Source organism: Bradyrhizobium sp. KZN70725, assembly GCF_055264925.1.
The window spans coordinates 1-54,224 of sequence record NZ_JBUYWT010000054.1 but is presented as its reverse complement, the minus strand read 5'-3'; the positions used below and the strand labels follow the sequence as shown (position 1 = coordinate 54,224).

The following is a 54,224-nucleotide window of genomic DNA, read 5'->3' as shown; positions in this document are numbered from 1 at the left end:
GACGCCGCTTGAGCGTCGCGCTCCTCGGCCGCATGCAAAGGTGTCCTTGCTGCATCCGGCTCATCAAAGGGCGCGACCCGCCGATCCACTTATGACACAGTAAGATTAGTGGTGCGGGGCCGGCTTGGCGGTCGGCGTCGTGACATGCGCGGGGCGTGCGCGGTCTTCGCCTTGCGTGCCGGTCACGATCAGGAGCGATGCCGCCAGCAGGATCGCCGCCGACAGCGTCACGGTCACCAGTCCGACGGGGGTCTTCATCATGTCGCGCCGCTGTCTCTCCCGCGCCTTGCCGCGGATCAGGTGCCAACCGGAAATTGCTTGATTACGCCGGGATCGCCGTTGCCATGGTGATGTTGCTCGACAGCACCGTCACGGCGACGACCAGGCACAACGTCAGCGCGCCGAGCGCGAGCGACGCGGCGATCGCGTTCGTCAGCCGGGATGATGCCACCGGGGCAGGGCGGCCATCGAAGCCTGCCGTGCCGGACCACCGTTTCATGGTCTAAATCCCTCAGGCCGCGAGCGAATCACTCGCGACATCCGCGCGAATCTGCCGGTTGTCACCGGCAACATTGCGGCGGCGGCGCCGTCCAAAAATGGCTAAAATACGGCGGTGGCGCGAGTTTTGCCCGTTATTTGGGCAGTTTCCCCGTTATTCCCTGGATTCACACCCGGCCGTTCAGACGCCGGCCGCGAGGCGAGGCTCAGGCTCGGCCTCGGTACCAGGCTGCCAGTCCATCGAGACAAATCCGGGGGTCTGCTCGACCCGCTTGAGCCAGGCGCGGATCGACGGAAAGGTCGCCAGGTCGAAGTCGCAGCGGTCGGCGACGTGGGTGTAGCCGTAAAGGGCGATGTCGGCGACGGTGAGCTGTCCGGCGGCGAAATAGGCGTGTTCCTTGAGGTGATTTTCCATCACCTGCAGCGCCGCATAGCCGCGCTCCATCCAGTCCTCCAGCGCGTGCGTCTGCAGGTCGCGTCCGCCCTTGACCAGCGACAGCCAGAAATAGGCGGCGCCGATGTTCGGCTCCAGCGCGTGCTGCTCGAAGAACATCCACTGCAGCGCCTCGGCGCGCTCGATCCGCGACTCCGGCGCCAGCGGCGTGCCGATCGCGACATACCAGAGGATGGCATTGGACTCGGCGAGATGGCGGCCCTCGGCGACCTCGAGCAGCGGCACCTGGCCGCTCGGATTCTTGGCCAGGAATTCCGGCGTGCGGCTCTCGCCGCGCAGGATGTCGATCTCGATCGCCTCGTACGGCGTGTTCAGCACGGCAAGCGCCAGCCGGACCTTGTAGCTGTTGCCGGAGCGCTGCATCGAATAGAGCTTGTACATTGCGTCGTGGTTCACTCGGTCAGGGAGACGGTACGCTTAAAAATTGCGCGGCCTGTCACACCGCAACGCCGCTAAACAATGATGCTGACGGGGGTGCGTCGCAAGCCCTGCAGTGTGGAAAAAGTCGAAACGTCTACTGCACTGCACACGTGCAGAACGATTCCATCCACACGGCAGAACAACTCGGATCACGCCTGCGCGACGCTCTGCACGGTGCCGGTCGATCGCCAAGGTCGCGACCATGGCCGGCGCGCTGAAATTCACAAACCTTAACGCGCCATCCTTGGCGGCACGACGCGCCGGTCTGCGTTGACGACCCGCCGCTAGCGCCGTCAGGCAGGTTGCCGCGCGGCATTGTCCTCGGAGCAATCCGCGCTGGTGCATGCCGCCGAAGGGCCCGCCGGCAAGACCGGAGCGGGCTTGCCGGATATGAGTCATCCGGTGCCGGAACTTGCGGAAAATTGCGCGCGCCGCGAGCCATGCGCGAAAGTTTTCGTGCTTTACCGCCAAGCTTCTTGCGGTGCAGCGGCGACAGGCCTAGGGTGCCGCGATCCCATTCAAATCAAGTCGTGGCCCTACGGCTCACGACGTTTGCCAGGAGATGATAATGGCCTTCCTGTCCGCTGCGCTCGACCGTGTGAAGCCGTCCGCGACGATCGCGGTCACGGACAAAGCACGCGCGCTGAAAGCCGCGGGCCGCAACGTCATCGGCCTCGGCGCCGGCGAGCCTGACTTCGATACGCCCGCCAACATCAAGCTGGCAGCGATCCACGCGATCGAGGCCGGCAAGACCAAGTACACCGACGTCGGCGGCATTCCGGAGCTCAAGGAAGCCATCATCAACAAGTTCGCACGCGAGAACGGCCTGACCTACAAGCCGAACCAGGTCATCGTCGGCACCGGCGGCAAGCAGGTGCTCTACAACGCGCTGATGGCGACCATCAATCCGGGCGATGAGGTGATCATCCCGGCGCCGTACTGGGTCAGCTATCCCGAGATGGTGGCGCTCGCCGGCGGCGAGTCGGTGCCGGTGGTGTGCCCGGCCTCGACCGGCTTCAAGCTGCGTCCGGAAGATCTCGAGAAGGCGATCACGCCGAAGACCAAGTGGGTGATCCTGTGCTCGCCGTCGAACCCGACCGGCTCGGCCTATACGAAGAGCGAGCTCAAGGCGATCACCGACGTGCTGGTCAAGCATCCGCATGTCTGGGTGATGACCGACGACATGTACGAGCACCTCGTCTATGACGACTTCGTCTTCACCACGGCGGCGCAGGTCGAGCCGAGCCTGTACGATCGCACGCTGACCGTGAACGGCGTGTCGAAGGCCTACTGCATGACCGGCTGGCGCATCGGCTATGCCGGCGGCCCGGCGCAGCTGATCAAGGCGATGGCGACGATCCAGTCGCAGTCGACCTCGAACCCGTCATCGATCGCGCAGTGGGCGTCGGTCGAGGCGCTCAACGGTCCGCAGGACTTCATCGCCGCGAACAACAAGGTGTTCAAGGAACGTCGCGACCTCGTGGTGTCGATGCTCAACCAGGCGAGCGGCATCGAGTGCCCGCGGCCGGAAGGCGCGTTCTACGTCTATCCGTCCTGCGCCGGCACGATCGGCAAGAAGGCGCCGTCGGGCAAGCTGATCGACAACGACGAGGCGTTCGTTACCGAATTGCTCGAGAGCGAAGGCGTCGCCGTGGTGCAGGGATCGGCATTCGGGCTCGGACCCGCGTTCCGCATCTCCTACGCCACCAAGACTTCCGATCTCGAGGATGCCTGCAAGCGTATTCAGCGCTTCTGCGGTAATCTGCGGTAGGTCGATCCGAAATCAAGAAACGCTCCCGCACCTGGTGCGGGAGCGTTTTTGTTTGTGCGCTGAAATCGCGCCGGTAAATTCGACGAGTCAAATCACATCCTGCTCACCTCACGCGCGTGTGTGCGAACATCGATGCCACACGCGGGAAGTTTTTACGGCCGCTTTGCGCACTGCCTTGTTTTGGACACGAGCCTTCCTTCCTGTCCGCCGCGCGAATTCAGTTCAGTTCACCTTGCGGAGACAGATAATGCGACTTTCGACCCTCACCCTTGCAGCGCTTGCGTTGCTGGCGCCGTTCGCCACCGCCAACGCGGCGCCTCAGGTTCAAGCCGGGGTCCTGCAATGCCAGGGCGGCGAGAATGTCGGCTTCGTTGTCGGCTCTGTCGCGCGCCTCGAATGCGTGTTCCAGAGCGGCGGCCGTCGGCCCGAGCCCTATGTTGCGACCGTGAAGCGGATCGGCGTCGACCTCGGCGTCACCGCGACGACCCAGCTCGCCTGGGCCGTGAGCGCGCCGACCACCCAGCTCCCGCGCGGTGCGCTGGCCGGCAGCTACGGCGGCGTCGGCGTCAACGCCTCGGTCGGCCTCGGCGCCGGCGGTAACTTCCTGTTCGGCGGCCCGAACAATGCCTATGCGCTGCAGCCGGTCAGCGTGCAGGGCCAGACCGGCCTCAACGTTGCGGCCGGCATCGCCGGGATCGATCTCGAGCCGGTCGCCTACGGCGGTCCGCGCCGCCATCATCGCCACCACCGTCATCATCATCACCACCACTAGATTTTGTTTTGACGCGTTTTCTTCACGCGAACCGGTATCCACTTCGCTCGAAAACGCTCTAGGCTGGTCGGTGTTCGATCAAAGAGGCCCGCGAAAGCGGGCCTCTTTTTTGTTGTCTGTTGTTTGCTATCCGTTGCTCGATCAATCGGCGGACCCCGAGGAACATAGCCGCGCCGCAACATCTCCTGACAATCGGTGGCCGGGCACCACAAATTCTGGCTGGACGTTCGATGTTGTGGCATAGGATGCGAACGGCGCCGCAGACACGGCGCCGTTCTGTTCTCTGCTCGCGTCATGCCTCTCAGCCGGAGACTCCCCAACATGCGTCGCTTCACTTTCCTCGCCGGAGCTGCCATTGCCACGCTGACCGCAATCGTGAGCGCCAGCGCCCAACAGCCGATCCAGCGCGTGCAGGTCGGCGTCCTTGAATGCCGCGGCGGCGCGAGCGTCGGCTTCATCGTCGGTTCCGTGACCCATCTCGGTTGCGTGCTGCGCGCCAATGGTCTGCCTGAGGATCGCTACATCGCGACCATCCAGAAGGTCGGCATCGATCTCGGCATCACCCAGGAATCGGCGCTGGCCTGGGGCGTCTATGCGCCGGTGGAGCGGCTCGGGCCGGGTGCGCTCTCCGGCAACTATGCCGGCGCGCAGGGCAGCGCGACGCTCGGTGTCGGCGTCGGCGGCAACGTGCTGGTCGGCGGCTCCGACAACACGATCGCCCTGCAGCCGCTCAGCGTGCAGGGCCAGGTCGGCATCAACATCGCCGCCGGCCTCGAAAGCCTCGAGCTCCGTCCGGGCCGCTAACGCGCGCCCGTGCGGTTGATCAGCTTGCCGAAGAAGCCGCGGGCCTCTTCGGCAACGATCCCGGGCGCCTCGGCGTGAACATAGTGCCCGGTCTCGACGAACCTGATCGAAGGTTCGCTCCAATAGTCTTTCAACCTGTCCGACCATTCGGGCGCGATCAACGGATCGCGGCGGCCCCAGAGAAAGCGCGACGGCACGTCGATGCGCGGCTGCGCCGGCAGCTTGCCTTCCAGCCAGAGCCGGCGATTGGGCGCGGACGAGAGATACCAGTCGAAGCCGCCCTGGATGTTGCCCGGCTTCATGAAGTTGTCGACATAGGCTTCCAGCAGGCCTCCGAACACCGCGGGATCGTCGCCCGACCAATGGTCGAGGAAATGTCGGAAGTAGAGCCGGCATGACTCGCGCGAGCTTCCGACCAATTGCGCGGCCCATGGCAGCTGCTGGAAGTATTGATACCAGACCTCGATCAGGTGACCGGGCTGGCCGTAGCGATGCCCGAGGCCCGGATAGGGCGTGCAGAGATAGAGCGTGCCGGTCAGCCGCTGCGGCTGACGATGCGACATCGCCTGCATGACATAGGCGCCGAGATCGCCGCCGATGACGCCGAAGTGCTGATAGTCGAGCGCGTCCATGACGGCAAACATATCCAGCGCGTGGCGCTCCGCGGTGGCGGACGCATCGGGCCCCGTTGTCGGCTTGCCGGTGTCGCCGCAGCCGCGCAAGTCGGGCGCGATCAGTTCAAAACTGTCGCCGAGGCGCAGCATCAGCGGGCGCCACACCAGCCAGAACTCCGGCCAGCCGTGAAGCAGGAGCAGCGGCGGCCCTTTGCCGAAGCGCGCGACATTGACGCGCAAATCGCCGATATCGATCTTCTGTTGCGTAATGCCTGCCGCGGCTGCTTCTGCGAAGGCTTTTTCCAGCGCCGTCATGGGGACTCCCTTTGCTTTGTCGCAGGCTGTCCGCGTTCGCGCGTCCGGTCCAATACTCGTTCGATACGGTTGCAGAGCTATTGCGTATGACTGACGGCACCCGCCGCCGTGCTATACCGACGGCATGGAATTGCGACATCTCAGATATTTCGTGGCGCTCGGCGAGGAATTGAACTTCACCCGCGCGGCCGAGCGGCTGCACATCGCACAACCGCCGCTGAGCCAGCAGATCCGTCAGCTCGAGGACGAACTCGGCGTGACGTTGCTGCAGCGGAATAGCCGTCCTGTCAGGCTCACCGAGGCGGGCGAGCTGCTGCTTGCGCGCGCCCGCTCCCTGCTCGCAAATTTCGAGGCCGCGGTTGTGGACACGCGGCGCGTCGGGCGCGGCCAGGCCGGCAAGCTCGCGATCGGATTCGTCGGCTCCGCGATGTTCGCCGGTCTGCCCGATATCATAGGCAGCTATCGCGACGCCTGTCCCGACGTCGAGCTCGTGCTTGACGAGATGCTGGCGGCCGAGATTGCCGAAGCGCTGCGGCGACGCCGGATCGATGTCGGCTTCGCACGCCCGGCGCTATTGCCGGAGGCGGGTCTTGCCCAGCGCCTGATCCTGGAGGAGCCCTATGTCGCGGCGTTGCCGCGCGCGCATCCGCTTGCCGAGAGGGACGACATTGCGCTTGCCGAATTGTCCGATGATGCCTTCGTGCTCTATCCGGAGCGGCCGGCGCCATCGGTCACCGGCCTGATCGTCGCCGCGTGCCAGGCCGCCGGATTCACGCCGCGACTCGCGCAGGAGGTGCTGCATCTGCAAACCGCGATTGGCCTGATCGCCGCCGGCGTCGGTGTATCGCTCGTCCCGGAGGCCGCGGCACGCGCGCAGACCGGTCGCGGCGTGGCGTATGTCCGCTTGGCCGCGCCGGCGGTGACGGCGCCGCTCACGATTGCGTGGCGTGAAGAAGATGTCTCGCCCGCCGTGCAGCGTCTGCTCGACCTTGCGACACGCTGGCGCGAGATTTCTCCGGGACTTGCGCGAAGGAACTGACGCAGCGGATGCAATTGTCCGGACGATGGCTCGGAATTGCAAACCTCCGCGACGCCGCACCGCAGCGACGTTTTCCCGCTTGCCAAATGTCAAACGCAGGCAGAGCATAAACGGTCGCCGACCCAATCATGGGCCGAGCTCCAAAACGAGGAGGCGGCAATGGGACAAGACGTCAGAAGTCCCCGAGGTCCACGGTGCATCGCATTGGTGGGCCCTTTCCAAAGCGGTAAAACCACACTTCTGGAAGCGATCCTGGCGCGCACTGGCGCCATTAAAACTGCCGGCAGCGTCGATGCCGGAACCTCCGTCGGCGATGCCAGCCCCGAGGCGCGTCAGCACAAGATGGGCGTAGGCCTGACCGCCGCCACCACCACCTTTATGGGGGACAGCTACACCTTTATCGATTGTCCCGGCTCGATCGAATTCGCGCACGATATGCGTGCAGCGTTGCCGGCGGTCGATGCCGCGGTCGTGGTCTGCGAAGCCGACGAGAAAAAGCTGCCGCAGCTGCAGATCATCCTGCGCGAGCTCGAGGAGCTCGGAATTCCCCGTTTCCTGTTCCTGAACAAGATCGACCGCGCCAACAAGCGCGTCCGCGAGACGCTTGCGACGCTGCAGCCGGCCTCGCGCGTGCCGCTGGTGCTGCGCCAGATCCCGATCTGGAACGGCGATCTGATCGAAGGCTTTGTCGATCTCGCGCTGGAGCGCGCCTTCGTCTATCGCGAGCACAAGCCGTCGGAGGTGATGGCGCTCGAGGGCGGCAATCTCGATCGCGAGAAGGAAGCCCGCTTCTCGATGCTGGAGAAGCTTGCCGACCACGACGACGCGCTGATGGAGCAGTTGCTGGAGGATATCCAGCCGCCGCGCGATGCCGTGTTCGACGATCTCGCCCGCGAACTGCGCGAAGGGCAGATCTGTCCGGTGCTGCTCGGCGCTGCGAGCCGCGAGAACGGCGTGCTGCGCCTGATGAAGGCGCTGCGCCATGAGGCGCCCGGCGTCGCCGAGACCGCCGATCGGCTCGGCATCAAGGATCAGAAGGATGCGCTGGCCTACGTGTTCAAGACCGTGCACTTGCAGCACGGCGGCAAGCTGTCGCTGGCGCGCGTGCTTGCGGGCCGGCTCGACGACGGCGCGACGCTGCAATCCTCAAGCGGCGAGAGCGGACGCGTCTCAGGCATCCTCGCGGTCTCGGGCGGGCATGACAGCAAGCGGCCGCAGGCCGAGGCCGGCGACACCGTCGCGCTCGGCAAGCTCGATGCGATCAAGACCGGCGATACGGTCTCGAGCGGCAAGACGGCGCCGGCCTCGCTGGTCAAGGTCGAGCCGGCCGCGGCCGTGCTGTCGATCTCGATTGCCGCGACCGACCGCAAGGACGATGTCAAGCTCGGCCAGGCGCTGCTGCGGCTGAACGAGGAAGATCCCTCGCTGACAATGATCCAGAACCCGCGCACCCACGACACCGTGCTGTGGGGGCAGGGCGAGATGCATCTGCGCGTGGCGCAGGAGCGGCTGAAGGACCGCTACGGCGTCAACGTCAAATCGCATCCGCCGGCGATCGGCTATCAGGAGACCATCCGCAGGCCGATCACCCAGCGCGGCCGGCACAAGAAGCAGTCCGGCGGTCATGGCCAGTTCGGCGACGTCGTGCTCGACATCAAGCCGAAGCCGCGCGGGTCAGGCTTCGAATTCCACGAGAAAGTGGTCGGGGGCGCGGTGCCGCGCAACTATATCGGCGCGGTGGAAGAGGGCGTTGTCGACGCGCTGGCGCGCGGCCCGCTCGGCTTCCCCGTGATCGACGTCGACGTCACGCTGACCGACGGCTCCTATCACAGCGTCGACTCGTCCGATCTCGCGTTCCGTACCGCGGCGCGGATCGGGGTCAGCGAAGGGTTGCCGCAGTGCCAGCCGGTGCTGCTGGAGCCGATCCATATGGTCGAGATCGTCTGTCCGACCGACGCCACCGCCAAGATCAACGCGATCCTGTCGGCGCGCCGCGGCCAGATCCTCGGCTTCGACACCCGCGACGGCTGGATCGGCTGGGATTGCGTCCGCGCCACGATGCCGGAATCGGAGATCGGCGACTTGATTGTCGAACTGCGCTCCGCCACCGCCGGCGCCGGCACCTTCACCCGCCAGTTCGACCGCATGGCCGAAGTGACAGGCCGCGCCGCCGACCAGATCATCGCCGCGCATCGCGACGCGGCGTGATCGAATTGTCATTCCGGGATGGTCCGAAGGACCAGACCCGGAATCTCGAGATTCCGGGTTCGATGCCGTCGCATCGCCCCGGAATGACGGGCCAAGATAGCGCCCGTGATTCCCTTCCTATGAGGCAGTTTCCGCCAGCATGCTTGAATCCCGCCGTAACCTGGCGCTGGCCTGCGCGCTCAGCGCAATGGCCGGCTATGTCGACGGCATCGGCTATCTGCATCTCGGCGGGCTGTTCGTCTCCTTCATGAGCGGTAACTCGACGCGGCTTGGCGTGACGCTGGCCGAGGGGCATTGGCAGCACGCGCTGGAAGCGCTGGAGCTGATCGTGCTGTTCGTCGCCGGCGCCGCAGCCGGCAGCCTGATCGTGCTCAGCGCGCTGGTGCATCGCCAGCCCCTGCTCCTGCTCATCGAGGCGTGGCTGCTCACGGCGGCGGCGGTGGCCTATGCCTATGGCCTGTCGAACGCCGCGGTCGCCGCCATCGTGCTGGCGATGGGGCTCGAGAACGCCGTATTCCAGCTCGAAGGCGGGGCCGGGCTCGGCCTCACCTATGTCACCGGGGCGCTGGTGAAGGCCGGTCAGCTGATCGCCGCCGCGCTCACAGGCGGTGCGGGCTGGGCCTGGCTCCCGAACCTGCTGCTGTGGGCGGCGCTGGTCGCGGGCGCGCTCGCCGGCGGGCTGGCCTATGGCTGGATCAACCTCGCCGCGATCTGGTTCGCCGCAGCCGCCGCGTTCGCCCTCAGCGCGCTGGTTGCCGCAACCGCGAAGCGGACGCATTGACAGCGCGCCCGCCTTGGCCGATGTCACGATCATGACGTCCTCAAGCAAAACCCGCGCCGCATGCCTGATCGGCTGGCCCGCCGCGCATTCCCGCTCGCCGTTGATCCATCATTACTGGCTGCGCACGCTCGGCATCGAGGGCGGCTATGTGATCGAGGCGGTGCCGCCGGAGGACTTCAAGGATTTCCTGTTCCGCCTGTCGCTGCGCGGCTTCGTCGGCGCCAACGTCACCATTCCGCACAAGGAGCGCGCGCTGGCGCTGTCGGCACCGGATGCGCGCGCCCGCGCCGTCGGCGCCGCCAACACGCTGTGGTTCGCCGATGGCGAGCTGCGCTCGACCAACACCGATGTCGAAGGCTTCATCAACAATCTCGACGCCTGCGCGCCCGGCTGGGACAAGACGGAGGACGCGCTGGTGCTCGGCGCCGGTGGCGCGGCACGTGCGGTGGTGTTCGGCCTGATCGAGCGCGGCATCGCGCGCGTGCATCTGGTCAACCGCAGCATCGATCGTGCCCGCGCGCTGGCCGGGCAATTCGGCGCGCGGGTTCATCCTGCGACCTGGGACAAGGTTGATGAGCTGCTGCCGCGCGCCGGCCTGCTGGTGAATACCACCTCGCTCGGCATGCATGGTCAGCCCGCGCTCGAGATCGATGTCGGCCTGCTGCCGCAACACGCGGTCGTTTCCGATCTCGTCTATGTGCCGCTGGTGACGCCGCTGCTTGCGGCGGCAGAGGCGCGTGGTCTGAAGACCGCTGATGGACTGGGCATGCTGCTGCACCAGGCGGTGCGCGGTTTCGAATTGTGGTTCGGGCGGCGTCCGCAGGTCACGCCGGAACTGCGCACGCTTGTTGAGGCCGATCTCACAAAGACTTGAGGCCTGGAATAGCATCTCCGGAACGGGGTCTGGTGTTAGTCCCCCCGCGTTCCCTCCCGGAGATCAGTCATGCCTGCCAGCCGCTCCCATCTCATTCGGCCGTTCATCGCGCTCGCGATGGTGACGGTGTCCACGCTCTACGCGCTCGCGCAGCAGCCGCCGACGCCGACACGGGTGCGTGGAACCGTCGAGAGCGTCGACGGCGATACGCTCGCGGTGAAGTCGCGCAGCGGCGAGGACGTCAAGCTGCACATGGCAGGCAACATGGTGGTGCTCGGTCTCACCAAGATCGCGCTATCCGACATCAAGGTTGGTTCCTTCATCGGCACGACCACCGTGCCCGGACCCGACGGCACACCGAAGGCGGTCGAGGTGCATGTCTTCCCGGAGAGCATGCGCGGTACCGGCGAAGGCTCGCGGCCCTACGATCTGAAGCCGAACAGCAGCATGACCAATGCGACCGTCGCGCAATCCGTCGTCAGCAATGACGGCCACACATTGCTGGTCAAATACAAGGACGGCGAGAAGAAGGTGGAGGTCGCACCCGATACACCGGTCGTGACCTATGTTCCCGGCGACAAGGCGGACCTGAAGGCCGGCGCCAAGGTCATCGCTTTCATGAAGAAACTGCCGGACGGCTCGCTTGAGACCGACCGCGTCAGCGTCGGCCGCGACGGCCTTACGCCGCCGATGTGACGCACAATGTCATCCCGGGGCGATGCGAAGCGTCGGGATATCGAGATTCCGGGTCTGGTCCTTCGGACCATCCCGGAATGACGATCTGAACGGGCTACATCAGAACACGCGAGCGCATCACCTGTCCGTTATCGCAGTAACAGTTCCCTCGTCCGGCGCGTAGTTGTCGTGTGAGCCGTCGCTTCCGCGAGGAGTTGTGGCTTGCACGGAATACCACCAACTCCCCGGTGTTCCCTGATTCGCCAGCCCAACCCATGAGGGACACCATGCCGAAATCGACGCTGTTCGCCGCATTGCTTCTTGTTGCCTTTGCTTCGGCTGCATCCGCGCAGCAGCCGCCGGCGGTGCGCATCCGCGGCACCATCGAGGCCGTCGACGGCGCCATGCTGTCGATCAAGTCGCGCGACGGCGCCGACATGAAGGTGCGGACCACCGACAACGTCGCGGTGTTCGGCGTCGCCAAGACCGATCTGTCGGAGATCAAGCCCGGTTCCTATATCGGCGTCACCGCGATGCCCGAGCCCGACGGAACGCAGAAGGCGATCGCGGTTCACATCTTCCCGGAGAACCAGCGCGGCGCCGCCGAAGGCTTCCGCCCTTGGGACCTGCGCGCCAATTCGACCATGACCAACGCCACCGTCGCCGAGACCGTGAAGGGCACCGACGGTCAGAACATCACGGTGAAGTACAAGGACGGCGAGAAGAAAGTCGTGGTGCCGCCGGGCACCCCGGTCGTCACCTTCGTCGCCGGCGACAAGTCGGAGCTGAAGCCGGGCGCCAAGATCATCATCTTCGGCGCGGTGAAGAAGGACGACGGCACGCTGGAAGCCAACCGCGTCAATGTCGGCCGCGACGGGATTGCGCCGCCGATGTGATGCCGAACAGGCTCCGCTGTCGTCCCTGCGAAAGCAGGGACCCATAACCACAGGGTTGAGTTGTTGAAGCGCGCTGTCGCCGCGGCGTTGCGAAACGACGGCCATCGGTGGTTATGGGTCCCGGGTCGCGCTTCGCTTGCCCGGGACGACGTGTTGAGAGAGGCTGCCGCTCCGCGCTAAACCGCCAGCACGTGATCGTCGATCTCGGCGATGGTGTTGACGCCGCACAGTCCCATCGTGGTGGTGAGCTCCTTGCCCAGAATATCGATCGCCTTGGCGACGCCTTCCTGGCCGCCGGCGCCGAGGCCATAGGCATAGGCGCGGCCGATCATGCAGGACTTCGCGCCGAGCGCGAGCGCCCGCATGACGTCCATGCCGGTGCGGATACCGCCGTCGAACATGATCTCGAGCTTCGAGCCGACCTCATCGACGATCTCCGGCAGCACCTCGATCGAGGACGGCGCGCCGTCGAGCTGGCGGCCGCCATGGTTGGAGACCACGATCGCCTGGGCGCCGGTCTTGGCGGCAAGCTCGGCGTCCTCGACGTCGAGGATGCCTTTAAGGATCAGCTTGCCCGGCCAAATGCTGCGGATCCAGTCGATGTCCTTCCAGTTCAGCGAGGTGTCGAACTGCGAGGCGGTCCATTCCGACAGTTTCGTCAGATCCTCGGTGCCTTTGACGTGGCCGGCAATGTTGCCGAAGGTGCGGCGCTTGCCTTGCAGCACGCCTGATACCCAGGCGGGCTTGGTCGCGAAGTCGATCAGCTTCGACAGTGACCATTCCGGCGGCACCGTCATGCCGTTCTTGATGTCCTGGTGGCGCTGGCCGATCACCTGCAGGTCGACGGTCAACACCAGCGCCGAGCATTTCGCCGCGATCGCGCGCTCGATCAGCGACTTGATGAAGCCGCGGTCCTTCATGACGTAGAGCTGGAACCAGAACGGCTTGTCGACGGCGGCGGCGATGTCCTCGATCGAGCAGATCGACATCGTGCTCTGGGTGAAGGGAATGCCGGCCGCCTGCGCGGCGCGGCAGGCATAGATCTCGCCGTCGCCATGCTGCATGCCGAGCAGGCCGACCGGCGCCAGGATCAGCGGCATCGCGGCCGGCTCGCCGAGGATCGTGGTCGCCAGGGTGCGCTTGGACACATCGACCAGGATGCGCTGGCGGAACTTGATCTGCTGCAGATCTTCCGAATTCGCGCGCAGCGTGTCCTCGGTGTAGGAGCCGCGGTCCGCATAATCGAAAAACGCCTTCGGCACCCGGCGCTTGTGCAGCTGGCGCAGATCTTCGATGCAGGTAATGTGCTTCATGGACGGTCCCGGCCCTTCTTCTGTGTCGCAAGTTCGATGTCGCGAGCCTTGTTTAGGCAGCAAGTCTTGCGGGTGTTCGATCTTGCCGTCATCTAGCATGGATGGGGGACCTGCCAAATCGAAGACGGATGGGAGAGCGCGATGACCCAATCAGGCTCCAAACCGAAAGCAAAAGCAGACGAGAACGCCGAGAAGCGCCGGCTCGACGAGGCCCTGGAGGAGGGGCTGGAGGAGACGTTTCCCGGTTCCGACCCCGTCAATGTCACCCAGCCGGCCCCTACCAAGGGTGACCAGCACGTCAAGCGCAACGGCAAAGGGTAGGGGACGACGTTCGTTCCCCAGGTTGCCGAAAGAGTAATAATGTTATATCTTTCAGTGCCTTAATGTAGAGGCACGGGGTTTAGCCCCGGTAATGATTCATCATATTTTTTGAAGTCCTTTTAGCGCCTGGCAGTCTATAAGGCCGATGCACGCTAGACTGGTGGGCGTTCAGGACTCTCTCGCCGGGTGGTTCGAGAGGTCCGTCTTGGGGGTTACATGAGCCGCAAATATTTCGGGACCGATGGAATTCGGGGCCGCGCCAATGGGCTGATCACGCCGGAGCTCGCGCTCAAGGTGGGGCAGGCCGCAGGGTTGGTGTTTCAGCGTGGCGATCATCGCCATCGCGTCGTGATCGGCAAGGACACGCGGCTGTCCGGCTACATGATCGAATACGCCATGGTCGCGGGCTTCACCTCGGTCGGTATGGACGTGCTGCTGGTCGGCCCGATGCCGACCCCGGCGATCGCGATGCTCACCAAGTCGATGCGCGCCGATCTCGGCGTCATGATCTCGGCGTCGCATAATCTGTTCGAAGACAACGGCATCAAGCTGTTCGGCCCGCAGGGCTTCAAGCTGTCGGACGATGTCGAGAAGCAGATCGAGCAGCTGCTCGACGAATCGCTCGACCGCCGCCTGGCGCAGAGCGCGAGCCTCGGCCGCGCCCGCCGCATCGACGGCGTCCATGACCGCTACATCGAATTCGCCAAGCGCACGCTGCCGCGCGATCTCTCGCTCGACGGCCTGCGCGTCGTGGTCGATTGCGCCAATGGCGCCGCCTACAAGGTGGTGCCGGAAGCGCTGTGGGAGCTCGGCGCCGACGTGGTGCCGATCGGGGTCGAACCCGACGGCTTCAACATCAACAAGGAATGCGGCTCCACCTCGCCGGAAGCGCTGTCGCGGAAGGTGCGCGAGATGCGCGCCGACATCGGCATCGCGCTCGACGGCGATGCCGATCGCGTCATCCTGGTCGACGAGCGCGGCCACATCGTCGACGGCGACCAGCTGCTCGCGGTGATAGCGCAGAGCTGGAAGGAGGAGGGGCGCCTCGCCAAGCCCGGCATCGTCACGACCGTGATGTCCAATCTCGGGCTGGAGCGCTTCCTGCAGGGCCTCGGGCTGCAGATGGTCCGCACGCCGGTCGGCGACCGCTATGTGCTCGAGCAGATGCTGAGCGGCGGCTACAATCTCGGCGGCGAGCCGTCGGGCCATATCATCATGTCGGACTATTCGACGACCGGCGACGGTTTCGTCGCGGCACTGCAGGTGCTGGCCGTGGTGCAGAAGCTGCGCCGCCCGGTGTCGGAGATCTGCCGGCGTTTCGACCCGTTGCCGCAAATCCTGAAGAACGTGCGCTATCGCAGCGGCAAGCCGCTCGACGACGCCGAGGTCAAGTCCGCGATCACCGACGGCGAGAAGCGCCTCAACGGCCATGGCCGTCTGTTGATCCGCCCCTCCGGCACCGAGCCGGTGATCCGCGTGATGGGCGAGGGCGACGATCGTATCCTGGTGGAAGAGGTCGTCGACAACATCGTCAGCGCACTCGGCCACGCCGCCGCGGCTTAAGCCCCGTCCGGCCTCGTCAGCTCGTGATCCTGAGGAGCGCGCCCTTGCGCGCGTCTCGAAGGATGCACGGCCCATTGTCGCAATGTGGCGAGCGCCGGGCCGTGGACCCTTCGAGACGCGCGGAGCCTGTCATCGGGCCGCGCTTTGCGCGGACCCGTTGGCGCTCCTCAGGGTGACGGGGATAGAGTTTGGCCGCCGGCTGGCCACACAGCGCATCGCTGCCATCGGCTAACGCAACTGGTTTACCTCACCTCCGCGTCGTACGACACGGAGGTATTTTTGCGAATCTGTCCGGGAATGCTGCATTGAACAAACCCGTCGTGAGCAAACAGGCGCTGGGCGAGCCGGTGGCGGTGCCGGAGCTGACGGCCGCGAAGGTTGCCGCCGCTGCGGGGCCGGCCTATGTCGTGCTTGCCGGCATCAGCTTCTCGCACTTCCTCAACGACACGATGCAGTCGCTGATCGCTTCGGTCTATCCGATCCTGAAGGACAATTACGCGCTCGACTTCGCGCAGATCGGCATGATCACGCTGGCGTTCCAGTTCACGGCGTCGCTGCTGCAGCCGCTGGTCGGGCATTTCACCGACAAGAAGGCGCAGCCGTTCTCGCTTGCGATCGGCATGGGCTTCACCTTTTTCGGTCTGTTGCTGCTCAGCGTTGCGCATACCTATGGGGTCATCCTGATTGCGGCTTCGCTGGTCGGCCTTGGCTCCGCGGTGTTCCACCCGGAATCGTCGCGCATCGCGCGGCTGGCGTCAGGCGGACGTTACGGTTTCGCGCAATCGGTGTTCCAGCTCGGCGGCAGTTTCGGCACCTCGATGGGGCCGGTGCTCGCAGCACTGATCGTGGTGCCGTTCGGTCAGCCCTCGATCGCCTGGTTCTCCTCGATCGCGTTCCTTGCCATCGTGATCCTCTGGCGCATCGGCGTCTGGTACAAACCGCAGATATCGGGCAAGAAGACGGCCGCCAGCGCGCGGCATCCCGACCATCCGGATCAGCGGCGCGTGAAGATCGCGCTCATCGTGCTGGTCGCGCTGCTGTTCTCCAAGCAGCTCTATGTCTCGAGCCTGTCGAGCTATTACATCTTCTATCTGATCGACCGGTTCGGTGTCTCGACGCAGGCGGCGCAGCTCTATCTGTTCGTCTTCCTTGCCGCCAACGCCGCGGGTGCGTTCATCGGCGGTCCGCTCGGCGACCGCTTCGGCCGCAAATACGTGATCTGGTTCTCGATCCTCGGCGCGCTGCCGTTCACGCTGGCGCTGCCCTATGCCGGCCTGTTCGCCAGCGCCGTGCTGACGGTGGTGATCGGTTTGATCATCTCGTCGGCGACGTCGGCGATCATCGTGTTCGCGCAGGAATTGATGCCGCATCGCTTCGGCATGATCTCTGGCGTGTTCTTCGGCGTCGCCTTCGGGATCGGCGGGCTCGGCGCCGCCGTGCTCGGCAAGCTCGCCGACCACACCTCGATCGCCTTCGTCTATCAGCTGTGCGCCTTCCTGCCGGCGATCGGCCTGCTCGCGGTGTTCCTGCCGAGGATGCCGCGGGCCGTGCGCTGAACGCTCGGCCGCGGACGCGACGCCCGCGTTAAGCATTCGCTAACACACCCGGCTCGCGTGCCTTGCGAACGGCGCGGATGCGTCAACGCTTCATTAGCACTTTTGGCGGGATCGCGATGTTTCGTCGCCAACCTGCGTCATTTATGGACCCATAAGCGACAGCCGCAGAGAAAGGTGAGAGAAAATCAACCTTAAAAATTAGGGTTAAGTGCCGCTTAAACATTTCCTGCCATCGTCCGGGCCGTGAGTTTCAGACGTGGGGCTTTCGTGTCGCCTCACTTGGCCCAAAAGGACGAAGCCAATGCGTAGCGTAAAGACCCTGATTGCCGCCGGTGCGGCATCTCTGTTGTCCTCGGCGGCGTTCGCCGCCGACATGCCCATCATGCCGCCACCTCCGATGGCGTATGCTCCTCCGCCGGTCCAGGATTTCGGCGGCTGGTATCTGCGCGGCGACATCGGCATGACCAACACCCAGGCCAAGCTGCACGTCAACGCCTACGACACACTGCCGGCCGGCACCGCCTTCAACCAGTATGGCCACGGCTTCGACGGCGGCGTGCTCTACGGCATCGGCGTCGGCTATCAGTTCAACAGCTGGTTCCGCGCCGACATCACCGGTGAGTATCGCTCGAAGGTGAGCTTCAACGGCACCGATTTCTTCACGTTCCCCGGGCCCAGCCCGCTGAGCGACGCCTATCATGGCGGCATCCAGAGCTGGGTTGGCCTCGTCAACGTCTACGCTGATCTCGGCACCTGGGGCTGTTTGACCCCGTTCATCGGTGCCGGTGTCGGTGCCGCGACGATCAAGACCTCGGCCTTCTCCGACGTCGCGACGTTCCCGAGCGGGTCGGGCCTCACCAGCTCCTTCATCGCCGATGGCGCCACCAAGACCAACTTCGCCTGGGCGCTGCATGCCGGTGTCGCCTACAAGGTCACCAACAACTTCACGGTTGAACTGGCCTATCGCTACCTCGACATGGGCACTGCCGCCCACGGCCAAGGTCACTTCTTCGACGGCACGCCGGCCGGTCCCTCGAGCTTCCAGTACCGCGACATCATCTCGCAGGACGTGAAGCTCGGCGTGCGCTTCAACTTGCCGTGCTGCGACGTGCCGCCGCCTCCGCCGCCGCTGATCCGCAAGGGTTAATTTCGGGCCTTCACGGTTAACGATTGCAACGGCGCGGGACCATCCCGCGCCGTTTTTCTTTGCCGCGTCATGTCGCGAACTTGCCGCGTCATGTCGCGCACTTCTGCAACTTGCATGCTCGAAAACGGGCGACGACAACGATTGGTTAAGGTTAACAGGCGATGATCAACGCGAAATCGGTGCGGTGGATGGAGCGTTGCAATGCGTAGGTTGGTGCTGGCGGCGATGATGATTGGAACGGTGACCGGCGCGCAGGCTGCCGACCTGCCGGACTTTCCGATCCTGCGCGGCTCCTATGTCGATGCACCGAGCAGGAGCGGGAACTGGGAAGGATGGTACGTCGGCGGCCAGATCGGCTATTCCTCCGGCGACATCGATTTCAGCCACGCGCCAAGCGCGATGACCTCCTTCATGCTGCGCGAGAGCGTTCTGGCCGACCCGGTTTCGGGTTGGGCCCTGCTGCCGAAGAACCATGCGCAGAGCAACGGGTTCGGCGCGTTCGTCGGCCGCAACTGGCAATGGGACGACGTCGTGCTCGGCGTCGAGGCCAACTACAATTACCTGAACGGCCTCGAAAGTTCGGCGGGCGACTCGATGACGCGGCAGATCGTGAATCCCAAGGGCGAGACTCCTCCGAGCGGGCACACCTACACCTACAACACCACGTTGTCGGGGAGCGCCGCCTTGCAGGTCAAGGACGTCACGACCTTCCGTGGACGCGCCGGATGGGCGGCAGGCAACTTCCTGCCATACATGTTCGGCGGTGTTGCGGTGGGACGCATGTCCGTGTCGCGTTCGGCGACGGTGTCGTTTGACAAGTACGATGCCTGGGCCGAGACCCGGACGGTCGGCAACAACACCGTTACAATTCAGCATAACGACTACCTGGGCTCAGGCAGCGCCGCCCAGACGGAGCAGCGGGTGAACAACTATGCGGTCGGCTGGACCGCGGGCCTCGGGCTTGAATATTGCGTGGTCGGCGGGTTGTTTCTCCGCGGCGAGTGGGAATATGTGCGCTTCGCGGCGGTCAAGAATATCGCCGTCGACATGAACAGCTTCCGGGTCGGCGCCGGCTACAAGTTCTGATCGCCGCTGCCGTAGCCGGCGACGGTTGACAGACCGGGGAGCGACTGCTGCTCTGTCGCCACACGGTGCGGAGCGCGATCACATGAAAATCTACGGCGACGCCAATTCAGGCAACTGCCTGAAGGTGAAATGGGTGTGCGACAGGCTGGCGCTGCCGTACACATGGGTCGAGATCGACACCATGAAGGGCGGCAGCCGGACCGCGGAATTCCTCAAGCGAAACGGCTGGGGCCAAGTGCCGACGATGGAGCTGGATGACGGCCGCACGCTGGCACAATCCAACGCCATCATCCGCTATCTCGCGCGCGGCAGCGACCTGATCCCGAGCGATCCCTATCGCGCGGCGCAGATGGATGCCTGGATGTTCTGGGAGCAGAACAGCCACGAGCCTTATGTGGCCGTCTGCCGCTTTCAGGCCGTGTATCTCGGCAAGGCCATCTCGGAGATCGATCCGAATCTCATCAAGCGCGGCTATGTCGCGCTCGATCATCTGGAGCGGCATCTTGCGGGCACGCAATTTTTGGTCGGAGACGCGTTCTCGCTCGCCGACGTCTCGCTGCTCGCCTATACCCGTGTCGCGGAGGATGGCGGCCTCGAACTCGCGCGCTATCCCGTGATCCGTCGCTGGATCGCCGATGCCGAGCGCGTGCTCGCGCTGCCGCCGGTCCGCTGACCTCAGGTGAATGCCGCCATGACTGAAGCTTCATCCATCACGATCCGCCGCGCTCGCCGCGAAGACGTCGCCGCCATCGTCGGCATGCTTGCGGACGATCCGCTCGGCAGTGCGCGCGAGCGGATCGAGGATCCGCTGCCGCAAAGCTATTACGAGGCCTTCGCGCGGGTCGAGCGCGATCCCAATTTGCAGCTCGTCGTCGCCGTCGACGGGGACGGCGTCGTCGTCGGCTGTCTGCAACTCGCGGTTCTGCCGGGCATCAGCTCGCAAGGCGGCTCGCGCGGCCTGCTCGAAGACGTTCGCGTTGCAAAGCGTTGCCGCAGCCGCGGCATCGGCGAGAAGCTCGTGCAGTGGGCAGTCATGGAGGCGCGCGCGCGAGGCTGCATGCTCGTCGAGCTGCTGACGCATCAGACGCGGGTCGATGCGCAGCGCTTCTATGAACGGCTCGGGTTCGCGCGCAGCCATGTCGGGATGACGATTCGCTTTTGAAACGCGTGCAAGAAGTTGTGCCATCTACCGGGCAATACCTGCAGCAGCGGATAGTCTGCGATCCGGTTAACAGCCAATAAACTAAGCCGGTCTCCGTGATTTTACGGGTCGGAACGAGTCCGGTATGTCGGACGTCTCCACGGGGCGGCGGGCAACTGGGGATTGGAATGTCGGATTATTCGATCGTGCGGGTCGGCAACGAATACATCGTGCAGGCCGGCGAGAAGCGCATTCTGAAAGTATCGAGCCGGCGCAGGGCAGTTAAGATCATGACTCTGGCGGCAGATTTGCTCGATCAGGAGACGATCCAGCAGGTCGAGGACGCTCCATCAATCAGCCGTGATGCCCGGATTGTTCCAGACGAGTCCGAACTTTCTTGACGTTTGGGTACCTTTCCACTATCCCCGACCGCGGGAAACCTCTCCCCACCGAGAGGCAGCTATCTGGAAGGGTAGATTATGACTGCAGCGAAGCCCGCTTCGCGGCCTGAAGTGCCGCATTTTTCCTCCGGCCCCTGTGCCAAGCGCCCCGGCTGGAACCCCAACAATCTCAAGGACGCTGCCCTCGGCCGCTCGCATCGCGCGAAAGTCGGCAAGGCCAAGCTCAAGCTCGCGATCGAACTGACGCGCGAGGTGCTTGAGGTGCCCGCCGATTACAAGATCGGCATCGTGCCGGCGTCGGACACCGGCGCGGTCGAGATGGCGCTGTGGTCGCTGCTCGGCGCGCGGCCCGTCACCACGCTCGCCTGGGAATCCTTCGGCGAGGGCTGGGTCAGCGATATCGTCAAGGAATTGAAGCTGAAGGACGTCACCAAGCTCAACGCGGCTTATGGTGAAATCCCCGATCTCTCCAAGGTCGATCCGAAGTCGGATATCGTCTTCACCTGGAACGGCACCACCTCGGGTGTGCGCGTGCCGAACGCTGACTGGATCAGCGCGGATCGCGAAGGCCTGACGATTTGCGACGCGACCTCGGCCGCCTTCGCGCAGCCGCTCGATTTCGCCAAGCTCGATGTCGTCACCTTCTCCTGGCAGAAGGCGCTCGGCGGTGAAGCCGCGCACGGGATGCTGATCCTGTCGCCGCGCGCGGTGGAACGGCTCGAGACCTACAAGCCGGCCTGGCCGCTGCCGAAGATCTTCCGCCTCACCAAGGGCGGCAAGCTCAACCAGGGCATCTTTGAAGGCGAGACCATCAACACGCCGTCGATGCTCTGCGTCGAGGACTATCTCGATGCGTTGAACTGGGCGAAGTCGATCGGCGGCCTGAAGGCGCTGATTGCCCGCGCCGATGCCAACACCAAGGCGCTCGCCGACTGGAAGGCGAAGACGCCCTGGATCGACTTCCTGGCCAAGGATCCCGCGATCCGCTCCAACACCTCGGTGTGCCTCAAGTTCACCGATCCCGCGATCACCTCGCTTCCATCAGACGCACAGGCCGACTTCTGCAAGAAGCTGGTCGCGCTGGTGGAGAAGGAGAACGCCGGCTTCGACTTCGCGTATTACCGCGACGCGCCGGCCGGCCTGCGGATCTGGTGCGGCGCCACCGTCGAGGCAAAGGACGTCGAGCTGCTGACGCAGTGGATCGACTGGGCATTCGCCGAGACCAAGGCAGCGTTGCCCAAGGCGGCATAAGTTTTCTCTTGTCACCTCTCCCCGTTCTTGCGGGGAGAGGTCGGATTGCTCGGCAGCGTAATTGCGCGCCTGAGCGATCCGGGTGAGGGGCCCTTTCGGCTTGTTCCTCGCTCGTGGCTGCCCTCACCCCAACCCTCCCCCGCAAGAGCGGGGAGAGGGAGAAGTGATCAGAGACTTCACCAGATCGGTCCAGGAGACCCGCCCGCGGCAGGGCAAAGGAACAATCGAGATGACAAAACCCAAAGTTCTGATTTCCGACGCGCTGTCTCCCGCCGCCGTCCAGATCTTCAAGGATCGCGGCGTCGAGGTCGACTTCCAGCCCAACCTCGGCAAGGACAAGGAAAAGCTCGCCGAGATCATCGGCAATTACGACGGCCTCGCGATCCGCTCGGCCACCAAGGCGACCGCCAAGCTCATCGAGAAGGCGACGAGGCTCAAGGTGATCGGCCGCGCCGGCATCGGCGTCGACAATGTCGAGATCCCGGCCGCGACCGCCAAGGGCATCATCGTGATGAATACGCCGTTCGGCAATTCGATCACGACCGCCGAGCACGCGATCACGCTGATGCTGGCGCTGGCGCGCGAGATTCCGCAGGCCGACGCCTCGACCCAGGCCGGCAAGTGGGAGAAGAACCGCTTCATGGGCGTCGAAATCACCGCCAAGACCCTCGGCGTGATCGGCTGCGGCAATATCGGCACGATCGTCGCCGACCGCGCGCTCGGCCTGCGCATGAAGGTGATCGCGTTCGATCCGTTCCTGTCGCCGGAGCGCGCCAAGGACATCGGCGTCGAGAAGGTCGAGCTCGACGATCTCTTGAAGCGCGCCGACTTCATTACGCTGCATACGCCGCTGACCGAGAAGACCCGCAACGTGATCGATGCGGCCGCGATCGCCAAGATGAAGAAGGGCGTGCGCATCATCAACTGCGCGCGCGGCGGCCTGGTCGACGAGCAGGCGCTGGTCGACGCGCTGAACTCCAAGCATGTCGCGGGCGCCGCCTTCGACGTGTTCGTCGAGGAGCCAGCAATCTCGAACGTGCTGTTCGGCCATCCCAACGTGATCTGCACCCCGCATCTCGGCGCCTCCACCACCGAGGCGCAGGAAAACGTCGCGTTGCAGGTCGCCGAGCAGATGTCGGACTATCTGTTGTCGGGCGCGATTTCCAACGCGGTCAACTTCCCCTCGATCACCGCGGAAGAGGCGCCGAAGCTGAAGCCGTTCATCGAGCTTGCCGAGAAGCTCGGCTCGTTCGCCGGCCAGCTCACCGAGAGCGGCATCCTCAAGACTGAGATCACCTATGAGGGCCACGTCGCCGAGATGAAGATCAAGGCGATCACCTCGGCGGTGCTGTCGGGCCTGCTGCGGCCGATGCTGGGCGAGGTCAACGTGGTCTCGGCGCCGGTCGTCGCCAAGGAGCGCGGCATGGTGGTGGACGAGGTCGTCCGCGCCGCGCAGAGCGACTATGAAAGCCTGATCACGGTCACAGTCACCACCGAGCGTCAGGAGCGTTCGGTGTCCGGCACCGTCTACGCCGACGGCAAGCCGCGTCTCGTCGACATCAAGGGCATCCGCGTCGACGCCGAGTTCGGCAAGTCGATGATCTACGTGACCAACGAGGACAAGCCGGGCTTCATCGGCGCGTTCGCGAGCCTCTTGGGTGATGCGAAAATCAATATCGCGACCTTCCATCTCGGCCGCGTCAAGCAAGGCGGCGATGCCATTGCGCTGGTCGAGGTCGACGGCGCGGTGCCGGCGGAGCTGCTCGCCAAGGTACAGACACTGCCGCAGGTGAAGCAGGCCAAGGCACTGACGTTCTGAGCCGCTGACGTTTTAAAGGCGCTGGCGTTTCAAACGCTATTTGAGCGGTCCTCGTCATCGCCCGGAACGCCTGGCATGACGGAAGGAAGATACCGCTCAAGCAGTCCATATTCCGATCTGCGGAACATGACGCCGTCTCCGGTCCCGGAGGCGGCGTTTGTCGTTCCGGGGCGTCCGGTATTGCTGTTGCGCCCGCCGAAAAATGTGTACGAACGGGCCACGACGCGCCACAATGACCGTCATCTCAGAGGGAGAAAACAATGCGTGAAGCCGTAATCGTTTCCTACGCGCGCACCGGCCTGGCAAAGTCCGGCCGTGGCGGATTCAACATCACCCCGCCGATGTCGCTCGCCGCGCACGCCATCAAGCACGCGGTCGACCGCGCCGGCGTCGACAAGGAATATGTCGAGGATTGCTATCTCGGCAATTGCGCGCATGGCGCGCCGAACATCGGCCGCCAGGCGGCGCTGCTCGCCGGCCTGCCGAAGTCGACCGCGGGCGTCTCCGTGAACCGCTTCTGCTCGTCGGGCCTGCAGACCATCGCGATGGCCGCCAACTCGATCCGTTCCGACGGCTCCGATTGCATCGTCGCCGGCGGCGTCGAGAGCATCTCGATTCCCGGCGGCGGCTCGCCGAAGGAATCGATCGATCCCGAGCTGCTCAAGACCGCGCCCGACATCTTCATGGCGATGATCGATACCGCCGACATCGTGGCCGAGCGCTACAAGCTCAGCCGCGAATACCAGGACGAGTATTCGCTGGAGTCGCAGCGCCGCATGGCCGCCGCGCAGCAGGCCAACAAGTTCAAGGACGAAATCGTCCCAATGAAGACGAAGATGAAGGTGGTCGACAAGGCGACCAAGGCCGAGTCGATCGTCGACTACGTGGTCGATCGCGACGAGTGCAACCGCCCCGAGACCACGCTGGAAGGCCTGGCCAAGCTCGAGCCGGTCAAGGGCCCGGGCAAGTTCATCACCGCCGGCAATGCCAGCCAGCTCTCCGATGGCGCCGCCGCCGTGGTGCTGATGGAGGCCAAGGACGCCGAGAAGCGCGGCCTCAATCCGCTCGGCCGCTTCGTGGCCTGGGCCTCGGCCGGCTGCGAGCCCGACGAGATGGGCATCGGTCCGGTGTTTGCGGTGCCGAAGCTGCTCAAGCGCCACGGCCTGAAGGTGGACGACATCGATCTCTGGGAGCTCAACGAGGCGTTCGCCAGCCAGTGCCTCTATTCGCGCGACCAGCTCGGCATCGATCCCGAGAAGTATAACGTCAATGGCGGTTCGATCGCGATCGGCCATCCCTTCGGCATGACCGGCGCCCGGCTCACCGGCCACCTGCTGCAGGAGGGCCGTCGCCGCAAGGCCAAGTGGGGCGTCGTGACCATGTGCATCGGCGGCGGCCAGGGCGGCGCCGGCCTGTTCGAGATCTACAGCTAAGCGCGATCGACACTGATCGTGTGCGAACGAGCGGCCCGGCGGCAACGCCGGGCCGCTTTTCATTTGGAGCCGGCTAGCTCGCCGGTGAGGTAAGCGCGCGCTCGTCAAACTCGAGCGAGGCAATCAGTTCGAGCGTCTGCCGGAGATCGGCGGCCTGCCTTGCGCCGAAGGCGGTCTCGAAGCGCTCCTGCGCCTTGAGCCATGCGGCCTGGGATTCCTCGAGCCTGGCTTCGCCGCGCTTGGTGAGCCGCACCAGCCGGCTGCGCCGGTCGCTCTTGTCGACGGTGATGGTCAACAGACCGTCGCGCTCGAGCGGCTTGAGGTTGTGGTTCAGCGCGGTGCGGTCGAGCACCAGGACTGCGGCAAGCTCGCCCATCGTCGGCGCGCCCGACCGCCTGACATAGACCAGAATCGCCCGTTGCGTGCCGCGCAGGCCGGATGTCGCAAGGACCTGATCGTAGAGCTGCGACACCCGCCGCGTCGCCTTGCGCAACGCCGTGAGATTACACCGGCTGGGTTCCGTTTTCGCCATCGCTGCCTCCGAGGACTTGACAGATACATGCATATGCACCTAATGGCAATAGATGCATATGCACGTATTTCGGAGGGTGTGATGTCGGAGGTAGAGGCGGAGACCATCGATCTGGTCGTCGAACCTGATGCGCGGCCGCGGTCCTGCGTCGCCACCGCAACCCCGCGCCAGGTGCTTGCGATCGTGTCGGTCGGAATTTGCCTCGCCAATCTCGATCTGTTCATCGTCAATGTCGGGCTGCCGAACATCGCGCAGGAATTTCGCGGCGCCTCGCTTGAGGATTTGTCCTGGATCCTCAATGCCTACGCCATTGCCTACGCGGCGTTGCTGGTGTTCTTCGGCCGGCTCGCCGAACGCCACAGCCGCAATCTCAGCTTCCTGCTCGGCGTCGCGCTGTTCACGGCCGCGTCGGCGGCATGTGCGCTGGCCTCCAGTGTCGAGTTCCTGGTCGTCTCCCGCGTGGCGCAAGCGGCCGGTGCGGCATTGATGACGCCAACCTCGATCGGCCTGCTGCTGGCGTCGTTTCCGCCCGAGCAACGCGCCGGGGCGGTGCGCACCTGGACGGCGATCGGCGGCCTTGCCGCCGCACTGGGCCCGCTCGCGGGAGGCGTGCTGGTCACCTTCGACTGGCGCTGGATCTTCATCGTCAATGTCCCGATCGGCGTCGTCGCACTGATCGTCGGCTGGCTGAAATTGCCCGAAGTGCCCGGTCACGACGTGCCGCGTCCGAGTTCATGGGCTGCGCTGCTGGTGACCTCCGGTATCGGTGCGCTGACATTTGCGATCGTGAAGGCGAACGATTGGGGATGGAGTTCGCGCGGCGTCGTGCTTGGCTTTGCCGTCGCGACCGTCTCGCTCGCCGCCTTCGCACGGCATTGCCTCAGATCGAGGAATCCCTTCGTCGATCCTGCGCTGTTCGCAGTCAGGCCGTTCACCGGCGCGTCGTTGGTGATGGCGCCTTATTCGGCGGCCTTCGGCGCCATGCTGCTGTCCTGCGCCTTGTGGGAGCAGACGGTATGGGGCTGGTCGGCGTTGAAGACCGGCCTTGCGATCGCTCCCGGCCCGCTGATGGTGCCGATCACCTCGCTGCTGTTTGCCGGCCGGCTGATTGCGCGGTTTGGCGCCGCGGCCGTCGTCTCCGCCGGAATCCTGCTGTTCGCGGCCGGCCTCGCGATCTGGGCGACGCTGCTCGGGGCCGACCCCAATGCGCCTGCCGTCGTCGCGGGCGTGATGCTGATCGGTATCGGCGTCGGGCTGACCTTTCCGACCCTGATGGGCGTCGGCGCCGGCGCGCTGCCGCCGTCGTCGTTTGCCACCGGCTCCGGCGTCATCAACATGATCCGGCAGGCGGCACTGGCGATCGGCGTCGCGATCTTTGTGGCGATCCTTGCAACGCCGGTCTCGATGACCGAGCGGATCGCAGCGTTTCAGCGCGGCTGGTGGATCATGATCGCGATCACCTTGGCCGGCTTCGTGCCGAATTATCTGTTCATCCGGCGCAAGGCAGATCGCTAACGCCCGAAAGACATCGCCGCGCCATGCGGCAGCCGCGGCGGCGCCCTCGTCGCGCCGCAGGGAAACCTCAATCGAACCAGTCCCTTCCTCGCTGCGTCTCACCACGAGAAACGGCGCGCAGTCGAGCCCGGCGCGCCGTTCGTCTCGCGCGCGATGCGGCGTTTTTTTCCGGAGGGATGTCATGTGTAGGATTGCGAATTATCTTGTGACCACCAGCCTGGTGCTGGCGGGTGCGCTGGTTGCCGGGCCGCTGCAAGCGGCCAATCTCGATGCGGCCTCGCAGGTCGATGCCGTGACCGTCTATCCCGATGGCGCGAGCGTCACCCGCGTCATCACGCTGGATCTGCCTGCCGGCGACAACACCCTCATCGCCAGGGATTTCCCGATCGGGCTCGATCCGTCCTCGCTGCGGGTCGAAGGCGAGGGCGGAGCGAAGCTCACGATAGGCGCGATCGACACCAAGCTGCCGGGGCCGCTGCTGCCGCAAAATCTCTCCGAGATCGACAAGCGCATCGAGGCGCTGAACGATCAGCGCGCCGATTTGCAGGGACTGATCAGCGCGGCCGAGGCGCGGCGCAAATTTGCTGAGCGGTTTGCCGAGGCGTCACCCGCGGGCCTCGGCGAAAAGGGCGAGGCGCGTCCGCTCAGCGAGTGGCGCGCGGCGTTCTCGGCGGTGGCCGACGAGGTCGCAACCGCCGACAGCGCGATCCGTGACGCCGAGCGCAAGATCCGCGTGATCGACCGCGATCTTGCGCAGCTCGCAGCCGATCGCACCAGCAAGCCGCCGAGCAAGGTCGAGGTGCGGATCGATGTCGCCTCGCAGGCGGCGACCAAGGCGACCTTGCGGGTCACCTATGCGGTTCCCAACGCGCGCTGGACGCCGCTCTATGACGCGCGGCTCGACACCGGCGCCAAAGACCGCAAGCCCGCGATCGAACTGGTGCGCCGCGCCGAGATCACCCAGTCGACCGGCGAGGACTGGTCGAACGTGGCGCTCGTCGTCTCCACCGTGCGGGTCGCGCGCGGCGGCAATGCGCCCGACCTCCGCTCGCTGATCGTGCAATATCCGCAGCCGCCGCGACCGCTGGCGAAGCTTTCGGGAGAGGCCAGCATGCGGTCGCGCGAGGCGCTGGCACCCGCGCCGGCCGCCGACGCGGTTCAGCAATTCCGCTTTGGTGGGGGACGCATGGACGAACTGGAAGCCACCGCCGAGGTCGGCGCCTTCCAGGCCACCTTCAAGATTCCCGGCCGCGTCAGCGTTGCCGCCAATGAGGGCGCGAAGAGCCTGCGCATCTCGACGGCGACCATCACCCCCGATCTCGCGGTTCGCGCCGTTCCGGTGATCGACCCGACCGCGTTCCTGGAAGCGAGCTTCGTGCAGGCCGACGATGCGCCGTTGCTGCCGGGGCAAATCTCGATCTACCGCGACGGTATCTTTGTCGGCCGCAGCCGGATGGCCACCGCCGCCAAGGACGAGACCGTGCGGCTCGGCTTCGGCGCCGACGACAAGGTCAAGATCGAACGCACGGTGGTGAAGCGCAACGAGGGCTCCGCCGGCCTGATCGTGACCACGTCGAAGACCGACGAGCGCGCCTTCAAGACCACGGTGCGCAACGGCCACGACTTCCCGATCAAGGTCGCGGTCCAGGATCAGCTCCCGGTCAGCGAGAACGACGATATCGTGGTGGAGATGCTGCCGTCGTCGACGCCTGCCACGACCACCAATCTGCGCGACAAGCGCGGCGTGCTGGAATGGGCGTTCGAGGCCAAGGCCGGTGATATCAGGGACATCAATTTCGCCTGGCGGATGCGCTGGCCCAAGGACAAGGGCGTCGTGATGGTGCCGGCGGGCTAGAGCCCGTGCCGGGGCTCTAGCGTTGTTGCTTTACGCGTTTTCTTCACACGAACCGGAACCCACTTCGCTTGAAAACGCTTTGAGGACCTGCGTCATCTGCCGATGACAACCCTCCCGATCTCGGGCATCACTTTGCCAAAGGCAACAAAGCCTGAGATCGGGAGGATCCATGAGCTACCAGCACATCATCGTCGATGATCCGCGTCCGCGCGTCCGCCGCATCACGCTGAACCGCCCCGAGAAGCGCAACGCGCTGAACAATCGCCTGCGCGGCGAGATCTTCGAGGTGCTGGAGCAGGCCGACCGCGATCCCGAAATTTCGATCTCGATCCTGCGCGGCGCCGGACCCTGCTTCTCGGCGGGCTACGATCTCTCCGCCGACAATCGCGTCGACCAGCCCTATCACTCGGCATCCGGGCCCGGCCAATGGTCGCGCCATGTCGTCGAGGGCTGGTTCTCGATCTGGGATCTCGCAAAGCCCGTGATCGCGCAGGTGCACGGCTATTGCCTCGCCGGCGGCACCGAGCTCGCGACCGCCTGCGACGTGGTCTACGTCGCCGACGACGCCCAGATCGGCTATCCGCCGGTGCGGCTGATGAGCCCGCCCGACATGCAGTATCACCCGTGGCTGGTCGGCATGCGCCGTGCCATGGAATTGATGCTGACGGGCGACGCGATGTCCGGCCGCGAGGCCGCCGAATGGGGCTATGCGACCCGGTCGTTTCCGCTCGCCGAGCTGGAGACGAAGACGCTGGATTTCGCCGAGCGCGCGGCCAAGGTGCCGATCGAGCTGCAGCAGCTCAACAAGCGTAGCGTCCACCGCGCGATGGAAATCATGGGCGCCCGCGCCGCGATGCGTGCCGGCACCGAGATCCAGGCGCTGGCCTTCACGACCGAGGCCAGCAAGGCCTACATGGCGGGCTTCCGCCGCGACGGCGGCAGCGTGAAGGCCCAGCTCGACCAGCGCGACACGACGTTCGGAGATTACCGGACGAAGAAGGAGTGAGGATCACGCAAGCCGCGCGCTGAGCTGTATCGCCGTCACCCTGAGGAGGCCGCAAAGCGGCCGTCTCGAAGGGCGGCGGCCCGGCTGTCTCCGCGTCGGCTGCATCGGGGCCGTGCATCCTTCGAGGCTCGCCCAGCGGCGCGATTGCGCCGCTGGCTCGCACTCCAGCGACAAAGGCGAAGCCTTTGCGCGGGGATGACGGAATGGCCGTCGTGCCGGGATGAGCATCACGCTATCCGCATATTCGTTGTCATGCCCCGCCTTGAGCGGGGCATCCAGTACGCCGCGGCTTGTCCGTTGAGCTCGGGCGCGCCTCTGGAATACTGGGTCGCCCGGTCGAGCCGGGCGACGACACTGTTGTGCGTGGCGAGCGCCGCCTCACTTCGCCTTCAGGAAGTCGCCGACCTCGAGCAGTACGAACTCGTCGTCATCGGCCTTGTTCGGGTCGCGGCTCGAGGAGAACGGCAGGTTGTTGTCGTTGCCGACGATGATGTGGGTCTCGTCGACCCGGTCGACGTTCTCGATGGTGAAGAACGGGAAGGTGTAGACGCCGTCGTTGAGCGGCTTGCGCGCCTTTTTGTTCGGATCGCGGATCTTCATCAGCTCGATATAGGCGATCTTGCGCACCGGCTTGCCGACATTGGCATCGGACAGCTCGATCTTGTAGACGCGCTTGAACTTGGCGAGATCAGGAAAACAGTTCTCGCCGCGCTGGCCTTGCGGGCAGGCCTTGTCGGCGGTGCCTTCGCCATTGTCGCGCTCGATCACGAGGCCCTGGGCCGGATCGATCATGTTGAAGTCGCCGATCGCATTGCCGTTCTGCTCGAACACGTACTGCCAGTAGCGTCCGGTGAACTTCTCCGCCGCGACGTCGAATTCCAGGATGCGTGGGGCCTCCTTGCCGTCGACCTTCTCCCAATCCTTCATGTCGGCATCCCACAGCGGCCCCTCGAGCAGGCCGTAAAGGAACTTGCCGTCCTTGGAGGAAGCAAAACCTTCATAGCCCTTGGAGCGGCGCAGGTTGACGTTGGTGTAGCTGGCGCCGGGCGCGCCGGGCGACTGCACCGCCCAGTGATCCGGCGAGCGCACCGGCTTGCCGTCGGCGACGGTCTCGAACACGGCGAGGATCTTGCCGGTCTTGTCGGCCTTGAGGATGTAGGGCCCGAATTCATCGCCGATCCAGAAAATGTCGTTGATGATCTGGAAGCCTTCGGTGTCGAAATCGGCACCGGTCAAATAGCGCTTGGCGGTGTCCTCGTGGACGATGCGGAACGGCACCTTCCTGTCGGGATCGTGCAGGAACACGGTCTCCTGACGCTCGATCGTGCCGCTCGCCCAGTCGATCTTGTGCCGGTTCAGGTACAGCATCGAGTCCGCCGAGTTGTAGCGCGAGCCCATGCCGTTGTCGGTGATCACCCAGAACGAGCCGTCGGGCATCACCTTGATGCCGGAATGGCCCTGCAGCGGCTGGCCTTTGAACGGCAGCGACACGCCGGTCGGCCGCTCGTACGATTTGCCCATCACGGTGCCGATGGCGTCGACGCGCTTGCCGGTGGTGTATTTGCCCGAGGTCTTCAGATCATCAGGGGCGTCGGCGGGCGCGTCGATGAAGCTCTCCGCCGGCATCACGGCGTGTCCCGCCAGCGTCGCCGGGAATTCGCCCTCACCCTGCGCGAATGCCGATGTGGCGAGCAGGATCGAGGCGACGGAGCAGAGCAGGGACAGGCGCATGGTTGATCTCCCAAAGGATAAACGATGCGGTGTTCTCCGAGCCGCCTGTTACAGCCGGCTGACAGTTTTGTGAACCGCGGATGTTGCGGCGGGATAAGGCTTGCGGCGTTACGTCGCCTTGCCCGCCGGCTGCATCGTCTGCGGCAGCAGGAACGGCACGCCACCTCCGGTATAGGCGATCGCAGCGTCGATCTCGAAGATCTCGCGCAGCGTCTCGGCCTTCATCGCCGCCGTACGGTCGCCGTCGACGGCAAGCCGGCCGCGGTGCAGCAGCAGGATGCGGTCGGCGAACCGCATCGCGAGGTTGAGGTCGTGCAGGATCGCGATCACCGCGGTGCCGCGGGCAGCGCGCCGCCGGGCCGTTTCGACCAGGTCGATCTGGTGCCGCAGATCGAGGCTCGAGGTCGGCTCGTCCAGCAGCAACAGTCCCGGTCCATGCAGCGCTTCGCCGCAGGCGAGCTGCACCAGCACGCGGGCGAGATGCGCCCGCTGCTGCTCGCCGCCGGACAGCGTCGGCAATTGCCTGAAACGGAAACGCGCGAGCCCGACCTCGTCGAGCGCCGCCTCGACCAGCGCGCGCGCCACCGCGCGCGGGCTTTCGCCGGCGCCCACGCTGACGATTTCCTCGACGGTGAACGGGAAGGTGACGTTGACGTGCTGCGACAGCATCGCGCGGTGCTGCGCCAGCGCGCGCGGGCCGTAAACCTGCAGGTCGCGCTGCCTGAGCCTGATCGCTCCGCGCGACGGGCGCAGGTCGCCCGACAGCATCCGCAGCAGGGTCGATTTGCCGGCGCCGTTGGGACCGACGATCGCGACCATCTCGCCGGCATCGATCTGCAGCGACACCGCATCGACCAGCGTCGCGCCGCCGACCGTCATCGATACCGACTGTGCTTCGAGCAGGGCCGTCATAGCGACACCAGCCCGCGCTGCCGCAGCAGCATGGCGAGGAAGAACGGCGCGCCGATCGCTGCCGTCAGGATGCCGATCGGCATTTCCGCGGGTGCCACGATGGTGCGCGCCACGGTGTCGGCGCCGACCAGGAGGATGGCACCGAGCAGCGCGGAGGCCGGCAGCAGCAGCCGATGCGCCGGCCCGATCACCAGCCGCAACAGATGCGGCACCACGATGCCGATGAAGCCGACCACGCCGCAGACCGAGACCGCGACCCCGGTCATCGCCGACACCAGCACGATCGAGATCCGCTTCAGCCGTTCGACGTCGACGCCGCTGTGGAACGCCACCGCCTCGCCGAGCACCAGCACGTCGAGCCCGCGCGCGATCGAGAGGCAGGCGGCCAGCGCGACCGCCAGCACCGGCGCCAGCGCCGTGAGCTTGCTCCAGGTCGCGCCGCTGAGCGAGCCGAGCAGCCAGAAGGTGATGTCGCGAAGCTGGCGGTCGTCGGCGACGAACACCAGAAGGCCGATGCCGGCATTGGCGATCGCGGCGATCGCGAGCCCGGCCAGCAGGAAGATCGCAATCGATGTCCGGCCGCCGCGGCTGGCGATGCCGTAAAGCACGACGGTCGTGATCAGCGAGCCGGCAAAGGCCGCGATCGGCAGCAGCTGGTGTTGCAGGAAGCGCAGGCTTTCGCCGAGATGGCTGTCGGTGAACACGATCGCGGCCGCCGCGGCAAACGCGCCGCCGGAGGAGACGCCGACCAGCGCGGGGTCGGCAAGGGGATTGCGGAACAGGCCCTGCATGATCGAGCCTGATACGGCAAGGAGGCCGCCGACCATCGCCGCCGCCGCGATCCGCGGGATGCGGATCGACCACACCACGAGCTGGTCGCGTGCGAGCAGCGGGTTGGCGACACGATCAGCCCAAAGCCCAAGCGCCGCCGGAAGCCGAGCCATTGGAATGCCGGCAGCCCCGACCGTCAGGGCGACGAGGGCGGTGCCTGCGAGCGCCGCAAGCAGGCAGAGCAGGGTGAGTGTCGCGGCCGGCCGCAGCGACATGCCGGCGCGCCGTCGTTTCGCACGCCGGCGGCGTTCGGCCAGCACGCTCATTGCCGGCAATTCGCGGTCAGCGCTGCCGGCTTGAAGTAGTCGGCCTCCGGCGCCAGCGCCGGATAAAGCTTGACCGAGAGGTCGCGTGCCGCGGCCGCGGTGCGCGGTCCGAAGCCGAGCAGATAAAGGCCTTCCATCGAGATGAAGGCCTTGTTGGCCGCGACCGGCGTCAGCGCGAAGGCCGGATGCGCGAACACGGCATCCGACGTCAGCGAGTCCTTGCCGCGATCGATCGACAGCACGACATCCGGTTTCGCCGCCACGATGGCCTCGTCATTGACCGGCTTGTAGCCGTCGTAACCATCGATGGCGTTGACGCCGCCGGCAAGCCGGATGATCTCGTCCGCCGCGGTCTTGTGGCCCGCCGCCATCGCCCGGCCGTTCAACAGCGACATCACGAACATCACGCGCACCGGCTTCGTTACCTTGGCACGCAGCGCGCGCAGTTGCGCGAGATCGCTCTCCACCGCCGTGGTCAGGCAGGCGGCGCGCGGATCGGCGCCCATGGCGTGGCCCACCAGTCTGATCTTCTCGACCAGCCCGGCCTCCGAGAACGTCTCCGGCACCAGCACCAGCGGCACCTTGGCCGCCTCGAGCACGTCCATGGTCTCCTTCGGCCCGGAGCCCTGCACTGCGAGCACCAGCGACGGGTGCAGGCCAAGCACGCCCTCCGGCGACAGCTGGCGCATGTAGCCGACGTCGGGCTTCTCGCGCAGCGCAGCCGGCGGGTAGAGGCTGGTCGCATCGACGCCGGCGATGCGGTCCTCGAAGCCGAGGGCATAGAGAATCTCGGTGATCGCGCCGCCGATCGAGACGATCCGCGACGGATTGTCGATCACGACGTCGCGGTCGCGTGCGTCATGCACGGTGATGCCCTCGGCCGTCACGGCTTCGATCGGCAGCAGAGAGAAGGCGAGCAAAGCGAGCGTGCGACAAATTGTCATCGGGGCCGTCACTTGGTCAGGATCAGCTTGTTCTGCGAGGTCAGCCGCAACCGGTAATGCTCTTCGCCGTGCATGATGATGATCTCGCGCTCCGCAGCGAACAGGTCGCGGCTGTCGAGACGATTACCGCGCATGATCAGCGTTTTGGCCGCGCCGGATGCAGGCTCGGTCTGCTTTCCGGCTGCGTCGATATTGTCTTCGGAAGCTGCGGACATATTGTGGTGCTGCGCCTGCGAAAATTTTCAAATGGTGTTTGCTTGTATAAGCGGACGAAGGCGCATTCCAACGGCGGCACTTTACAATCGATATAAACAGCGCTGCCGCATTCTTGACCGTTTTGTTGCCGGCTCGTAACCAATCCTCACGCGATGCAGGCGGGTGACTTGCATCGCGATGTAGCCAGCAAGCCGCTCGTCGGAGCGCACGCCAGCCAAACCAGAAAAGCGATGATCAGGCTGGGGCTAGAATGGCTGATGGAGCTAGGGTTTCGCGCGCCCTGATTTTGGGCGCGTCGGTGTTTTCATTTGCGGCAGCACTGCCGGAACGCGGCTTCGCGCAGACCGCCGATCCGTCGGCTGCGCATCCTTCTACCGAGCGGCTGAAGCAGGCCAAGCGGAAGCCGAAGCCGGCGGCCGAAGCTCAGGCGGCGTCGGCGGCGATGAATGCGCGCGCGCAGATCGGCGCGGTGCCGGTGCAATCGCTCGACACCATCACGGCGGTGGCCTCCAAGACCGAGGAGCGCGCGATCGATGCGCTGGCGCCGGTCAGCTCCGTCACGCTGGAGAAGATCCAGGGCCTGCAGCCGAACCGGCTCTCCGATATTTTCTATAACGTGCCCGGCGTCTCGGTTCAGGAGCGCGGCGACGATCCGGCGACCGTCATCAACATCCGCGGCTTGCAGGATTTCGGCCGTGTCGCTGTTGTCGTTGACGGCGCGCGGCAGAACTATCAGCGCACCGGCCACAACGCCAACGGCTCGTTCTTCCTCGATCCCGAATTGATCGGCGGCGTCGACGTGGTGCGCGGCCCGACCGCGAACATCTACGGCTCCGGCGCGATCGGCGGCGTGGTCTCGTTCCGCACCAAGGACATCGACGACGTGGTGCGTCCCGGTGAGCGCTGGGGTGTCGACATGTCGGGCTCCTACGGCACCAACAAGGACCGCGGCATGGGCTCCGTGTTCGGCGGTGTACGCGTCGATCCGAATGTCGATGTGTTCGGCGGCGCGGTCTATCGCACCCAGGGCAATTACAAGGACGGCGCGGGCACCGAGATCGGTAACACCGGCAACGATATCGCGGCCGGCCTGATGAAGGTGACGTTCCGCCCGGCCGAAGGCCACGAGTTCAAGATCGGCGGCATCTTCCAGGACTACCAATACAATATCGGTCAGCCGAACCGCGGCCCGACCACGGCGGCGGCGCCGCTCGCCGCGATCGCGGGCTCCTCGGTCTATGCCTCCGACGCCAAGAACTACACGGGCACCTTGAGCTGGCGATATTCCAAGCCCGACGACATGCTGTTCGACTGGAATATCTCGGTCTACGGCAACCGCACCGACAACGACCAGGTCAAGACCTACAGCAACCGCATCACCACCGGCGGCGGGGTCTGCACGCTCGCCAATCCCGGCAACAACATCTCCGGCTGCGTCGGCGACAAGCGCGGCTATTTGCTGGATACGGTTGGTGTCGACGTCAACAACACCTCGCGCTTCAATTTCGGCGACTGGCGCAACGCCGTGACCTACGGTTTCGACGCCTTCCGCGACGATGTCGAGACGTTCGATTCGCGCGGCAATTCCAACATTACGACGCCGGGCGGCCAGCGCACCGTGTCCGGCGGCTTCGTGCAGCTGAAGCAGAACTATTCGACCTGGCTCGAGCTGATCAGCGCTGTCCGCTACGACCACTACGAGCTCAATTCGATCAACACCACGACCAGCGGCGACCGGCTGTCGCCGAAGATCACGCTCGGCGTCACGCCGGTTGCCGGCTTCACGCCCTATGTCAGCTATGCCGAAGGCTATCGCGCGCCGTCCATCACGGAGACGCTGATCGCGGGCGGTCACGCCACCGGCGGCGGGCCGGCGCTGTTCAACTGCCCTGACGGCACCAGCGGCCTGTTCTGCTTCCTGCCCAATGCAGCGCTGCGGCCGGAGGTCGGCAAGAACAAGGAAGCCGGCATCAACCTGAAATATGACGGCATCTTCACCGCGAGCGACTCGTTCCGCGGCAAGGTCAACGTGTTCCGTAACGACGTCGACGGCTATATCGACCTCGTCGCCTCGGCGCCGACCCTGACGCCGTTCGGGCGGTTCAGCCAGTTCTACCAGTACCAGAACATCGCCCACGCCCGCATCGAGGGCTTCGAGCTCGAGACGATGTATGATGCAGGCGACTGGTTCGTCGGCGTCGCCGGCCATCTGATGCGCGGCCGGAACACCCAGACCAATGTCGGGCTCGCCACCATCACGCCGCGCAAGGTGACGACGACGGGCGGCGTCCGCCTGCTCGACCGTTCGCTGATCGTTGCCGCGCAATGGTCCTCGTTCGGCGCCAACAACGACCTGCCGGCGGGCTATCTGCCCTCGACCGGCTACGAGCTCGTCAACCTCTATCTGACCTGGAACGCCACCAAGGACATCACCTTCACGGCATCGGTCGACAACCTCTTGAACCAGTACTACCGGCCTTATGCGATCCCGGGCTCCTCGACCGACGGCACGACGCAGAACGACGTGCTGTTCTCGAGCCCCGGTCCGGGCACCGTTTACAAGGCCGGACTCAGGATTCACCTAGGTGGAGCGTAACGCGAGACGCCGATCATTCCATCCAGGTTGCTCCGGCCGCGCTGGTGCCCCCAGCGCGGCCTTGGCGTATTCCTTGGCGCGTTCATGTTATTAACGAGATCAACCGGCAGGATCCTGGCATCCGCCGTCAAACAGGAGAGAGTTTTCATGTTCATCGCAATGAACCGGTTCCAGGTGATCAAGGGCAAGGAGCAGGCGTTCGAGACGGTCTGGAAGACGCGCGAATCCTATCTCGGCGATCTGCCGGGCTTCATCGAATTTCATCTGGTGAAGGGCCCCGAGGCCGAGGACCACACGCTCTATGCGACCCATACCGTCTGGGTCAGCAAGGCGGCGTTCGAGGACTGGACGAAATCCGATGCGTTCCGCCGCGCCCATTCGCGCGCCGGCAACGAGACCGGCGGCAGCCTCTATCTCGGCCATCCCAAATTCGAGGGTTTTGAGGTGCTGATCACCGAGCGCGCGAAGAGCCCGGCATGACGGAGACGGCCGTGCAGAACGCGGAGCTTGCGGGATTGAAGGCCTATATGGCCGACAATCCCGGCACGGTCATCGAGGACGTCGCGCGCGAGCGCAAGGTGACGCCGCGCGCGGTGCTCGAGGCGCTCCCCGAGAGCATGGTGCGGATCGGCGCCGGTGAATTTGCCGCCGCGATGCAGGACATCGCGGAGTGGGGCGAGGTGACGCTGATCGTGCATACCGATGACGCGATCTTCGAGTTCACCGGCGCCATTCCGAACGGCGCGGTCGGTCGCGGCTATTTCAACCTGATGCAGCCGAAGGGCTTGCACGGCCATCTGAGGCACGATCGCTGCGCGGCGATCGCGTTCGTCGAGCGGCCCTTCATGGGCAAGGTGTCGGCGTTCATCGCCTTCATCAATCGCGACGGCGGCATCATGTTCAAGGTGTTCGTCGGCCGCGACGAGACGCGCGCGCTGCGTAGCGATCAGCTGGTGCGCTTTCATGCGCTGGCGGACCGCCTCGCACCGAACGCGGGCTGAAGATTTCTTCTCCCTCTCCCGCTTGCGGGGAGAGGGTCGGGGTGAGGGGACCCTCCGGGCACCGTGCTCGTGGAGAGTCCCCCTCACCCGGCTCGCATCTTGCGATGCGATCCGACCTCTCCCCGCAGGCGGGGCGAGGTGAGATGCGGTTGGAGGTGAGTATGCTAATTCGCACGTTTGGCAGAAGTAGCCAGCTATCAATCGTCGTCCAGTTGATTGCGGTCGTGACTGCATCTCTCCCAAGCAGTAGCCTTGCCGCATCCGACGCCGCACTGCTGCCGCGCAACCTCTCGCCCTGGGGCATGTTCGAAAGCGCCGACATCGTCGTGAAGGCGGTGATGGTTGGGCTCGCCTTCGCCTCGCTCGTCACCTGGACGATCTGGCTCGCCAAGACCGTCGAGATCCGCCGCAAGACCGCGCTCGCCCGGCAGCGGATCGGCCTCCTTGAGCGCGACACCCAGCTTGCCGAGGTCGAGCAGGCGAGCCGCGACGGCAGCGATGCGGTAGCGCAGATCGTGCAATCGGCCTCGCGCGAGGCTGCGCTGTCCGGCGGGATGTTCGACGACGGCTTCAAGGAGCGCATCGCGCTGCGGCTCGAACGGGTCGAGGCGGCGATGTCGCGGCAGATCGCGCGCGGCACCGGTGTGCTGGCGACGATCGGCGCCACCGCGCCGTTCGTCGGCCTGTTCGGCACGGTGTGGGGCATCATGAATGCCTTCATCGGCATCTCCGAGGCCCACACCACCAATCTCGCAGTGGTCGCGCCCGGCATCGCCGAGGCGCTGCTTGCAACCGCGCTCGGCCTGGTCGCAGCGATTCCGGCGGTCGTGATCTACAATCACCTGACCCGTTCGATCGCGTCCTACCGCGCGTTGCTCGGCGACGCCTCCGCCATGGTGATGCTACTGGTCAGCCGCGAGGGCGATCGCAGCCTGTTCCGGCTGGCACGCGCTGCGGAGTAGGCGATGGGCGCGAAGCTTGGCACTGGCGGCGCATTCGGCGGCCGGCGTCGTGGCGACGACGATCTGGTCGAGGCGCATGAGATCAACGTCACCCCGTTCATCGACGTGATGTTGGTGCTGCTGATCATCTTCATGGTGGCGGCGCCGCTCGCGACCGTCGATCTCGGCGTCGATCTGCCGGCCTCGACCGCCGAGCCGCAGCCGCGGCCGGACAAGCCGGTGTTCGTCACCGTGAAGTCCGATCTCTCCGTCGCGGTCGGCGAGGACGTGATCGCGCGCGAGACGCTGACGTCGACGCTCGATGGCGCCACACAAGGCAAGAAGGACGAGCGCATCTTCCTGCGCGCCGACAAGGCGGTCAGCTATGGCGATCTGATGGAGGTGATGAACCTGCTGCGCAACGCCGGCTATCTCAAGATTGCGCTGGTTGGCCTCGACGGGCGTAGCTGATCCATGAATGCGTACGCGCTTCATGATGCGGGCGACGAGATCTGGCTGCGGCGCTGGGGCCTGTCGGTGGCTGCGATCCTGGCGGCGCATGCGGCAGTGCTCGCGGTTGGCATGAGCTGGGTCCCGGCGCCGCCGCCCGGCGTTGCGGTGCCGGCGGTGCTGGTCGATCTGACGCCGATCACCTCGGCGCCGGAGATTTCGGAGACCGAGCTGCCGCCGGGGCCGGCGATGCAGGAGGCCGACGCGTCGCCGCCGGAGCCTGCCGCCGCGCAGCCAGTGCCGCAGGAGATCGCGCCGACGCCGATGCAGGAGAAGCCCGACGTCGTCGCGCCGCCGGAACAGAAGCCGCAGATCACGCCGCCGAAACCCGAGCCCGCGAAAGTCGTTCCGGAGACGAAGGTCGAACCGGTCAAGCCGAAAGTGGTTCGTCGGGAAGCAAAGCAGCCGTCCGAGGCAACCCCGGCACCGCGCACCATCGCGCCAAGCCGCGCCGAACGGCAGGCGCCGGCAGCATCCGCGATCAGCGCCGGCGCAGCCGCGTCAGCGATCGCCGCTTATAACGCCCGCGTCCGCGCGCATCTGCTGCGCTTCCATTCCTATCCCGCAGGCGGCAACGGTCAGCGCGGCGTGGTCCGCCTGGTGTTCACGCTCGGCAGCGGTGGGCAGGTGCTGTCGAGCCATCTCGGCGGCTCGTCCGGCAGTCCGACCTTCGACGCGCGCGCGTTGGCGATGGTGCGCCAGGCCCAGCCGTTTCCGGCGTTTCCGTCCGAGATCACGCAGGGCTCGATGGGCTTTTCCGTGCCGGTCGCGTTCGTGCCGCGGTAGTGCGCGACCTCATTGAGAGGGGCCGCACATCTATTCCCGTCATCCTGAGGTGCGAGCCTTGCGGCGCACTTGCGCCGCTGGGCGAGTCTCGAAGGATGCACGGCCCGGCTGCTGGCCGTCGATTCTTCGAGACGCGCTTCGCGCTCCTCAGGATGACGGGGATAGATTGAGTTCGCTTCAATACGCCGGAAGCTCCGTTACTCCTTCACCGCCCCCGTCAGCGACGACACGTAGTAGTCGACGAACAGCGAGTAGAACAGCGCGACCGGCAGCGAGCCGAGCAGCGAGCCGGCCATCAGCGCGCCCCACTGGTAGACGTCGCCGGTGACGAGCTCGGTCAGGATCGCGACCGGCACCGTCTTGTTGGCGCCGCTCTGGATGAAGGCGAGCGCGTAGATGAACTCGTTCCAGGACAGCGTGAAGGAGAAGATGCCGGCCGAGATCAGGCCGGGCACCGCGAGCGGCAGCGTGATCCGCCACAGGATCTGCAACCGCGTCGCACCGTCGACCAGCGCGCATTCCTCGAGCTCGTAGGGGATCGACTTGAAATAGCCGATCAACAGCCAGGTGCAGAACGGCACCAGGAAGGTCGGATAGACCAGGATCAGCGCCAGCGGCGAGTCGAACAGGCCGAACTGCACGATCACGGTGGCGAGCGGAATGAACAGGATCGACGGCGGCACCAGATAGGCGAGGTAGATGCCGAGGCCGACATAGGGACTGCCGCGGAAGCGCAGCCGCTCGATCGCGTAGGCGGCGAGCGTCGAGGCGAACAGCGACAGGAAGGTCGAGCCGATCGCGACCAGCATGGTGGTCTTCAGCCAGCGCGGATAGGCCGTGTCGAACAACAGATGCTTGATATGCGCGAGCGTCGGCGAGGTGATCCAGAACGGATTGTGCTCCTTGTAGTTCAGCAGCTCGGCGTTCGGTTTGAACGAGGTGACCGCCATCCAGTAGAACGGAAACAGCAGGATCAGGATGAAGCAGGCGAGCGGCAGATAGATCATCACCACGCGCCGGGCGCGGGAGTCCCACGCCATCGTATCGGGCGTGGCGCTGGCGACGTTGGAGGATTGGGCTGCGACGTCAGTCATTGGCTTCTCCCTGCTGCCATTTGCGGCGCGCGAGGCCGAAGTAGCTGAACAATGTTGCGAACACCAGGAACGGGATCATCGAGACGGCGATCGCGGCACCCTCGCCGAGTTCGCCGCCGGCGATGCCGCGCTGGAACGCCAGTGTCGCGAGCAGATGGGTCGAGTTGACCGGGCCGCCGCGGGTGATGGCGTAGACCAGCTGGAAGTCGGTGAAGGTGAAGATGATCGAGAACGTCATCACGATCGCCAGGATCGGCATCATCATCGGGAAGGTGATGTAGCGGAAGCGCTGCCAGGAGGTGGCGCCGTCGAGCATCGCCGCCTCGTAGAGCGAGGGCGAGATGGTCTGCAGCCCCGCCAGCAGCGAGATCGCGACGAACGGGATGCCGCGCCAGATATTGGCGGCGATCAGCGAGAACCGCGCCGGCCAGGGCGAGCCGAGGAAGTCGACATTGCTGTCGCGCCAGTGCAGCACGTCGACCAGGAGATAGGAGATGATCGAGAACTGCGGATCGTAGATCCACCAGAATGCCAGCGCGGAGAGCACCGTCGGCACGATCCACGGCAGCAGCACGATGGCGCGGATCAGGCTCTTGAACGGGAAATGGTTGTTGAGCAGCAGCGCCAGCCAGAAGCCGAGCGCGAACTTTCCGAAAGTTGCGATCGCGGTGTAGAAGATCGAATAGAACACCGCGTTCCACCACAAGGGATCCTTGAGCAGATACTGGAAGTTCTCAAGTCCGATGTAGATGCCGCGCTGGCCGATCGTGGTGTCGGTGAAGGCGAGCCAGATGCCGAGGCCCAGCGGATAGGTGAGGAACACCAGCAGCAGGCCGATCGCGGGCGCAAGGCACATCACGATCAGGAACGGCTTGTAGTCGAACAGGCGCGCGAGCCAGCCCGGCTGGTGCAGCGCCGCGCCGCGTGAGGGGAGGGTGGTGACAGACATCAGGTTCTTGTCTCGGTCCGACTTCCAGGGGCATTCCGGGATGGTGCGTTAGCACCAGACCCGGAATCTCGAGATTCCGGATTCGACGCTACGCATCGCCCCGGAATGACAGCGGCTTGAGGTCGATCTTACCGGCCCTGCCGCCGGAAGTACCGCTTGGCGCGCTGTTCGGCTTCGGCGGCTGCGGCTTCGGGCGTTGCGGCATCGGTCGCGACCGAGGCGCACATCTGCACCAGCACATAGTCGGCGTTGACGGCGCCGGTCGCGGTCGAGATCGGCCCCTTGTAGCCGTTGTAGTAGGGGCTCCGCATCGTGTCCTTGAAGATCGCGACCTTGGGGTCGCTCGACCACACCGCGGCGTCGGCATAGGCCGCCAGCGGCTGCGACCAGTAGCCGGAGTTGGCGTTGAGCCACGGCTCGTACTGTTCGTGCTCGAGCATGAACTGCAGGAACGCCTTCGCGGCGTTGGGATACTTGCTGTGCTTGAACACCATTGCGTTCAAGGTCAGGCCGGACATCGGAGAGGTGGGAGCCAACCCCTTGATCAGGAACTGATGCGCGGTGTCGTCGGCGATCGCCTTGGTCGCGGGATCGTTCTTCAGCGAGAAATACAGCGAGACGCCGTTTGCGGTCAGGCCGATCTCCTGCGACGAGTAAGCGCGGTTGTTGGAGACGTCGTTCCAGGACGGGGTGCCGGCGATGAAGGTCGGATAGAGTTCCTTCAGATATTTCAGCGCCGCGATCGTCTCCTTGCTGTTGATGATGATGTTGCCTTCCTCATCGAGCAGCGCGGCGTTGTGCGACCACAACAGCCAGTTGGCGAAGCCGTTGCCGTCGCCGACCGCGTTGCCGAGTGCGAAGCCCGCGGGCTTGCCGGCCGCCTTCAGCTTCTTGCAGAGTTCGAGGAAGCCGGCGTGGTCCTCCGGCACCTTGTCGAAGCCGGCGGCGTTGACCAGCGACTTGCGGTAGACCAGCGGGCCGCCCGAGGCGCCGAACGGCAGGCCGACCCAGCTCTTCGACTTCGAGCGCATGCCGTACCGGCGCGCCAGCGTGAGCCATCCGCCATAGCGCTTGTCGAGATAGTCGGCGACATCGGTCAGCTCGATCAGCTTGTCGATATAGATGTGCGGTGCGTCGCCGAAGCCGATGATGATGTCGGGGCCGGCGCCGGAGTTCGAGGTCACGGCGGTCTGCTGGTTGATGTCCTCCCAGCCGACGAAGTCGACTTTGATCTCGACGCCGGTCTTGTCGGTGAATTTCTTGGCATTGGCGCGGAACACGTCCTCGTCGGCCTGAACGAAGCGCACCGGCCGCAGCATACGCAAGGTGGCGTCCTTTTCGATCGGCAGCGACGGCGCCGCCACGTCGGCTGCCTTCACCTTCGACGCCTCCTGCGCCGAAGCGCCGGTGACCGCCAGCGCCGCCGCGGAAGCCCCCAGCACCAGCGCGTCGCGACGCGTGATCTCGTACTTCATGTCGTTCGCACTCCCGTTCTTATTGTTTCGTTGTTGTTTTTCCTTCCCGGCGTTTGGCCGCCGGTGAAGGTCTCTTGGTCTCGGCGCCAGCCGCACAAAGGGCCCGCAAGAGACGGGCCCCGCACGAAAAACGCATTCCCGCCCTAGCTGTTCGGACCGCGATCCATGCTGACAGGCTGCCAGCGGCGCAACGCGGTGTTTTGCAGCACCGACGGGTTGACGCAGCTTACCGGCCACATGCCTTGCAGCACTAGTGACAATTCGTAGCCCACCCGGCGCTTGCGCGCCTCGTCAAAACGTGCCGACGCCGAGGCGACATGGGCGGTCAAGGTAACATTGTCCATCCCGAGCATCGGATTGTTGTGCGACGGCGGCTCCTTTTCCAGCACGTCGAGCGCGGCGTGGGCGATCCAGCCCTCCTGCAGCGCCTTGATCAGCGATTCCTCGTCGACCGTGGCGCCGCGGCCGGTGTTGATGAAGATCGCCGACTTTTTCATCTGGCGAAAATGCTTCTCGGTCAGCATGTGGTGCACTTCGGGCCGCGCCGGGGCGTGCATCGAGACGAAATCCGACTGCGACAGCACCTCCGACAGCGTCGAGGGGACCACGCCGTGGTCGTACATCAGGGTTTCCTGGATGAAGGGATCGTAGGCCACCATCCTGAGGCCGAACGGCGCGGCGCGCTTGGCGACAGCGCGGGCGACCCGGCCGAACGAGATGAAGCCGAGCGTCTGGCCCATCAGCCGCGGAATTTTCAAAAGCGCCGGGCGGCCCTCGGCCCAGCGGCCGGTGCGCACCATCTTGTCCTGCTCGATCAGGCGGCGGAAGCCGGCGAGCAGCAGCATCATGGCGTGATCGGCGACCTCCTCGATGAAGGTGTCGGGGATGTTGGTGACAGGAATGCCGCGGGCGGTCGCGGCCTTGACGTCGACCGAGTCGACGCCGACGCTGCCGAGCGTGATCACCTTGCAGTTCTCGAGCGCGTCGATGACCGCCTTGGTGATCGGCATGCCCTTGGCGTAGATCGCGTCCGCGGTGCGTGCCGCCGCGATGAATTCGGCCTCGTTGGCCGGCGCCTCGACGATCTCGGCGCCGATCGGATCGAGCGCCTCGCGCTCATAATCGTAGCCGCCGCCGGCGACCGTGAAGCTCGCGCCCTTCGGCGTGACCACCCTGAATTTCGACATTGTCTGCTCCCGATGTGAGTCTGCTGTTCTTGCTTCTTGCTGGTTTGCTTCTTGATCTTGATTCTTCTTGCTTCTTGGAGCGCGGCTGGGTCGCCGCCTTCCCATGCTTGTACGCGAGCCGCGCTGTTCTCTCCACAATTGCCGGTTGGTCCGCGGCCTGATTCTCCGGGCTTCTACGGGGAACCTCCGTAACCATCAGGTAAAGGGTCTCACATTACGGTGCGCGGAATCAATCCGCCAATCGCGTCGCGTTCCCCGCCTCTTCTGGAGACCCCCGTGAAGCTGTCAAATCTGAAGATCACCCCCAAGCTCGGCATTCTGGTGGGGGTGACCCTCCTTGGCCTGTGCACGGCCGGCATCCTCGCCGGTCACCTGATGCAGCGGGAGATGATGAATGCGCGCATCGACCAAGCCAAGGCCATCGTCGAGATGGCGAAGAACATGGCGGCGGGCCTGAAGAAGGATGTCGACGCCGGCAAGCTGACCAAGGAAGCGGCACTGGCCGAGTTCGGCAAGCGCGCCAACACCCTGACCTACGACAACGGCGCCGGCTATCTGTTCGGCACCGACTACAGCGGCATCACGGTGCTGGCGCCCGATCCGAAGCAGGTCGGAACCAATCGCATGGACATCGTGACCAATGGTCGCAAGCTCTCGCAGGAACTGATGGACGGCGTGAAGGCCAAGGGCGAGATCCTGCTGTTCTATGATTATGTGAAGCCCGGCCAGGAGACGCCGATCCGCAAGCTCGGCTACGCCGTCGCGGTCCCCGGCTTCGATATGTATCTCGGCACCGGCGCCTATCTCGACGATATCGATGCCAAGATGCGGCCGATTGCCTGGCTGCTCGGCCTCGCGATCCTCGGCATCGGCATCGTTTCCGGCTCGGTCGCCTGGCTGATCGGCCGCAGCATCTCCCGTCCGCTCAACCTGCTCGGCGCCCGCATGCGCGACATCGCCGACGGCAAGCTCGACGGTGACATCCCCGGCGTCGGCCGCGGTGACGAGGTCGGCGGAATGGCGGCCACGGTTCAGGTCTTCAAGGACAACGCGGTTCGCATCCGCGGCCTGGAACAGGCCGAGGCCGAGACCAAAGCACGCGCGGAGGCCGAGCGCCGTGGTGCGATGGAGAATATCGCCAACGATTTCGAGCGCAGCGTGAACGGCATCGTCCGCACGGTGGCCTCCGCCGCCGCCGGCATGCAGACCACGGCGCAGTCGATGACCGCGACCGCAAGCGACGCCAGCGCGCGGGCCGCGACCGTCGGCGCTGCGTCCGACAGCGCCTCCAACAATGTCGGCACCGTCGCCGCTGCCGCCGAGGAGCTCTCCAGCTCGGTTGCGGAGATCTCCCGCCAGGTGGCGCGCTCCAGCGAGGTCGCGAGCCAGGCGGTGGCCGATGCCGAGCGCACCAACGCGACCGTGCAGGCGCTCTCCACCGGCGCCGAGAAGATCGGCGAGGTGGTCAAGCTGATTCACTCGATCGCGGCTCAAACCAACCTGCTCGCGCTCAACGCCACCATCGAGGCGGCGCGCGCCGGCGAATCCGGCCGCGGTTTCGCGGTGGTCGCCTCCGAAGTGAAGGCGCTGGCCAACCAGACCGCGAAGGCGACCGAGGAGATCTCGGCGCAGGTCGCCGCGATGCAGGCGTCCACCGGCGAGGCGGTGACCTCGATCGGCGGCATCACAGCGACGATCGCGCAGATGAGCGAGATCACCGCCTCGATCTCGACCGCGATCGACCAGCAGGGCGATGCGACGCGCGAGATCGCGCGCAACATCCAGCAGGTCGCGGCCGGCTCGAGCGAGATTTCCGCCCATATCGGCGGCGTCACGTCAGCGGCCGCCGCCACCGGCACGGCGGCCGGCGACGTGCTGTCGAATGCCCGCGAGCTCGACACGCAATCGGGCATGCTGCGCAACGCGGTCGATGAGTTCCTGCAGAAGGTGCGCGCGGCGTAAGGTTTGTAGGCCTGCCCCATACGTCATTGCGAGGAGCGTAGCGACGAAGCAATCCATCTTTCCGTGCATGCGGATCGATGGATTGCTTCGCTTCGCTCGCAATGACCGGGGCCTACTGCTTCTCGATTCCGGCGTCGGCGATCAGCTTTTCCCACAGCACGAGCTGCTCCTTAAGGAATGCCTCGAACTCCTCGGGCGTGCCGGAGAATGCCTCCATGCCGCGCTCGGCGAGCTGGCTCTTGATATCCGGCCGCTCGATGATCTTGCGGATCTCCGCATTCAGCCTGACCACGACGTCCCTCGGCATGTTGGCGGGGCCGAGATAGCCCTGCCAGGAGGTGATATCGAAGCCCTTGACGGTGTCGTCCATCGTCGGCAGGTCCGGCAGCAGCGCCGACTTCCGCTTGGTGGTGACGGCGAGCGGCTTCAGCACCTTGGCGTTGACGTGCGGCAGCCCGGTCGGCACGTCGATGAACATCATCGAGATGCGGCCGGCGATGACGTCGGTCAGTGCCGGCGGTGAGCTCTTGTAGGGCACATGCAGAAGGTCGATGCCGGCGAGGCGCGCGAAGGTCGCGCCGGAGACGCTCGCCGATGACGAGCCACTGGCGTAGCTGTACTTGCCCGGCTCCTTCTTGGCGAGCGCGATCAGCTCGGCGACCGAGTTCGCCGGGATGTCCGGATGGATCACCAGCATGAAGGGCAGGTCGCCGGTGCGCGCGATCGGCGTGAAATCCTTGATCGGATCGTAGTTCATGGTCTTGAGCAGATACGGATTGGCCGAGTGCGTCGTGTTCGTGGTGACGAACAGCGTGTAGCCGTCGGGGGCGGAGCGGGCGACATAGTTCGCCGCGATCGAGCCGTTGGCGCCGGCCCGGTTGTCGATCACCATGCCGACGCCGAGCGCAACGCCGAGCTCCTTGGAGATCAGCCGCGTCGTGGTGTCGGTGCCGCTGCCGGCGGCAAACGGCAGCACCAGCGTGATGTTGCGGGTGGGATAGGTCTGGGCAAGTGCCGCCCCGGATATCGCCGCAAGCGCGGCGGCGGCTGCGACCGCGAGGCAGCAGTATCGTCTCAATCCCATCACCATGTCGTCGTCCCCCCGCGCAGGCCCTGAACAGGCCCATTGCGGCCGAAGCTAACCCGGCCGCCATGGCCGCGGAAGCCGTGCCGGGAGCAGCCTTTCGCCGCATGGCCACTCCCGGGTCTCGCAGGGGCGCGCTGCCAAAAATATCGAAAACAACCCCATGCAAAGGAGCCGGTGGCGGCCGGCGCTCGACCAGGCAGCTTGACACGTCGGGCAAATCAGTGTCATATTTCTAATATTCCGAAAGTCAGCCGTGAGTGCGTTACGATCCCGCCGGAAAGACCTGCGCGACGTGAAACGCCTTGGTGGTGATGAGCCACCGGCCGTCGATCCGATGAAACACCAGATGGTCGATGAAGCCGGTTTGGCCGGCCCTGACGCGCACCTTGGCGATGGCCAGGTCGGACGCGGTCTGGTCGATGCTGATGATGGCCTCCTCGCGTGGTGATTTCATCGACGCCGGCGAGGGACGGCTGCGGATGAAGTCGCGGAATTCTGAGGCCGACCGCACCGTGTGCTTGCCGTCCCGGATGCCGTGCACGATGCAGGCATCGGCGAAGACGTCGCAGAACCGGCTATCGTCGACGTCATACATCAGGTTGAAATATCCATCGATCGCGGATGCGATGGCCTGGATGTCGCTCATTGCAAAATCTCCCTGGCGGATGATGTGGCGGTGGCCGCACCGGATCGAACCGGTGATCTGCGCCGACAGTGGCCGATATGGTGGCGGAGTGCTACGACTGGGCAGTCATCTCTTGGATGACTGAAAGGCATCGGCATGGACGAAGTTGACGGTCGGCTGGTTGGCGGCCTGGTGGTCCTCGCGGCGCTGGCGGATGCGCGCAGTTTTGGCCGGGCCGCCGAACGGCTCGGCATGACGCAATCCGGGGTCAGCAAGGCGATCGCCAAGCTCGAGGCGCGCCTCGATGCCAGGCTGGTTCACCGCACGAGCCGCGCCGTCGAGCTCACCGAGGAAGGACGCGCGCTGTGCGAGCGGGTTGCTGCGCATCTGGCCGGGATCGGCGAAGCGGCGGCGGAGACCTCGAAATCGCGCGATGCGGTCCGCGGCAGGTTGCGGGTCAATGTCGACCCGCTGTTCTCCCGCATGGTGCTGTCGCCGAAGCTGAGCGAGTTCCTGCTGCAGAATCCAGGCATGGAGCTGCGTATCGAGACCCGCGACCGGATCGCGGATCTGGTCAGCGACGGTTTTGATCTGGCGGTGCGTTTCGGCGAGCCGGTGCCGTCGGCGCTGATTGCGCGCCGCGTGCTCGATGCGCGCGTGCTCACCGTGGCCTCGCCGATCTATCTCGAACGACACGGCCGGCCGCTTGATCCGCGGGAGCTGGCAAGCCGCGACCATCAGTGCATCCATGCAATCGATGCGGCGACCGGGCGTCCCTTCGATTGGGAGTTTCGGCGCGGCAACGAGGTCGTGCCGGTCGCGGTCAACGGGCGGCTCACCGTAACCGATTCAGGAACCAAGCTCGGCGCTTGCCTGGCCGGCTTCGGCATCGCGCAGGTGATCGATCTCGGCCTCGACGATCACCTGAGGAGCGGCGCGCTGATCGAGCTGTTTCCGGACTGGCCCGACGAGTGTTTTCCGCTCTACGTCTATTACGCCTCGCGTAACCACGTGCCGGCGAAGGTGAGGCGGTTTATCGACTTCATCACGGACACGCTGGCGGCAAAGCCATATTCGCCACGCAAATCCGCCGGCTTGCGCAAGGTAGGCTAGTCTAGGGATTCGCCGATGTCTTGGCGGATCCTTGTCGCGAGGCGATGATGACGCCGGCGAGCACCAGCGCGTAGCCGATCAGATGGAACGGCGCGAGGCTCTCGCCGAGCAGCAGGATCGCCATCGCCGAGCCGAACACCGGCACCAGATGGAAGAACGGCGCGGCGCGGTTCGGGCCGATCAGCGCGACGCCGCGGTTGAAGAACAGATAGGCGAGCGTGGACGGGAAGATCAGCACATAGGCGAGCGTTGCGCCGGTCAGCAAGTCGAACTTCAGCGTCACGCCGTTGGCGAACTCCCAGGCCGCCACCGGCAGCAGCATCAGCGCGCCGCAGCAAGTGGTGAACGAGATCAGCGAGAGCTGGTGGATCTTCGGCCGCCGCGGGATCAGCGCCGAATAGAGCCCGAACGACACCAGCGAGGCGCCGAACATGATGTCGCCGCGGTTGAAGCTGATGCCGGCGAGCGCGGAGAAGTCGCCGCGCAGGATGATGGTCAGCACGCCGGCCAGCGAGATCGCGATGCCGGCCAGCTGCGCCGGCGTCAGCCGCACGCCGAACAGGATCAGCGACCACAGCGCCACGAACAGCGGCCCCGCCGACTGGATCAGCAGCGCGTTGAGCGCTTCAGTATACTGCATCGCCCAGTAGGAGATCGCGTTGTTGAAGGCGAAGCCGACCGCGGACAGCAGCAGCATCAGCGGCAGGGCGCTGCGCAGCTTCGGCCAGTCCTGCTTCAGATGCGGCCAGGCGAACGGCAACAGGATCAGGAAGACGCCGAACCAGCGGATCGTGGTCAGCGTGACCGGCGGCACATGGCTGCCGACATGGCGCGCCAGCACGATGTTGGCGGCCCAGAACAGCGACGTCAGGCTGAGCAGCAGATAGGGCTGGTTATTGAGCCAGTTGAGCGGCGAGCGGCGTGGCGTTGTGGCAGATGCGGGCAAAGCGGTCATTATCGGGCGGATGTTGTGCCCGAATCCGGCGCCGCGACAAGACGAAAGAGCGGATTGGAGCCATGCGCGGGGGCTCAATCTGACACGGAAGCCACACTGCCGCGGAATAACAGAACCCGTCATCCTGAGAGACCGTGAATGAATGCCTCTCGATGACGCAACATACTCGATGTCGTCCCGGCGAAAGCCGGGACGACGAGCGGAGAGGACGAGCGGAGAGATTGCGCTGCATCCCCGCCTATTTCTGCGGCCCCGACAGCGAGATGTCGCGCTCGGCGCGAAACACGTTGCTGTAGAGATTGGCGATCCATTGCCGTCCGCTCGAGGTGATGTTGAGGTGGCGGATCGCCTTCTGCACATGCGGCGCGACGCTGTCCCAGTAGAAGCGCGGATAGCGTTCGACGAGATCGGCCGGCGAATCGTAGCCGAGCTGGTGGTTCAGTCCGGCCTCCTCGAATTCGATGTACAGCGCGTTGGCCTTGCGGATGTAGTGGGGATCGCCGAGCTGGCCGATCAAATCGGCGGCCCGCAGCAGGGTGGCCTCTTCGCCGAAATCCTCGTCGTCATCAGGGGCGCTCAGCGGAAAGCGGGTGCCTTCGATGGCACGCACGATGCGCTCCTTGTCGAGCAGGGTGACGCCCTTGAGCCGCTCCATCACGAAGATCTTGGAGCGGTCGACGTGGTAGGACATCAGTGCGGCATCCGACGACCCGCGTGGCAGGATGATCTTGCGACCGACGGCATCGACCAGATAGCCGGCCTGGCCGTCGGCCTCGAACAGCCCGCGCACATAGCCGATGTCATGGGTGAGGCAGGCGATGATGACATGGGCATAATCCTCGGCGCTCATGTGCGAGTGCAGCGCGCGGCCGCGCAGGATGTCGTGGCCGGCCAGCGTCACCAGCATGGTGTGCTCGACATTGTGATAGAGCGCGTCGCTGTTGCCGATGCATTCGAGCGCGATCCGGGCGATCGAGGGCACCATTTCCACCAGCTGGGTCTGCGAAGAGCCGAACCGGCGCTGCATGTACTCGCCGAGGAACTTGCCGAGCGCGTCGGCCGCTAGTTCTGGAAGGGTCATCACGGCCTTGACCTCCGAGAGCTGGCCTGAGCTTACGGCCCGGCGGTATTTCAGGCTAGTCCTGCGATGTGACATAATCGTTGCGGCTAGACCGATGTGGCGGGAGTGACGGGCTTTGGGCGGGAGCGGGTGATGGGTGTCGATCTCTTGAACGTCAAAGGCCTGAACGAGCTGGACCGCGAGGCGCCGGTCGTGATGGTCAATCTGATGCGGTTTCGGGCGCGGTCGCTCGACGGCGACGGCTCGGGCTGGGATGCCTATTTGCGCTACAGCGCGCTCACCGTCCCGATGATCAAGGCGCGCGGCGGCACGCTGCTGTGGACCGGCAGCGCCGAGACGGTCGCGCTGGGCGAGCCGGCCGGCCAGCGCTGGGATTATCTCGCGCTGGTCTACTACCCGAGCGTCGCCGCCTTCATCGACATGATGACTTCAGCCGACTACGAAGATCGCTGCGACCCGCATCGCCGCAACGGCTGCGAGGAGCACGTCATCATCGCGACGCGCGAGGCCTACAGCAAGTTCAAGGTGGGGTAGCCGACGAACCCGGCTCCCATCCCGTCATTGCGAGCGTAGCGAAGCAATCCATTTCACCGCGTAGTGGAGCGATGGATTGCTTCGTCGCTAACGCTCCTCGCAATGACGGTTGATGGACAGTGACCCTCAGGATGGGTTTGCGAGCGGCTGCAGCGCCGCGTGGCAGGCGCTCTGCACGACACGGCAGACATCATCGCTCGACCGCCCCGCGCTCAGCGACGCGAAGGTCGGATAGCTTGTCAGCGCGAAGATCAGGTCCACCGCGTCCTTGCGCGCTTGCTGTGACGCGCCCTTGCCCGCGACGCGGTCGATCAATGCGGTGACGCCGCGGCGGCGGCGCTCGTTGCGCTCGCGCACGGCCTCGGCGAATTCGGGATCGGTCGCCATCGCGTCGTGCAGCCGGCCGACCGCGGAATCCCGGCTCCAGAATCCGCAGAAGATCTCCACCATCCGGTCGAGCGCGGCGCGCGGATCGGCCATTGTCATGGCGTCGGCGAGCTGGTGCAGCCCGCCATGGCGCGCGATCTCGTCGAACACCGCCTCGAGCAGCCCGCGCCGCGAGCCGAACTGGTTGTAGACGGTCAGCCGGGTCACGCCGGCCGCCTTGGCCACCGTATCCAGCGAGAAGCGCGCGATGCTCTCGTCGCGCAATGTGCGCGAGGCGGCCTCGATCACGCGCTCGCGGGTCTCGGCGGCGGCAGCGCTGCGCGCCGGGCTCACATAGCTGCGCGGCGGCATCGGTTTGCCTTGCTTTCGTCAGATTGACTATACATTATGTATATCTAATTTCCAATGCCCATCCGGAGCGACATCATGCAGACCGCCCTCATCATAGCGCTGTCCCTTCACGTCCTGTCATCGGTGTTTTGGGCCGGCTCGAGCTTCACCTTGGCGCGCACCGGCGGCCTCGGCGGCGAAAAGCTGCTGTTTCCGCAAATCGGCGCCGCGACGGTCGCGATCGTGACCGGCGCCACGCTCTGGCGCCTGGTCCATGAAGGCTCGTTCGGGCTGTCGGAGCAGATCCTGGCCGGTGGCGCGATCGCAGCACTGGCTGCAATCGCCGTGCAGATCATCGTCGGCGGCGGCGCGGTCCGGCAGCTGCGCAGCAGCGTGGACGATACGTCAGCCGCACGCTCGCGGCTGGCGGTTGCCCAGCGCATCGCCGCGGGGCTGCTCGCGATCACCGCGCTGTGCATGGGCGCGGCGCGCTATGCGTGAGCCTGAAGTCTTTCCCGTTCCGATAGAATCGCAACGGGGCTCTAATCTTACTGTGTCATAAGTGGATCGGCGGGTCGCGCCCTTTGATGAGCCGGATGCAGCAAGGACACCTTTGCATGCGGCCGAGGAGCGCGACGCTCAAGCGGCGTC

53 protein-coding genes are annotated in these 54,224 nt (G+C 65.3%); 33 read left to right on the top strand and 20 right to left on the bottom strand.

The features are described 5' to 3' along the window. Positions 1-105: 105 nt before the first annotated feature. The 3 genes from ACZBJS_RS34000 to ACZBJS_RS33990 form a co-directional block, all read right to left on the bottom strand. Positions 106-261, bottom strand: a complete 156-nt coding sequence (locus ACZBJS_RS34000; RefSeq protein WP_168859260.1) for a hypothetical protein — start codon at positions 259-261, stop codon at positions 106-108. Positions 262-322: 61 nt separating this feature from the next. Next, entirely contained in the window at positions 323-499 is a 177-nt protein-coding gene (locus tag ACZBJS_RS33995) for a hypothetical protein (RefSeq protein WP_168859259.1), read from the bottom strand. A gap of 180 nt (positions 500-679) precedes the next feature. Beyond that, the gene (locus ACZBJS_RS33990; RefSeq protein ID WP_057015955.1) at positions 680-1,333 is read right to left on the bottom strand and encodes a glutathione S-transferase family protein; all 654 of its coding nucleotides are present in this window, start codon (positions 1,331-1,333) and stop codon (positions 680-682) included. A 607-nt stretch (positions 1,334-1,940) separates the two neighbouring features. Here ACZBJS_RS33990 and ACZBJS_RS33985 point away from each other — a divergent pair. From ACZBJS_RS33985 to ACZBJS_RS33975, 3 genes are all read left to right on the top strand, one after another. Further along, a complete protein-coding gene (locus ACZBJS_RS33985; protein ID WP_028340563.1) occupies positions 1,941-3,143 on the top strand; it encodes a pyridoxal phosphate-dependent aminotransferase in 1,203 nt (400 codons plus the stop codon). 247 nt (positions 3,144-3,390) lie between these two features. Beyond that, entirely contained in the window at positions 3,391-3,915 is a 525-nt protein-coding gene (locus tag ACZBJS_RS33980) for a DUF992 domain-containing protein (protein ID WP_028336065.1), read from the top strand. Between the two features lie 321 nt (positions 3,916-4,236). Further along, the gene (locus ACZBJS_RS33975) at positions 4,237-4,719 is read left to right on the top strand and encodes a DUF992 domain-containing protein (RefSeq protein WP_316399019.1); all 483 of its coding nucleotides are present in this window, start codon (positions 4,237-4,239) and stop codon (positions 4,717-4,719) included. Here the strand turns inward: ACZBJS_RS33975 and ACZBJS_RS33970 are convergent. Next, complete coding sequence (locus tag ACZBJS_RS33970; RefSeq protein ID WP_316399018.1) at positions 4,716-5,648, bottom strand: alpha/beta fold hydrolase; 933 nt, start codon at positions 5,646-5,648, stop codon at positions 4,716-4,718. The two genes, ACZBJS_RS33975 and ACZBJS_RS33970, sit on opposite strands and share 4 nt — an antisense overlap. Before the next feature lie 124 nt (positions 5,649-5,772). On the opposite strand from ACZBJS_RS33970, the gene ACZBJS_RS33965 reads away from it, so the two are divergent. The 6 genes from ACZBJS_RS33965 (at position 5,773) to ACZBJS_RS33940 (ending at position 12,121) form a co-directional block, all read left to right on the top strand. Then, on the top strand, positions 5,773-6,687 hold the full coding sequence (locus tag ACZBJS_RS33965; protein ID WP_316399017.1) for a LysR substrate-binding domain-containing protein: 915 nt from the start codon (positions 5,773-5,775) through the stop codon (positions 6,685-6,687). Positions 6,688-6,846: 159 nt separating this feature from the next. Then, positions 6,847-8,895, top strand: coding sequence for an elongation factor G (locus ACZBJS_RS33960; protein WP_229190704.1), 2,049 nt, complete (start codon positions 6,847-6,849; stop codon positions 8,893-8,895). A 139-nt stretch (positions 8,896-9,034) separates the two neighbouring features. Beyond that, complete coding sequence (locus tag ACZBJS_RS33955; RefSeq protein WP_057015948.1) at positions 9,035-9,676, top strand: YoaK family protein; 642 nt, start codon at positions 9,035-9,037, stop codon at positions 9,674-9,676. 31 nt (positions 9,677-9,707) lie between these two features. Further along, positions 9,708-10,550 (top strand): shikimate dehydrogenase, encoded by an 843-nt coding sequence (locus ACZBJS_RS33950; protein WP_316399016.1) that lies wholly within the window; start codon positions 9,708-9,710, stop codon positions 10,548-10,550. 117 nt (positions 10,551-10,667) lie between these two features. Continuing rightward, entirely contained in the window at positions 10,668-11,246 is a 579-nt protein-coding gene (locus tag ACZBJS_RS33945) for a hypothetical protein (protein ID WP_316399020.1), read from the top strand. 266 nt (positions 11,247-11,512) lie between these two features. Then, positions 11,513-12,121, top strand: coding sequence for a single stranded DNA-binding domain-containing protein (locus ACZBJS_RS33940; protein ID WP_316399015.1), 609 nt, complete (start codon positions 11,513-11,515; stop codon positions 12,119-12,121). A 176-nt stretch (positions 12,122-12,297) separates the two neighbouring features. On the opposite strand, the gene ACZBJS_RS33935 is transcribed toward ACZBJS_RS33940, so the two are convergent. Then, positions 12,298-13,434, bottom strand: coding sequence for an alpha-hydroxy acid oxidase (locus ACZBJS_RS33935; protein ID WP_016846679.1), 1,137 nt, complete (start codon positions 13,432-13,434; stop codon positions 12,298-12,300). Positions 13,435-13,575: 141 nt separating this feature from the next. On the opposite strand from ACZBJS_RS33935, the gene ACZBJS_RS33930 reads away from it, so the two are divergent. From ACZBJS_RS33930 to ACZBJS_RS33880, 11 genes are all read left to right on the top strand, one after another. After that, positions 13,576-13,755: a hypothetical protein gene (locus tag ACZBJS_RS33930; protein WP_057015946.1), complete on the top strand. Its 180-nt coding sequence runs from the start codon at positions 13,576-13,578 to the stop codon at positions 13,753-13,755. Positions 13,756-13,971: 216 nt separating this feature from the next. After that, positions 13,972-15,318 (top strand): phosphoglucosamine mutase, encoded by a 1,347-nt coding sequence (glmM, locus tag ACZBJS_RS33925; protein ID WP_016846677.1) that lies wholly within the window; start codon positions 13,972-13,974, stop codon positions 15,316-15,318. Between the two features lie 305 nt (positions 15,319-15,623). After that, positions 15,624-16,874 carry an MFS transporter gene (locus ACZBJS_RS33920; RefSeq protein ID WP_057017932.1) on the top strand — a complete coding sequence of 417 codons (1,251 nt, stop codon included), beginning with the start codon at positions 15,624-15,626 and terminating at the stop codon, positions 16,872-16,874. A gap of 301 nt (positions 16,875-17,175) precedes the next feature. Then, on the top strand, positions 17,176-18,021 hold the full coding sequence (locus ACZBJS_RS33915) for an outer membrane protein (protein WP_316399014.1): 846 nt from the start codon (positions 17,176-17,178) through the stop codon (positions 18,019-18,021). A gap of 201 nt (positions 18,022-18,222) precedes the next feature. Then, positions 18,223-19,107 (top strand): outer membrane protein, encoded by an 885-nt coding sequence (locus ACZBJS_RS33910; protein WP_233475630.1) that lies wholly within the window; start codon positions 18,223-18,225, stop codon positions 19,105-19,107. Positions 19,108-19,189: 82 nt separating this feature from the next. Beyond that, positions 19,190-19,780 (top strand): glutathione S-transferase family protein, encoded by a 591-nt coding sequence (locus tag ACZBJS_RS33905; RefSeq protein ID WP_057017935.1) that lies wholly within the window; start codon positions 19,190-19,192, stop codon positions 19,778-19,780. Positions 19,781-19,798: 18 nt separating this feature from the next. Beyond that, positions 19,799-20,269, top strand: a complete 471-nt coding sequence (locus ACZBJS_RS33900) for a GNAT family N-acetyltransferase (protein WP_229190708.1) — start codon at positions 19,799-19,801, stop codon at positions 20,267-20,269. Positions 20,270-20,436: 167 nt separating this feature from the next. Then, positions 20,437-20,649, top strand: coding sequence for a hypothetical protein (locus tag ACZBJS_RS33895; protein ID WP_050382779.1), 213 nt, complete (start codon positions 20,437-20,439; stop codon positions 20,647-20,649). Positions 20,650-20,727: 78 nt separating this feature from the next. Beyond that, positions 20,728-21,900: a phosphoserine transaminase gene (locus ACZBJS_RS33890; RefSeq protein ID WP_057017938.1), complete on the top strand. Its 1,173-nt coding sequence runs from the start codon at positions 20,728-20,730 to the stop codon at positions 21,898-21,900. A 229-nt stretch (positions 21,901-22,129) separates the two neighbouring features. Beyond that, positions 22,130-23,719, top strand: a complete 1,590-nt coding sequence (gene serA / locus ACZBJS_RS33885) for a phosphoglycerate dehydrogenase (RefSeq protein WP_316399013.1) — start codon at positions 22,130-22,132, stop codon at positions 23,717-23,719. Positions 23,720-23,979: 260 nt separating this feature from the next. Then, the gene (locus ACZBJS_RS33880) at positions 23,980-25,152 is read left to right on the top strand and encodes a thiolase family protein (RefSeq protein ID WP_057017940.1); all 1,173 of its coding nucleotides are present in this window, start codon (positions 23,980-23,982) and stop codon (positions 25,150-25,152) included. Positions 25,153-25,225: 73 nt separating this feature from the next. On the opposite strand, the gene ACZBJS_RS33875 is transcribed toward ACZBJS_RS33880, so the two are convergent. Then, positions 25,226-25,684 carry a MarR family winged helix-turn-helix transcriptional regulator gene (locus ACZBJS_RS33875; RefSeq protein ID WP_316398962.1) on the bottom strand — a complete coding sequence of 153 codons (459 nt, stop codon included), beginning with the start codon at positions 25,682-25,684 and terminating at the stop codon, positions 25,226-25,228. A gap of 81 nt (positions 25,685-25,765) precedes the next feature. Here ACZBJS_RS33875 and ACZBJS_RS33870 point away from each other — a divergent pair, with 81 nt between their 5' ends. The 3 genes from ACZBJS_RS33870 to ACZBJS_RS33860 all read left to right on the top strand — a co-directional run bounded on the left by ACZBJS_RS33870 (position 25,766) and on the right by ACZBJS_RS33860 (position 30,060). Further along, a complete protein-coding gene (locus ACZBJS_RS33870) occupies positions 25,766-27,199 on the top strand; it encodes an MFS transporter (RefSeq protein ID WP_316398963.1) in 1,434 nt (477 codons plus the stop codon). Between the two features lie 181 nt (positions 27,200-27,380). Then, entirely contained in the window at positions 27,381-29,054 is a 1,674-nt protein-coding gene (locus ACZBJS_RS33865) for a mucoidy inhibitor MuiA family protein (protein ID WP_253589068.1), read from the top strand. 169 nt (positions 29,055-29,223) lie between these two features. Next, complete coding sequence (locus ACZBJS_RS33860; RefSeq protein WP_057017942.1) at positions 29,224-30,060, top strand: enoyl-CoA hydratase-related protein; 837 nt, start codon at positions 29,224-29,226, stop codon at positions 30,058-30,060. 378 nt (positions 30,061-30,438) lie between these two features. Here the strand turns inward: ACZBJS_RS33860 and ACZBJS_RS33855 are convergent, their stop codons facing one another. From ACZBJS_RS33855 to hemP, 5 genes are all read right to left on the bottom strand, one after another. Beyond that, positions 30,439-31,791, bottom strand: a complete 1,353-nt coding sequence (locus ACZBJS_RS33855; RefSeq protein ID WP_463439801.1) for an esterase-like activity of phytase family protein — start codon at positions 31,789-31,791, stop codon at positions 30,439-30,441. A gap of 108 nt (positions 31,792-31,899) precedes the next feature. Further along, positions 31,900-32,703: a heme ABC transporter ATP-binding protein gene (locus tag ACZBJS_RS33850; protein ID WP_316398965.1), complete on the bottom strand. Its 804-nt coding sequence runs from the start codon at positions 32,701-32,703 to the stop codon at positions 31,900-31,902. Next, on the bottom strand, positions 32,700-33,800 hold the full coding sequence (locus tag ACZBJS_RS33845) for a FecCD family ABC transporter permease (protein WP_316398966.1): 1,101 nt from the start codon (positions 33,798-33,800) through the stop codon (positions 32,700-32,702). The genes ACZBJS_RS33850 and ACZBJS_RS33845 overlap by 4 nt, the downstream gene beginning before the upstream one ends. Further along, positions 33,797-34,744, bottom strand: a complete 948-nt coding sequence (locus ACZBJS_RS33840) for a heme/hemin ABC transporter substrate-binding protein (protein ID WP_316398967.1) — start codon at positions 34,742-34,744, stop codon at positions 33,797-33,799. Before ACZBJS_RS33840 ends, ACZBJS_RS33845 begins: the two co-directional genes overlap by 4 nt. Positions 34,745-34,752: 8 nt before the next feature. Further along, entirely contained in the window at positions 34,753-34,959 is a 207-nt protein-coding gene (gene hemP / locus ACZBJS_RS33835) for a hemin uptake protein HemP (protein ID WP_057015592.1), read from the bottom strand. A gap of 251 nt (positions 34,960-35,210) precedes the next feature. Between hemP and ACZBJS_RS33830 the strand changes: the two genes are divergently transcribed. From ACZBJS_RS33830 to ACZBJS_RS33805, 6 genes are all read left to right on the top strand, one after another. Next, entirely contained in the window at positions 35,211-37,556 is a 2,346-nt protein-coding gene (locus ACZBJS_RS33830; RefSeq protein ID WP_316398968.1) for a TonB-dependent hemoglobin/transferrin/lactoferrin family receptor, read from the top strand. Positions 37,557-37,703: 147 nt separating this feature from the next. Further along, on the top strand, positions 37,704-38,036 hold the full coding sequence (gene hmuQ / locus ACZBJS_RS33825; RefSeq protein WP_316398969.1) for a heme-degrading protein HmuQ: 333 nt from the start codon (positions 37,704-37,706) through the stop codon (positions 38,034-38,036). Continuing rightward, positions 38,033-38,557 carry a heme utilization cystosolic carrier protein HutX gene (hutX, locus tag ACZBJS_RS33820; protein WP_244558898.1) on the top strand — a complete coding sequence of 175 codons (525 nt, stop codon included), beginning with the start codon at positions 38,033-38,035 and terminating at the stop codon, positions 38,555-38,557. The genes hmuQ and hutX overlap by 4 nt, the downstream gene beginning before the upstream one ends. A 224-nt stretch (positions 38,558-38,781) precedes the next feature. Then, the gene (gene exbB, locus ACZBJS_RS33815) at positions 38,782-39,519 is read left to right on the top strand and encodes a tonB-system energizer ExbB (protein ID WP_375167051.1); all 738 of its coding nucleotides are present in this window, start codon (positions 38,782-38,784) and stop codon (positions 39,517-39,519) included. Between the two features lie 3 nt (positions 39,520-39,522). Further along, positions 39,523-39,969: a TonB system transport protein ExbD gene (gene exbD / locus ACZBJS_RS33810; RefSeq protein WP_316398970.1), complete on the top strand. Its 447-nt coding sequence runs from the start codon at positions 39,523-39,525 to the stop codon at positions 39,967-39,969. 3 nt (positions 39,970-39,972) lie between these two features. Further along, positions 39,973-40,794 carry an energy transducer TonB family protein gene (locus tag ACZBJS_RS33805; protein ID WP_253589076.1) on the top strand — a complete coding sequence of 274 codons (822 nt, stop codon included), beginning with the start codon at positions 39,973-39,975 and terminating at the stop codon, positions 40,792-40,794. Positions 40,795-40,991: 197 nt separating this feature from the next. On the opposite strand, the gene ACZBJS_RS33800 is transcribed toward ACZBJS_RS33805, so the two are convergent. From ACZBJS_RS33800 to ACZBJS_RS33785, 4 genes are all read right to left on the bottom strand, one after another. After that, entirely contained in the window at positions 40,992-41,834 is an 843-nt protein-coding gene (locus ACZBJS_RS33800) for a carbohydrate ABC transporter permease (RefSeq protein ID WP_016840579.1), read from the bottom strand. Between the two features lie 46 nt (positions 41,835-41,880). Then, positions 41,881-42,837: a carbohydrate ABC transporter permease gene (locus tag ACZBJS_RS33795; RefSeq protein WP_026193343.1), complete on the bottom strand. Its 957-nt coding sequence runs from the start codon at positions 42,835-42,837 to the stop codon at positions 41,881-41,883. 128 nt (positions 42,838-42,965) lie between these two features. Then, positions 42,966-44,312, bottom strand: a complete 1,347-nt coding sequence (locus ACZBJS_RS33790; RefSeq protein ID WP_069276553.1) for an ABC transporter substrate-binding protein — start codon at positions 44,310-44,312, stop codon at positions 42,966-42,968. 143 nt (positions 44,313-44,455) lie between these two features. Beyond that, positions 44,456-45,499, bottom strand: coding sequence for a C-terminal binding protein (locus ACZBJS_RS33785; RefSeq protein WP_316398971.1), 1,044 nt, complete (start codon positions 45,497-45,499; stop codon positions 44,456-44,458). 276 nt (positions 45,500-45,775) lie between these two features. Between ACZBJS_RS33785 and ACZBJS_RS33780 the strand changes: the two genes are divergently transcribed. Then, positions 45,776-47,461: a methyl-accepting chemotaxis protein gene (locus tag ACZBJS_RS33780; protein WP_057015598.1), complete on the top strand. Its 1,686-nt coding sequence runs from the start codon at positions 45,776-45,778 to the stop codon at positions 47,459-47,461. A 112-nt stretch (positions 47,462-47,573) separates the two neighbouring features. On the opposite strand, the gene ACZBJS_RS33775 is transcribed toward ACZBJS_RS33780, so the two are convergent. Continuing rightward, the gene (locus tag ACZBJS_RS33775; RefSeq protein WP_316398972.1) at positions 47,574-48,545 is read right to left on the bottom strand and encodes a Bug family tripartite tricarboxylate transporter substrate binding protein; all 972 of its coding nucleotides are present in this window, start codon (positions 48,543-48,545) and stop codon (positions 47,574-47,576) included. A 265-nt stretch (positions 48,546-48,810) separates the two neighbouring features. Then, on the bottom strand, positions 48,811-49,194 hold the full coding sequence (locus tag ACZBJS_RS33770; RefSeq protein ID WP_229192587.1) for a nuclear transport factor 2 family protein: 384 nt from the start codon (positions 49,192-49,194) through the stop codon (positions 48,811-48,813). Positions 49,195-49,329: 135 nt separating this feature from the next. Between ACZBJS_RS33770 and ACZBJS_RS33765 the strand changes: the two genes are divergently transcribed. Beyond that, positions 49,330-50,286: a LysR family transcriptional regulator gene (locus ACZBJS_RS33765; protein WP_316398973.1), complete on the top strand. Its 957-nt coding sequence runs from the start codon at positions 49,330-49,332 to the stop codon at positions 50,284-50,286. A gap of 1 nt (position 50,287) precedes the next feature. Here ACZBJS_RS33765 and ACZBJS_RS33760 read toward each other — a convergent pair whose 3' ends face one another. Both ACZBJS_RS33760 and ACZBJS_RS33755 read right to left on the bottom strand, forming a co-directional pair. Then, the gene (locus ACZBJS_RS33760) at positions 50,288-51,241 is read right to left on the bottom strand and encodes a DMT family transporter (protein ID WP_316398974.1); all 954 of its coding nucleotides are present in this window, start codon (positions 51,239-51,241) and stop codon (positions 50,288-50,290) included. 238 nt (positions 51,242-51,479) lie between these two features. After that, on the bottom strand, positions 51,480-52,325 hold the full coding sequence (locus tag ACZBJS_RS33755) for a metal-dependent phosphohydrolase (RefSeq protein ID WP_316398975.1): 846 nt from the start codon (positions 52,323-52,325) through the stop codon (positions 51,480-51,482). A 129-nt stretch (positions 52,326-52,454) separates the two neighbouring features. On the opposite strand from ACZBJS_RS33755, the gene ACZBJS_RS33750 reads away from it, so the two are divergent. After that, positions 52,455-52,856 carry a DUF1330 domain-containing protein gene (locus tag ACZBJS_RS33750; RefSeq protein WP_028333485.1) on the top strand — a complete coding sequence of 134 codons (402 nt, stop codon included), beginning with the start codon at positions 52,455-52,457 and terminating at the stop codon, positions 52,854-52,856. A 126-nt stretch (positions 52,857-52,982) separates the two neighbouring features. Here the strand turns inward: ACZBJS_RS33750 and ACZBJS_RS33745 are convergent, their stop codons facing one another. Then, on the bottom strand, positions 52,983-53,594 hold the full coding sequence (locus ACZBJS_RS33745) for a TetR/AcrR family transcriptional regulator (protein WP_316398976.1): 612 nt from the start codon (positions 53,592-53,594) through the stop codon (positions 52,983-52,985). 75 nt (positions 53,595-53,669) lie between these two features. On the opposite strand from ACZBJS_RS33745, the gene ACZBJS_RS33740 reads away from it, so the two are divergent. Continuing rightward, positions 53,670-54,074 (top strand): hypothetical protein, encoded by a 405-nt coding sequence (locus ACZBJS_RS33740; RefSeq protein ID WP_168857559.1) that lies wholly within the window; start codon positions 53,670-53,672, stop codon positions 54,072-54,074. The last annotated feature ends 150 nt before the right edge of the window (positions 54,075-54,224 follow it).

Excerpts from the sequence above, each read along its gene's own strand:
- ACZBJS_RS34000 (WP_168859260.1), bottom strand. The coding sequence starts at position 261 with ATGATGAAGACCCCCGTCGGACTGGTGACCGTGACGCTGTCGGCGGCG.
- ACZBJS_RS33995 (WP_168859259.1), bottom strand. The coding sequence starts at position 499 with ATGAAACGGTGGTCCGGCACGGCAGGCTTCGATGGCCGCCCTGCCCCG.
- ACZBJS_RS33990 (WP_057015955.1), bottom strand. The coding sequence starts at position 1,333 with ATGTACAAGCTCTATTCGATGCAGCGCTCCGGCAACAGCTACAAGGTC.
- ACZBJS_RS33985 (WP_028340563.1), top strand. The coding sequence starts at position 1,941 with ATGGCCTTCCTGTCCGCTGCGCTCGACCGTGTGAAGCCGTCCGCGACG.
- ACZBJS_RS33980 (WP_028336065.1), top strand. The coding sequence starts at position 3,391 with ATGCGACTTTCGACCCTCACCCTTGCAGCGCTTGCGTTGCTGGCGCCG.
- ACZBJS_RS33975 (WP_316399019.1), top strand. The coding sequence starts at position 4,237 with ATGCGTCGCTTCACTTTCCTCGCCGGAGCTGCCATTGCCACGCTGACC.
- ACZBJS_RS33970 (WP_316399018.1), bottom strand. The coding sequence starts at position 5,648 with ATGACGGCGCTGGAAAAAGCCTTCGCAGAAGCAGCCGCGGCAGGCATT.
- ACZBJS_RS33965 (WP_316399017.1), top strand. The coding sequence starts at position 5,773 with ATGGAATTGCGACATCTCAGATATTTCGTGGCGCTCGGCGAGGAATTG.
- ACZBJS_RS33960 (WP_229190704.1), top strand. The coding sequence starts at position 6,847 with ATGGGACAAGACGTCAGAAGTCCCCGAGGTCCACGGTGCATCGCATTG.
- ACZBJS_RS33955 (WP_057015948.1), top strand. The coding sequence starts at position 9,035 with ATGCTTGAATCCCGCCGTAACCTGGCGCTGGCCTGCGCGCTCAGCGCA.
- ACZBJS_RS33950 (WP_316399016.1), top strand. The coding sequence starts at position 9,708 with ATGACGTCCTCAAGCAAAACCCGCGCCGCATGCCTGATCGGCTGGCCC.
- ACZBJS_RS33945 (WP_316399020.1), top strand. The coding sequence starts at position 10,668 with ATGGTGACGGTGTCCACGCTCTACGCGCTCGCGCAGCAGCCGCCGACG.
- ACZBJS_RS33940 (WP_316399015.1), top strand. The coding sequence starts at position 11,513 with ATGCCGAAATCGACGCTGTTCGCCGCATTGCTTCTTGTTGCCTTTGCT.
- ACZBJS_RS33935 (WP_016846679.1), bottom strand. The coding sequence starts at position 13,434 with ATGAAGCACATTACCTGCATCGAAGATCTGCGCCAGCTGCACAAGCGC.
- ACZBJS_RS33930 (WP_057015946.1), top strand. The coding sequence starts at position 13,576 with ATGACCCAATCAGGCTCCAAACCGAAAGCAAAAGCAGACGAGAACGCC.
- glmM (WP_016846677.1), top strand. The coding sequence starts at position 13,972 with ATGAGCCGCAAATATTTCGGGACCGATGGAATTCGGGGCCGCGCCAAT.
- ACZBJS_RS33915 (WP_316399014.1), top strand. The coding sequence starts at position 17,176 with ATGCGTAGCGTAAAGACCCTGATTGCCGCCGGTGCGGCATCTCTGTTG.
- ACZBJS_RS33910 (WP_233475630.1), top strand. The coding sequence starts at position 18,223 with ATGCGTAGGTTGGTGCTGGCGGCGATGATGATTGGAACGGTGACCGGC.
- ACZBJS_RS33905 (WP_057017935.1), top strand. The coding sequence starts at position 19,190 with ATGAAAATCTACGGCGACGCCAATTCAGGCAACTGCCTGAAGGTGAAA.
- ACZBJS_RS33900 (WP_229190708.1), top strand. The coding sequence starts at position 19,799 with ATGACTGAAGCTTCATCCATCACGATCCGCCGCGCTCGCCGCGAAGAC.
- ACZBJS_RS33895 (WP_050382779.1), top strand. The coding sequence starts at position 20,437 with ATGTCGGATTATTCGATCGTGCGGGTCGGCAACGAATACATCGTGCAG.
- ACZBJS_RS33890 (WP_057017938.1), top strand. The coding sequence starts at position 20,728 with ATGACTGCAGCGAAGCCCGCTTCGCGGCCTGAAGTGCCGCATTTTTCC.
- serA (WP_316399013.1), top strand. The coding sequence starts at position 22,130 with ATGACAAAACCCAAAGTTCTGATTTCCGACGCGCTGTCTCCCGCCGCC.
- ACZBJS_RS33880 (WP_057017940.1), top strand. The coding sequence starts at position 23,980 with ATGCGTGAAGCCGTAATCGTTTCCTACGCGCGCACCGGCCTGGCAAAG.
- ACZBJS_RS33875 (WP_316398962.1), bottom strand. The coding sequence starts at position 25,684 with ATGGCGAAAACGGAACCCAGCCGGTGTAATCTCACGGCGTTGCGCAAG.
- ACZBJS_RS33870 (WP_316398963.1), top strand. The coding sequence starts at position 25,766 with ATGTCGGAGGTAGAGGCGGAGACCATCGATCTGGTCGTCGAACCTGAT.
- ACZBJS_RS33865 (WP_253589068.1), top strand. The coding sequence starts at position 27,381 with ATGTGTAGGATTGCGAATTATCTTGTGACCACCAGCCTGGTGCTGGCG.
- ACZBJS_RS33860 (WP_057017942.1), top strand. The coding sequence starts at position 29,224 with ATGAGCTACCAGCACATCATCGTCGATGATCCGCGTCCGCGCGTCCGC.
- ACZBJS_RS33855 (WP_463439801.1), bottom strand. The coding sequence starts at position 31,791 with ATGCGCCTGTCCCTGCTCTGCTCCGTCGCCTCGATCCTGCTCGCCACA.
- ACZBJS_RS33850 (WP_316398965.1), bottom strand. The coding sequence starts at position 32,703 with ATGACGGCCCTGCTCGAAGCACAGTCGGTATCGATGACGGTCGGCGGC.
- ACZBJS_RS33845 (WP_316398966.1), bottom strand. The coding sequence starts at position 33,800 with ATGAGCGTGCTGGCCGAACGCCGCCGGCGTGCGAAACGACGGCGCGCC.
- ACZBJS_RS33840 (WP_316398967.1), bottom strand. The coding sequence starts at position 34,744 with ATGACAATTTGTCGCACGCTCGCTTTGCTCGCCTTCTCTCTGCTGCCG.
- hemP (WP_057015592.1), bottom strand. The coding sequence starts at position 34,959 with ATGTCCGCAGCTTCCGAAGACAATATCGACGCAGCCGGAAAGCAGACC.
- ACZBJS_RS33830 (WP_316398968.1), top strand. The coding sequence starts at position 35,211 with ATGGCTGATGGAGCTAGGGTTTCGCGCGCCCTGATTTTGGGCGCGTCG.
- hmuQ (WP_316398969.1), top strand. The coding sequence starts at position 37,704 with ATGTTCATCGCAATGAACCGGTTCCAGGTGATCAAGGGCAAGGAGCAG.
- hutX (WP_244558898.1), top strand. The coding sequence starts at position 38,033 with ATGACGGAGACGGCCGTGCAGAACGCGGAGCTTGCGGGATTGAAGGCC.
- exbD (WP_316398970.1), top strand. The coding sequence starts at position 39,523 with ATGGGCGCGAAGCTTGGCACTGGCGGCGCATTCGGCGGCCGGCGTCGT.
- ACZBJS_RS33805 (WP_253589076.1), top strand. The coding sequence starts at position 39,973 with ATGAATGCGTACGCGCTTCATGATGCGGGCGACGAGATCTGGCTGCGG.
- ACZBJS_RS33800 (WP_016840579.1), bottom strand. The coding sequence starts at position 41,834 with ATGGCGTGGGACTCCCGCGCCCGGCGCGTGGTGATGATCTATCTGCCG.
- ACZBJS_RS33795 (WP_026193343.1), bottom strand. The coding sequence starts at position 42,837 with ATGTCTGTCACCACCCTCCCCTCACGCGGCGCGGCGCTGCACCAGCCG.
- ACZBJS_RS33790 (WP_069276553.1), bottom strand. The coding sequence starts at position 44,312 with ATGAAGTACGAGATCACGCGTCGCGACGCGCTGGTGCTGGGGGCTTCC.
- ACZBJS_RS33785 (WP_316398971.1), bottom strand. The coding sequence starts at position 45,499 with ATGTCGAAATTCAGGGTGGTCACGCCGAAGGGCGCGAGCTTCACGGTC.
- ACZBJS_RS33775 (WP_316398972.1), bottom strand. The coding sequence starts at position 48,545 with ATGGGATTGAGACGATACTGCTGCCTCGCGGTCGCAGCCGCCGCCGCG.
- ACZBJS_RS33770 (WP_229192587.1), bottom strand. The coding sequence starts at position 49,194 with ATGAGCGACATCCAGGCCATCGCATCCGCGATCGATGGATATTTCAAC.
- ACZBJS_RS33765 (WP_316398973.1), top strand. The coding sequence starts at position 49,330 with ATGGACGAAGTTGACGGTCGGCTGGTTGGCGGCCTGGTGGTCCTCGCG.
- ACZBJS_RS33760 (WP_316398974.1), bottom strand. The coding sequence starts at position 51,241 with ATGACCGCTTTGCCCGCATCTGCCACAACGCCACGCCGCTCGCCGCTC.
- ACZBJS_RS33750 (WP_028333485.1), top strand. The coding sequence starts at position 52,455 with ATGGGTGTCGATCTCTTGAACGTCAAAGGCCTGAACGAGCTGGACCGC.
- ACZBJS_RS33745 (WP_316398976.1), bottom strand. The coding sequence starts at position 53,594 with ATGCCGCCGCGCAGCTATGTGAGCCCGGCGCGCAGCGCTGCCGCCGCC.
- ACZBJS_RS33740 (WP_168857559.1), top strand. The coding sequence starts at position 53,670 with ATGCAGACCGCCCTCATCATAGCGCTGTCCCTTCACGTCCTGTCATCG.